We start from the raw sequence: 56013 nt of genomic DNA, 5'->3' as shown, positions 1-56013 counted from the left end.
ACATTGTTGGCCTCGCAGTAGGCGGCGGCCTGCTCGCGGATCCGAGCTTCGACGGTGTGCAGCGCGTTGTCGTTGTTCATGCGGACCATCGTCGAACCCTGCCCCTGGGGCAAGGTCAAGCCCGGAACGAAGACGGGAACGGGCACGCGTTCAATCGCATCAATGCGAGGGGGCGGCAGCCGATCGTTCACTGGGCCGACTCACGTCACGACCCGCTCACACGCGACCGATCGACACACAGACGCCGTTGAGCCGCAAGGATTTTCGACGTTCCACGGCAAGGGCTCGGCCGGTGCTCGATTCGAACCGCACAACTCCGTTCACCGCATTTTCACCCGCAGGTGGCCGCCCACCGGCAGGATGACACGGTGCGGCGATTGTGCGCGGTGAGTGCGGTGGTGGGGCTTCTTGCGGCCTGCGGCCTGGCGGCCGGAGCGAATCCGGTGTCGGCCGGTGGTCCGGCCGCGTTCGATCTGCAAGCTCATCGGGGTGGGCTGGGGCTGGTCGCGGAGAATACGCTGCCTGCCTTCGCGAACGCGTTGGAACTCGGGGTGAGCACCCTGGAATTGGACGTGCAGATCACCGCCGACGGATACGCGGTGGTCACCCACGATCGAGATCCGAGTCCGGCGAAGTGCGTCGACACGGCGCCCGCCGTTCCCGGCGACCCGAAGTTTCCCTATGTGCCCGCGACCACCTACATCCGGGATCTGACTCTGGCCCAGGTACAGACGATCGATTGCGGCTCCGTGCCATCGGCGGATCACCCCGGGCAGCGGAGGGCGCCGGGAGCGCGAATGCCGCTACTGGCCGAAGTGTTCGACCTGGTGCGGGCCTACCGCGCCGATCAGGTGACGCTGAATATCGAGACCAAGGTCGAGGCCGCCGCCCCGGAGCAGACCGCCCCGCGCGAACAGTTCGTGGACGGCGTGGTCGCGGAGATCCGCCGGGCCGGAATCGAACGCCAGGTCACCGTGCAGAGTTTCGACTTCGGCACGCTGACGCGTATCCGGGAGGTGGCGCCCGAACTCCCGATCATCGCCTTGACCGACGGCCAGCCGAAATTGCAAGCCGGAGCACCCGGTGGATCGCCGTGGCTGGGCGGCATGGACATCGATGACTTCCCCGGATCGTTGCAAGAGAAGTACGTCGGCGCCGCCGCGTCCATCGGCGCCGCCGCGGTCTCGCCGGTGCACGGCAGCCCACAGAACGGCGCCGTCACCGACCCCGGTTACCAGCCTTTCACCACCGTCGACCTCGTACGCGCCGCACACCGCGACGGCATGCGCGTGGTGCCATGGACGGTCGACGACCGCCCGACCATGGCCGCGCTGCTCGACATCGGCGTGGACGGCCTCATCACCAACCGGCCGGACGTGCTGCGCACCCTGCTGGCCGAGCGCGGCTACCAGCTGCCGGCGGAGTATCACCGCCCCTGAGACGCCGACGCGTGGCTAGAGCTTCTTCAGCAGTTCGTCGGCCACACCTGCCGAGGAAGCCGGGTTCTGGCCGGTGATCAGCGTACGGTCCACCACTACGTTCGGGGTCCACGGATCGGCCTCGCGGAAGTCCGCGCCGATCGCGACGAGCCGATCCTGGAGCAGCCATTCGGCCTTGTCCGCGAAGCCTGCTTGGGCCTCCTCGGCGTTGGTGAAGCCGGTCAAGGTGTAGCCGGCGAACGTATTGGCTCCGTCGCCCTCGGTGGCGGCGAGCAGAGCAGCAGGCGCGTGGCACACCACCGCCAACGGCTTGCCCGATGCCAGGACGGTGCTCAGCAGCCGACCGGAATCGGCGTCGACCGCCAGATCTTCCATCGGGCCGTGCCCGCCGGGATAGAACACCGCGGCGTAGTCGGCGGGGTCCACCTTCGCCAGGGCGACGGGGTTGTTCAGCTCGGCGCTCGTGGAGATCACCTGCGCGCGATGGTCGGCGGTCTCCTGGCCGCCGTTGGCCTCGGGCGCGAGGCTGCCCTTGTCCACACTCGGAACGACACCACCGGGGGTGGCCACCACGATCTCGTGACCCGCCCCTTTCAATTTCTCGAAGGGCACCACGAATTCCTCTGCCCAGAAGCCGGTCGGGTGCTCGGTCCCATCAGCCAAGGTCCAGTGGTCGGCGCCGGTCATCACGAAAAGGATCTTCGACATGTCAGTTGTCTCCGTCGTCCGGAACCTGGTCGGTCAGGTTCGATCATCGCGTCCTGCCGCGCTGGTCCGAGCGCTGTCGCCCGTGGGCGACCTGCCATCTCGCGCCGGAAACGTCAGCGACGACACTGTCGACGCTAGCTCTCCCGTTCCATGGCCAGCCAATAGAATCGCCTATTTCGGACATCGGAATTCCGATGGGTGGTTCCGGCTTCGATCGTGCGCCGACAATCGTTGCCTCGGCCACTACGGCGGGCCTGCCCAGGTCCATCGCCGAGTTTTGAGGTGCTTGCCACAGGACGCCGTACCCCTGCCTGACCTGGGCTGCGGCCGAGCCATACTGGACGGGTGACTGAAATGGGACAACGCGAGCAGCAGACTGCACGCGAGATGCTCGGCGGTTGCCCCGACATCGGCAGCTTTCGCTTCTGGTTCGCCGATCAGCGGTGGGAATGGTCGGACGACGCCGCCGCGATCCATGGTTACGCGCCGGGAGAAGCCGAGCCGTCCACCGAACTCTTGCAGCGCCACCAGCACCCCGACGACCGCGAGCGAGTCGCCGCGGTGCTGGCCGAGGCCGTCGAGACCGCTACGCCGTTCTGCACCCGCCACCGGATCATCGACACCGACGGCGAGACCCACGACGTGATCGTCATCGGTGACCGACTGTTCGACGAGCAGGGCACCGTGGTGGGCTCCTCGGGTTACTTCATCGACGTCACCGAGACGCTCGAGGGCAACCTCCAGGAAGCCCTCGACGACCTGCTGCCCGACGTGATCGACGCCCGCGCGGTGATCGAGCAGGCCAAGGGCGTCGTGATGTTCGTCTACGGCGTCAGCGCCGACCACGCCTTCCGGGTGCTGCGCTGGCGCTCACAGGAGACCAACGTCAAGATCCGCACCCTGGCCGAGCAGCTCGTCGCCGACGTCGTCGCGATGGGCGGTGCGCTCGTGCAGCAACGCACCCGCTTCGACCATGTCCTGCTGACCGCCCACCACCGGATCGCACCGCCGGAATCCGTCGCGGACTAGAGAACGGGTGCGACCGGACCGTTCGCCGCCTGCACCGAACGGATCATTCCTTTGGTGCGCATGAGGAACTCGCCGAGGTAGCTGTCGTGCGGGACGCCTGGGCGCAGCCACGTGGTCGGATTGTCGCCCAGGTAGAGGTTGGTGATCGTCGGCTCGTCCAACAGTGCGTCGATGAGGTCGCGGCGCTGGGTCATCGCGGTGAGAACCAGGGAATCGCGCAGCGGGGCAACGCCGTCGTCGGGTGACCACGGTCCTACCCACACGCAGGGGAATGCGAGCTCCACGCCGAGCTGCGGCGCGGTGGGGCTGCCGACGAGATGCACGGCGGGACGCAGCACCGCCGCGCCGGGCGACACCTCGTCCACGATGGTGTCCCCGCCGAGCAGTGGGCGCGCCTCCCCCGCCACCCGACGCAGATAGCGGTCCATCGCCGCCGCGGATTCGGTGGGCTGGACGGTGAGAATCGCGTCCGGGTGCTCGGGCGGCAGACTGGGGATGGCGCCCAGCTCCGCTGCGAGTGCCAGCGCCAGCGGTTCCGGATCGCCCTCGACCAGCACCGCGGTGGTGCAGGTGCACGCCGTGCCGCCCAGATGACTCACCGACTCGGCGATCAGCGTGATCTTCTCCCGCCAGTCCACGTCCGAAGTCACCAGGATCTTCGAGCGCCCCGGTCCCTGGGTGAGTACCCGCGCACTGCCGCCGTATTTGTCGACCACCTCCTGTCCGCCGTAGACGATCGCGAAGTCCGATTCCGCGACCAGCACGTCGGCGGCCTCGTAATCGGTCGGCAGCAAGGTCACCAGTTCCGGCGGCAAACCGGCCATGCGCAGAGCGCTGACCAGACGAAAAGCGGTGTAGGGCTCCCGCGTCGACGGCCGTACCGCCACCTTGTAGCCGAGGGCCAGCGCCTCGGGCCACAAGCCGTGCACGGCGGGGGTGTTCCCGGCCGCGTGCACGGCGAACAGGTCGCCCTTGCGCGTCCAGACGGCACAGCCTCCGAGCGTGCGCCGATCCTGCCAATCCGCCACCGCGCCCTTCGGCATCGCCAACTCGAGGGTGGCGCGCTGCTCACGCAGCACCTCGGCCACCCATTGCACCGATTGGCGTACGACGCCCAGCGGCACACCCGATGCGACGCAGACCAGCTGCGCGTATTCGTCGGGTCCGAGCCCACCGATCTCGGCTTCGGTGAACAGGCCGGCCGCCCGTTCGAGCACCGCGAAACGCTCGGCGGCGGGCAGCACGGGCGCCTTGCGCATCGCCGTCAGCGCCCGCCGCACGTAGAGCGGCGGCACCTGAGAGATCTCCCCGATCACAGCTCCGGACAACGTCGTCAGCGGCTTGCGGTCGCGGGCGCGATAGCTGCCCTGCGGACCCAGTGCGTCGATGTGCACGAACTCGCCCATCAGTACACCCCCTCGATCACTTCGGCGCCGCCGAAGGAGGTCATCGGTGCGACGTCGGCGACCGAGCAGCCGAAGCCGTCCTTCGGCGCCTCGACCTTCATAGCCAGGTCCCGTTCCGGATTGTTGGGCAGCAGAGCGTATTTCGTCAGATGATGCATCACGACCTGCCCACGCTCGCCGTAGCCGACGTCTTCGCCGCTCTCCGGGTCCACCACCTCGAACGCCAAGTAGGGGCTCGGCGGATCGAAGACCGGCAGCCCGTCGGGGCGCTCCTCGTCGCGCTCACGGGACATGCCGAGGATGGTGGTGCTGCCGTAGAGCCCTTTGAGCGGGATGCCGGGAAATATCTCCTGCCGGAAGATGTCGCGGGTGTCGGCGTTCATGTGCGCACCGCTCCAGCAGATGAACTTGATCTTCCGGCGGATCTGCTCCACCAGGTCGTCGCGGCGCGCTATGCGTTCCAGCAGCGGCGGCGTTGCGATCAGGATGCCGACCGACTGGGTGGTGAGGATGTGCGCGACCTGGTCGACGACGTGCTCGGCGTACCGCTCGGTGTTCTCGGTGTCGCCGCGCGCGATCATCTGCTTGATCCAGCGCGGGTCGAGGTCGATGGTGAACCGCACGCCGTGCTGCCTGCGTGCCCGGCGTTCGGCGAACTCGCCGAACATGTGCGGCCCGCTCGGTGCCACGGCCAGGGTGTTCACCGTGCCGAGTCCGGCGTAGTGGTGCTCGTCCCAGCCGAGCGCGAACTCCATCCAGCGGTCGAACATGACGAAACGTTTCGGCGCACCGGTGGTGCCGCCGCTCTCGAAGACCCCCGCGATGACGCGGTCGGCGCCCTCCAGCCCGCGGGGAATCAGGTCCTCGACCGCGACAGTGCGGAACTCGTCGATGACGTTGGGAAAGCGGCGCAGATCCGCGAACGTCCGGATGTCGGCGACCGGGTCGAAATCCAGCGTCCGCGCGCGGCGCAGCCAGTACGGACTACCCGTCTCCTCGCTGAAATGCCAGGCCAGCACGGCGCGCAGGTACTCCTCCGCGTCGATCATCGCGTAGTCGTGTGCGGCGAGGTCCAGGATTACGGGGCGCATGCGCGGCCTCCAGTGATGTGCCCCGAATCGGGGTATTCAGCTCGAACGCCGCAATCTTCTCCCGCCCCGGCCGACGACAAACGCGGTGCCGCGCAGTTCGATCCGTCGATAGGACACACTTATGGAGCGAATTCGCCACAAGTTCTGTGCCATATGACCGACATCCAAGCCGGCCCTTCTTCTGCTCGACCGGCTGGGCGTGACCACCGACGACCTGCTCAAAAGTCACGATCGAGGCCCGGTACCCGCGTTCGCGCAGTGCGTAGCGCCCGGCGCCGCGCGGCCGCCGCGGACGCCGGGATCTGCGCGCGCGCCGTGTCGGCGGAGGCGTGCACCTGGAAGCGGACTCGATGCGGGTGGACCCGGCTCGCCACCCTTCCTGCACGTACGCCGCCGCGCACGGGCGGAAATGCACGTGCGCGTGGACACCTCGGTCATCCGGTCGACGGGCCTACCGCGTGGCTGCCGGGACACCCTTGTCCCCGCGGCCATGCAGCACTGCCACGAAGAACTGGTCCACGTGGGCGACACCGCCGAGAACCCGGCGATGGGATTGCGGGGCCGAATCCTGGCCCAGGTGGCGTGGGCCGAGGAGCATCCCGACCTCTACAAAGTGCTCCACGAGAGCAAGGTCCATCGCCGCCTCGGTATGCCGTTCAAGGAGGTGCTGGTGGCCCGCACGAGGTCAGCCGTGCAGCGCTGCATGGCCGCCGGCCTCGCCCCGGCCGACGATCCGGCGACGGTCACCCCCGACCTTCGCCACCGGCTCCCTCCGCCACGGAGTACGCGGGCGTCCTCGGATCGAACAGCAGTAGGGAATGCGGCGGCGATTATAGATAGTCGACGCGGCGCCTTCTAGAGCGCGGCAAAACCGCGTAGACTTCGAGCAGGTCGGGACTGTATCTGGAGCCCTATCATGTTCGAGAGAAAGAATTCACACACGAAGTTCGCCCGGTTGGCGGCCGCCGCCGGTATGGCCGCTGTTGCTGCGATTCCGGTCGTCGTAACTGCGGCGCAAGCGCCTAGTGCGCAAGCAACGACGCCCACGTCTGCAACTCAACTCGCCGACAGCCCTGGTTGGGGTTGGGGTCGTGGCGACGGTTGGGGTCGTGGCGACGGTTGGGGTCGCGGCGACGGTTGGGGTCGCGGCGACGGTTGGGGTCGCGGTGGCGGCTGGGGAGGAAATCCCGGCTGGTGGAATTGGTGGCCCGGCTGGGGTGGCTGGGGCAGCTTCTAGCGCCGGTGATCCGAGCCCGGACACGCACAGCGTGCCCGGGCTCGGTCGCATCGAGTACCGATCATGTGAGACCGGGTTCGACAACCGGGCTGGAGCTGGTGACGAGATGAAGATCGTGTGTGTCGGTGGCGGGCCGGCCGGATTGTACTTCGCCATCTCGATGAAGCGACGCGACCCGGCCCATGACATCACGGTGATCGACCGCGATTCCCTCGGGTCCACGTATGGCTGGGGCGTCGTGTACTGGGACGACCTGCTCGACATTCTGTATCGGAACGACCCCGACAGCGCCCAGGCGGTCCGTGCCGGGTCGGTCTTATGGCGAGAACAGGCAATCCACGTGCGCGACAATCAGACTGCACATTTCGGGGGCTACGGGTTCAGCACGGGCCGCGCGGCATTGCTCGACGTACTTTCCCGGCGGGCGAGCGACCTGGGCGTCGATGTCCAGCACGGGCGGGAGGTCCACGATCTGTCCGACTTCGACGACACCGATCTCATCGTCGCCTCCGACGGCGCGAACAGCCGGGTACGGCAGCTGGGTGATCATCGTTTCGGCACGTCCGTCACACTCGGCGAGAACCGATATATCTGGCTCGGTACGGACAAGGTCTTCACCCGATTCACCTTCGCCTTCGAATACACCTCGGCCGGTTGGATTTGGTTCCATGCCTACCCGTCGGTTGCCGAAAGAATCAGTACTTGCATCGTCGAGTGCCAACCGCAGACTTGGCAGGGACTGGGATTCGACTCCCTGGACAACCTGGAGAACTTGCGCGTTCTGGAGAACATATTCACGCGCCCTCTCGACGGTCACTCGTTGATCAGCAAGACACGAGGCAAGTTCGCAAGATGGAGCCGCTTTCCCGAGGTAACCAACAAGACCTGGTATCACGACAACGTCGTGCTCCTGGGCGATGCAGCGCACACGACGCACTTCACCATCGGTTCGGGCACCCGGTTGGCAATCGTCGACGCCGTCGTCCTCGCGCAGAACCTGTACGAGCATGCCGAGGTCGCCGACGCACTGGAGAACTACGATGCGCAGCGGCGCGCTGCGCTGCGCCCGATACAGGCCGCCGCCCGTACCAGCATGGTCTGGTTCGAACACGCCGACCGGTATCTCGACCGCAGCGCCGTGCAGTTCGCCTATGCGATGGCGGCTCGGCACGGGCCGCAAATGCCGTGGCGATACCAGCGACACCTACTCACGCAGGTACCAACTGTGCGCAAGATCCGGCGTGCCATCGACTCCGCACACCGGTGGTGGCGGGCTGCCCGACGGGGGGAACTCGCGATGACAGTGCCCTCGCTACGACGCCGACCCCAACCCACCTCGACCGATCAGTCGATGCTCTGATCCCCGCACAAGCCGGGCACCGACACAGGCGGCAACGATTCAACCACTCGACCGGTCTGCCGCCGTGGAACGACATAGAAACACAGCGGTGCCGACGACAAGGTTCCAGTTGTGGTGGCGCCGCATTTTGCCGTAACTCCCTAGCGCCGGATTTCTCGCGAATCGCGGCCGCGAGCCTGTCCGATCAGTGTTTCCTCTCCGGCGCGACCTGGCCACGACGTTTACACACGCTGGAAGCGCCACGACATGAGACTGCTGGATATGAATGCACCAGGTACCTGGAGTTCGACCCACCTCGGACCGCTCCCGAGCTCCGCGCCGAGGTACATGTCACTGCCGGGTAGGCCCACAGTTGTTCCCCGATCAGGGTCACCAGGTATCTCCCACGTCATCGCAGTATGACCATCACACACGGCATGGGCACCTCTCTCAACCGCAGGGAGTGCGAGCTGAGTGCCCGTGTGTTTGTTGGTGATCTGGAAAGTACCGTTCGCCGTCCTCGTCAGCGTCCAGTACTGCTGGTCGCCCCCACCGAACTTCACGCTCACGCTCCCGTCGTCTTCGACGTTCATGGCGGTGTCGGTGTCGCTCATGTTGCAGATCCGGTATGTGCCTTCGGTCAAATCAGCCATGGTTCGCGTCCTCACTGTGAGCGCGCCGCCACCGAGCCTCGAACCGCCGGTAACGCTGCGCTGATCTCGTAGTCGTCGTCCAAGGCGAATCTCCAAGATCAAGTAAATCAGGATGCTCTCCACATCGGACCGGATTCCGCACACCCGGTAATCAGCATCGGCCTCCACCCATGAAGACCTACCCCGAAGAACGCCATCCGGCGGCGCTGCTGACTCGGCGGGCTGCACACTGTTCGATCCACATCGAACGTCCTGTAATCGGCTACTCAGAGACTGGTGGTAGGGCTCGGTCCAGGCCAGGATCGGATCCAGGTGCCCGGTGGGCTCGGAGTCGCTGGGCGAACCGAAATTGTGTGTGGTGACCCGACTGCCGACGCGCCGCGATGAACGGGTCCGGAAAAAAATCCGGAGATCGATGTGCCGTGGATGTCGAGAACGCTCGGGCGGCTCCGTCTCAGGGCTACGAGCAGCCGAACGGGCCTCTACGACACCGACGAAGGAGCGACCATCATGCAACCGAACGAGATCACCGCGATCCTGAACCGCCCTCTCAGCCAGGAACTCCTGGCCCGCGACCTGCTGCGCATGGCCTACGTCGCCAAGGACGGCACACCCCGCAACATCCCGATCGCCTTCACCTGGAACGGCTCACAGATCGTCGTCTGCACCACGAAGAACGCCCCGAAGCTGCCCTCCCTGCGGCACAACCCCGCGGTCGCGCTGACCATCGACACCGAGGTGCACCCGCCGAAGATCCTGCTCATCCGCGGCCGGGCGGAGCTGGACGTGGTGGACCGGATCCCGGAGGAGTACTTGCAGATGAACGGCAGCTACGAGATGACCCCCGAGCAGCGCCTCGAGTGGGAGGCCGAGGTCCGCTCGCTCTACGACGGCATGGTCCGGATCGTCATCACCCCGACGTGGGTCAAACTGATCGACTTCGAGACCACCCTCCCCACCGCGGTCGAGGAGCTGGTCCAGCAGCGGGCCGAGCGTCAGCACGCCTGAACCGGTCAACCCGGCCGGAATGGGCCGTACGAGTATCAAGGAGAATCTCAATGACGGTCCACCGGATGGATCACGTCGGCATTGTGGTCGAGGATCTCGCGGCTGCTATCGCGTTCTTCGTCGAACTGGGTCTGGAACTGGAGGGCGAAGCAACAGTCGGGGGCCAATGGGCCGACGACCTCCTCGGACTGTACGGCGTCCGAGCGGACATCGCCGTCGTACGGACTCCGGACGGCCCCGGCCGGGTCGAGCTCTCGACGTTCCACTCGCCGGCGACCACCAGCACTGCGCCGAAGGCGCCGGTGAACACCCCGGGCATCCCTCGCCTGACGTTCGTCGTCGACGACGTCGACGACGTCCTCGACCGCCTGCGTGCCCATGGCGCCGAACCCGTGGGCACGGTGGCTCGATACGAAGACATCTACCGGTACTGCTACGTCCGCGGCCCCGACGGCCTCATCATCGGGCTGGTCGAGGAACTCCACTGAAACGACTACGGTTCCCGCGGCAAGGCGTGTTGTGCAGGGCACTCCGCTGGAACAGCTTGTGGATCCGCGGTTCAGTTCAATCGACTGTCCAGGGCCGCAGTTTCTCCGGGTTCCGGATCGCCCAGATGCGTGTGATCCGGCCGTCTGCGATGTCGAAGGCGTAGACCGAGACGATGGTGTCGTCGAGCTGGGCTACCAGGCCCGGCTGGCCGTTCACCGTGCGCTCCACCAGGGTTACCGCGGGACCATGGGTGGCGAGTTCCATCCAGGCGTGGGCCACCTGCTCGCCGCCGTTGATCGGGTCGAGGAAGGCCAGTGCCAGGCCGCCACCGTCGGCCGTCGCGATCGCCTGCGGGTCGAGCAAGCCGATCAGGGCCTCGATGTCCCTTGTTTCCCAGGCGCGTTTGAAATCGCGGACGACCTCGGCGCGCTCGGTGCTCGACGGAGCCTGCGAGGTATCGATGCGGCGGCGGGCACTGGAGGCGAGTTGGCGGCAGGCTGCCGGGGTGCGCCCGACTATGTCGGCGACCTCGGCGAAGGAGTAGCGGAAGACGTCGTGCAGGACGAACGACACCCGCTCGGCCGGCGTCATGGAATCCAGCACAACGAGGAAGGCCATGCTGATCGACTCGTCGAGAGTGACCCGGTCGGCGGGATCGACGAAGTCGGGACCCCCGAGCCATTCGGACCGGCCGGGTACCGGCTCCGGAATCCATTCGCCCACATAATGTTCCCGCCTCACACGCGCCGAGCCCAGCAGGTCCAGGCAGATCCGGCTGGCGACTGTCGTCAACCACGCGCCGGGTGACGCCACCTCCCGCCGCTGCCGCTCCGACAGCGCGTACCAGCGCACGTAGGTCTCCTGCACCACATCCTCGGCCTCGGCCAAGGAGCCGAGTAGCCGGTAGGCGAGATTGATCAGCTGACGGCGTTCACTGATCACTGCGGGCAGGTGCGGGTCGGTCACGGTCGGCTCCTTCGATCTGTGCGTTCCTCACCGAACTAGACGATTCAGCCACCCGATATGTGAGGCGGCCTGACATTCCGGGCGGCTACGTCGTCGGAAGGTCGTGACACTTTCAGCAAACCAGGAGTTGCGGCAATGATCAGAATCGGCATCATCCTCGGCAGTACCCGGCCCAACCGCAACGGCCCGCAGGTCGCCCAATGGGTCCTGGAGTCGGCATCGCGGCGCGGCGACGCCGAATTCGAACTGATCGACCTACGCGACCACCCGCTACCGCATCTGGACGAGCCCGTCGCGCCGATGTTCGGCCCGTCGGTACACGCGCCCACCCGAGCCTGGGCCGAGCGGATCGCCCCGTTCGACGGCTTCGTGATGGTGACCCCGGAGTACAACGGCGGCGCCCCCGGGGTGCTGAAGAATGCCATCGACCACCTGTGCGCGGAATGGACCGACAAGGCGGTCGGATTCGTCTCCTACGGTGTCAGCGGCGGCGCCCGCGCGGTGGCGCAGCTACGGGTGGTCTGCGGCACGCTGGGCATGGCCGACGTGAGCCGTCCGGTGGAGATCTCGCTGCTCACCGATTTCGAGAACCACACCACCTTCACACCGCGCGACCACCACGCCGCCGCCCTGAACAGAACGCTGGACCAACTCATCGCCTGGAGTGCCGCACTCGCACCGCTGCGGGCCGACGCCGACACCACCCTCGTCAACTCCTGAGGAGCCGGTCATGACCGAAGCCAACGACTTCCCATCACGCGCCGACCGCTTCGAGGCGGACGAAGCCGAGATCCGCCGACAAATCGACAAAGCAGTCGACGGACTGCGATCCAAGGATCTCGAAGCCCTGAAACAGCTCTACACAACCGACGTGGTGTCCTTCGATATCGAGCCACCGCTCCAGCACGTCGGGATAGCAGCGAAACTCGAGAACTGGGCGAAAGTGTTCCAAATCTTCGAGCATGTGACCTATGAGGTTCGCGACCTGACGTTCACCGTAGGCGACGATGTCGCATTCGGCCACGCCTTCGCACGCCTGCAGGGCACGCTGAAGACCGGGGCGTCCACAAGCGGCATATGGGTCCGGGTCACATACGGCATGCGGAAAATCGACCAGACCTGGCTGATCGCGCACGACCAAGTGTCGGTGCCGCTCGACATCGCGAGCGGCAAAGGCATGGTCGACCTCGAACCCTGACGGGTCGCGCCGAAGTCTGTCGAGGGCTTCGCGGTTCCGTGGAGTCGGCTACGCTGACCCGTCATGGCCGTCTACCTCGTCACCGGCGCCGCAGGATTCATCGGCGCGAACTACGTGCACTTCCTGCTGGGGCGGGAGCCGGAGGCACGGGTGGTAGCGGTGGACTACATCGGCTTCGCCGGCAACCTGGCCAACCTGGACCCGGTGATCGACCGGATCGACTTCGAGAAGGCTGATATCGCCGATCTCGAGGTGATGGAGGGGCTTTACCGAAGGTATCGGCCGGATTTCGTTGTCAACTTCGCCGCGGAGTCCCACAATGACCGCGCGATTCTCGGCCCGTCGGCGTTCATGCGGTCCAACGCCCTCGGTGCGCAGGTGATGGCCGAAGCCAGCCGTCTGGTCCCGGTGCGTGCACATGTGCATGTGTCGACGATCGAGGTGTACGGGGAGCTGCCGCCCGGCGATGAGTGGTTCACCGAGCGCAGCCCGTTGAACGCGAAGACACCGTATTCGGCGGCCAAGGCGGCGGGTGATCAGATGGTGCGCGCCTACATGGCGACCTATCCCGAGATGAACATTCGCTTGACGCATTGCGCCAACAATTTCGGGCCGTATCAGCTGCCGGAGAAGCTGATCCCCCTGGCTGTGACGAACGTGCTGCGGGGCCGCAAGATCCCTGTCTACGGTGACGGGCTGCAAAGCCGTGACTGGCTGCATGTACTGGATCATTGTGATGCGGTACACCGTGTGTTGCACGCGGAGCTCGGGCCGATCCCGAATGCGGCGGCAACCGATCCTGGGCTGCTGCCGATCTTCGACATCTCGGCGCGGCAGGAGGTGACCAACCTGGAGATCGCCCGCCGGGTGGTGACCGAATTGGGGCTGGACCCGGCGGAGTGGATCGAGCACATCCAGGACCGCCCGAATCATGACCGCCGCTATGTGATCAACCCGGAGAAGCTCGAGAACGAGCTGGGTTGGCGGCCGGTGCGGCAGTTCGAACCGGAGATCGCCGCGACCGTCCGCTGGTACCGCGACAACCGCGAGTGGTGGGAACGCATCCTCGTCGACAAGGGTGAACTCGGGTTCGACTGGAGTAAGGTGAGTGTGGGTTCGGCTCGATAGCCGCAGACCACATCCTCGACGAGGCCACCCACACTGACTGCCACCGCTTCCGGCGGCCCAACAGTCTTACGCGTTGACCGAAACTCGAGGCGCAGAGGGCGTCCAGCGCTCCCGAATGCACGATGATGGCGATCATGTAGCGTTTCGAAACTCATGCAACTGGATCGAATGACCTCAGGGCACACGAGAGAGCGCCGGTTCCGCCCAAATCTACAATCGGGCTGCGGATTTGGGACCCGCCGAGCATTCGACGCGCAGCTCAGATCCTCGTACTGATTCCGAGTCCCGGCGCCCAGCCACGTTCACCGACTGGCGGCCAGCACTGCCGCGAGGCCTTCTTGCAGGTCCGTGACGAAATACTCGGGAACCTCCAGCGACGGGAAATGTCCCCCGGTTTCGGGCGACCTCCATCGGACGATCTGTCGGTACCGCTCCTGTGCCCAGGGGCGCGGACACTTCTCGATGTCGCGGGGATACATCGTGATTGCTGACGGGACGTCGACCCGAAGTTCTGGGTCGAGCGAGTTGTGGCTTTCGTAGTAGATGCGGGCCGACGATGCGCCGGTCCGCGTCAGCCAGTACAGGGTGACGTCGTCGAGAATGCTGTCTCTGGAGATCGTCTCGAACGGGCTGTCTTCGGTATCTGTCCACTCAGCGAACTTGTCGAGGATCCAGGCGAGAAGCCCGACCGGTGAGTCGACGAGCGAGTAGCCGATGGTCTGTGGTCGGGTCGCCTGCTGCTTCGCGTACGCCGCGCGGTGGCGCCAGAAATCGTGGGTTTCCTCGGTCCACCTGCGCTCGACGGCCGTCAGACCGTCCGTTGTCAGCCCGGGCGGCGCCTCCGCGAACGTTGTGTGGATGCCGAGAACGTGCGCCGGGAACCTGCCCCCGAGAACCGTGGTGATATTTCCTCCCCAGTCGCCGCCGTGGGCTGCGAACTTGCTGTAGCCGAGCCTTCCCATCAGTTCCACCCATGCGGCCGCGATCTTTTCGGTTCCCCACCCGGTGGTGGCCGGCTTGTCGCTGTAACCGAAGCCTGGTAGCGACGGAACCACGACGTGAAACGCGGGCGCGTCTGCATCTTTCGGATCTGTCAACTCGTCTACTACCTCGATGAACCGAGCGATGCTGTCCGGCCAGCCGTGCGTCAAGATCAGAGGAGTGGCGTCTGCGCGCGCGGATCGGCGGTGCAGGAAGTGGATTCCCAGATCGTCAATGGTCGTGCGGAACTGGCCGATACGGTTGAGGCGCTCTTCGAACGACCGCCAGTCGTACCCGGTGCGCCAGTAGTTCACGACATCGACGAGGTCGGCGAGAGGAACGCCCTGTTCCCATCGGCGAGGGCCGGGCGCGGCGCGATAGACCGTCTCGGCCTCCGGTAGCCGCGCCGCGGCTAATCGCGCGCGCAGATCGTCGAGGTCGGCGTCAGTTGCGTGGGCTTCAAATGCTTGCACGTCGCTGGTTGGACGGGGCATGAGACCTCCTGGCCATCGCGGAACCGGCTACGACCTATTACGAACCGGCTTAGACGGTTCTAACATGTTTCAAAGCCAGCGTGCAACCAGCTAAGCTGGTTCCATGCCTGCTGGGTTTCCCGACTTTCGCCTCGGTACCGTGCTGGCGACCAGCTTCACGGCGACTCTGACGGAGCGTCGTGGCGACGCTGTGGAGCGCATTCCCACGCCGCAGCGACTCATCGACTGGCTGGCAGTGAACGGCCTGGCCGTGGACTCCTGCACCACCGCCCAGCTCGAACGCGCTCGGGAACTGAGGGAATCAATCCACGCCGCCGCGACAGCGACCGCGATCCGAGACGCTCTCCCCGCGTCTGCTGTCCAAGTCATCAATGACTGCAGCATTCAGGGTCGGGCCGCGGCTATCCTGACGCCCGAGGGCAATCGTCAATGGCGACTCAGCTCGGCTTCCTGCGTCGAAGATGCCCTAGGCGTAATCGCCGCCGACGCGATCAGCATCATCGCAGGCGAACGAGACGGAAAATTGGCCTTGTGCGCATCGCCAACCTGCCGAGCCGCCTTCTTCGACACCAGCCAAAGTCGCACCCGCAGATGGTGTGACATGAACACATGCGGGAATCGTCAGAAGAAGGCGCGCTTCAATGCGAACCGGCGCAAGAACACCAGCGGCTGACAACACTCGACAATAGTCTCCGGTCATGCCGCTGGGTGAGCGTTCACCACACTGCGCTGATCGAGCTGCGCTCGGGTAAACGAGCCACGCCGCCCAAACGCCATCGTCGAATCCAGCCGCCAATTCCGGTACGGCTAGGTGCCCGGCGGCGGCACGGCGGGCGCCACAGGTCGGCGCGCCGTTGGCGAGCGGTGGGCCGGTCCGTTCGCACTTTCGACCGCGTAGAGGCGGTGGGTTCCGTCGAAGCCTTTCAGTTCGACTTCCTGTGCGGCGGTGATGACGATGTCGGGCTGGTCGTGCACGGCGGACTTCACGTCTTCGCTGATGAGGATTTCCCCGCCGTGTGCCTGTCCGGCTACCCGGGCGGCCATCGCCACGTTTCGCCCGAACAGGTCGTCGCCGCGGCGAACCGACTTGCCGGAATGGATGCCGATACGCACTCGAATTTCCTCGCGGCCAACGGATTTCGGGACGACACCCCCGAGTGAGCGCTGCACATCCAAGCTGCACCGCACGGCAGGCTCGGCCTCGGCGAAGGCGATCATGAAGCCGTCTCCCTGGCCCTTCACCACGTGCCCACCGTGCGCTGCGACGAGTCTGCGGATCAGCCGGTCGTGGCGGTCGAGCAGCTTGACCCACGCCCGATCACCGAGCTGCTCGTTGAGCGCGGTGGATCCTTCGATATCGGAGAACACGATCACGACATGACCGTCAGGGGTCAACCGCGCCAGATCCGGTCGTTCCACCTGAGCCCACCCCGCCAGGTCTTCGATCGAGGTCAGTACCGCTCCCCGGAAACCCTTCTCACGCAGCAGATTCGCAGTCTCCCACACTGTCTTCACCGCTTCCCGGCCACTGGTCATCAGCAGTTGACGCGTCTCGACCCTTCGCTGGAGTTCCTCGCGATCGCGGCGGCTACGCACCAGCAGCAACCACAGCACGAGCAGGCCGACCCCCTCCGAGGCGGCAACTACCGCAAGTACGATCTCGATCATCACCGGAATCCGCCGAAAGGGTTGCCCACGAGCGCGTCGCGCATCTGTTCCGCCGCCTTCCGAGTTGTGAGGTGCATCGGTCACGCGCTTTTGGTCAGTATCTCAGCTTCTGCTGCGCAGACTGACTCGTGCCGATCAACTGCTGCCACGCCCGTTGTCGGAGAATATGATGCACATCGGAGTCGCTTCGGAAGCGCTGCACTGGCGCGGCGAGCCAAAGTAAGGCTAGCGCCAGGATCGAGTCGCTTTCGGCGGCATGCCCGCGCCCCTTGGCGTCACGCGAACTCGATTGCTGCGGTTTCGGCACCTGCTTCGCCAGACCCGGCCGTCGATTGCTCATGACCCTGAGCACCTACCAGGGCAATTCGCCGGTTTCGTCCTGGAGCGTTCCGGTCGGGCCGTCCGCGCCGAGGGTCGCGAGATGCACAACACTTCGGGCGCTCTCCTCTGGCGATCGTCCGATTCCGAAGGCTGCGGTCATGTCGGTGGCGGTGGTGCCGGGCTCGACCGCGTTGAACTTGATGCCCGGCTGGGACTTGGCGTACTGGACGGTCAGCATGGTGGCCGCCGCCTTGGACGCGGAGTAGAGCGCCAGCGGCAGGTGGAACTCCGGCCGGTCGGGGTTGTTCACCGCCCAGAACGATCCGGCGCTGCTCGACACGGTCACCACGGTGGGGTTCGAGGATTTGCGCAGCAGGGGAAGCGCGGCCTCGGTGACGCGCACGATCCCCACCGCGTTGGTGTCGAAAACGCGCAGCGCCGTCGGGCCGTCGACCGGGCCGTCCCCGAGGACGCCCGCGTTGTTCACCAGAACGTCGAGCCGGCCCTCGGCCGAATCGATCGTTGCGAGCGCGCTGCGCACCGAGGCGTCGTCGGTCACGTCGAGCTGCACGAATCGAGCGCCGAGCTCCGCGGCGGCCTTCTCGCCGCGCTCGCTGTCTCGCGCGCCGATGTAGACGGTGTGCCCCAGCTCCACGAGCTGCTTGGCGGTCTCGAAACCGATGCCCTTGTTGGCTCCGGTGATCAGTGTGACGGTCATTAATGTTTCCTCTCGAAAGATGCGGCCCGAGCGAGCCGTTGGGCCCGGTGTTCAGCCGGCCAGTTGCCGGAGTAGTCGGCCGGCGTCGTGCAGGGCCGTCATGTGCACGAAGCGCCCGTCGCGGACCTGATAGATGGCGTACTCGCTGATCTCGAAGGAGGCGCCGGTGGGCGCCACCCCGAGCCACTCCTGCACCGGAGTGCCGGTGTTGACCGACCGTGCTGCCAGGCGGTCGCTGTCGAACAGCAGTTCCCGCAGCTCCCAGTGCAGATCCGGAACCGCCTCCACGTCGGCCTTCCGCACCGCGAGCAGGTCGTCCCGGGTGGCAGGCTCACCGTTCAGCGTGGTCCGGTCGGCGATGAACTCGTCCATCCGGTCGAACCTGCGCGCGTTGAGCTGCTCGATGTAGCGCAAGTAGAAGCCGCGCAGATCGCTGTCGGACATCGGATGGCCCCTCGTCGAGTTCCGCATCGATCGATGCGGAACTACCCTAACATATTCCGCATCGATCACTACGGAATAGTTGGTGTGAGAACTCACCGCCCGTGAGGACGCGATGCGATCACCGGGCGGCTGTCAGCAGGGCGGCCAGGCGCGAAGGGTGGCATCGGCGATTTCCTGGAGTTCCTCGCGTTCGACGCCGCTGGCAGCTTGGACGGCGATGCCGTACGCCACGGTGGTGACATAGCGGGCGAGCAGCGCCGGGTCGGCCTCCGCGGGCAGGTCGCCGTCGTCTACGGCGCGCTGGAATCGCTCCCGGACGCGCGAGTGGCCATCGCTGCGCCATGCGACGAGGAGGTCGCGGACTCCGCGCCCGGCGTCGCTGGTGGCCAAGGCGCCCTGGACGCCGAGGCACCCATGGGGATGCGCCGGGCGCGTGGTGGTCCGGATGACGCCCGCCAGGATCGCGGTGGCGACGCCGAGAGCGGTCGGCTCCTCCAAGGCGCGGGCCAGGTATGCGCTCGGCCCTTCGGTGTAGCGCTCCAGCGCCTTGCGGAACAGCTCCTCTTTGTTGCCGAAGGCCGAATACATGCTGGTGGTGGAGATGCCCATCGCGTCGGTCAGGGTGGCCAGGCTGGCTCCCTCGTAGCCCTGCTCCCAGAAGACCAGCAGGGCGCGCTCGAGCGCTTCGTCGGCGTCGAATCCTCGCGGTCGGCCGGTCCGGCGGCGCTGTTCGGTCTCCACCCCCGTAGCCTACCTCTTCCGCATCGATCGATGCAGAACTGCGAACTCGCCGATCCGGCAGGGCAGGCTGCGGCACGTCCGCTCATGCCGTGAGCGAGCGGTAGGCCGTCAGCGCTGTCGCTCCAACTGGGCGAGCCGGGCGAGGGCGGGCAGCGCGGCGGCGAGCGCCCGCCGGTGTGCGGGACTCAACTCGGAGACCATCGGAACCAGGTGCCGGACCCGGTCGTCGCGGCGAGTTTGCCGCACTTGCCTACCAGCCTCGGTGAGGTGCACGATCACGGCCCGTCCATCGCCAGGGTCACGGCGGCGCAGCACCAGCCCGTCGCGCTCCAAGCGCGCGATGAGTTGGGTGATGCCCGGCTGGGTCAGCTGCTCGGTCTCGGTCAGATCGGTCAGCCGCATCGGACCCCGGTGAGCCAGGGTGTCCAGCACCGACAGCGTGGTGAACGGCAGCTTCTCGCGTACCGGGATGCGGATGTAGACGCGGTTGAAGTCCTCGATCACCGCGGCGAAGGCGTCCACGTCGAAATCGTCGATGTCGTCCACATGAGTAACTATATCCCGGACTTATAAAAATTGCTTAAATAATCTGCTTATGTAAATTCGGCACGGCTCAGGAGGCCAGATGAACGACAGAACCCACGATGCCCGACCGTTTCCGTTGACGCCCACGAAGATTCACGTCCCCGACGGCGTGCTCACCGACCTGCGGCAGCGCCTGGATCTGACTCGCCTGCCCGACGATGTCGGCGATGAAGACTGGCACTACGGCGTGCCTCGCAGCTATCTCCAGGAGCTCGTGGACTACTGGCGCAGCGGATACGACTGGCGCGCAGCCGAAGCCGAGATCAACACCTACCAGCATTTCAAGGTCGAACTAGATCGTGTACCAGTGCATTTCATGCGCAGGCCCGGCGTCGGCCCGGATCCGACGCCGCTGATTCTGACACATGGCTGGCCCTGGACGTTCTGGCACTGGTCCAAGGTCGCCGACTTGCTGGCGGATCCGGGGGCGCACGGTGGTGATCCGGCCGAGGCGTTCGACGTGATCATGCCCTCGTTTCCCGGCTTCGGGTTCTCCAGCCCGCTGGCGAACCGCCCGGATGTGAACTTCTGGAAGGTCGCAGACCTCTGGCACACGCTCATGACCGATGTTCTGGGCTACGAGAAATACGGCGCCGCAGGCTGCGACGTGGGCGCGCTGGTCACCGCGCAGCTCGGCCACAAATACGCCGACGAGTTGTATGCCATCCACATCGGATCCGGACTGAAACTCACCCTGTTCAACGGCGATCGTGCCTGGGACTTCAGCGGCGGACTGCCGATTCCCGACGACCTGTCCGCCGAGGCACGCGCACGAATCATGGAGCTGGACAAGCGTTTCGCCGTCCACCTGGCCGCACATCTCCTCGCCCCCAGCACCCTCGCCCACGCGCTGTCCGATTCCCCGGCGGGCATGCTGGCATGGATCCTCGAACGCTGGTTCAAATGGAGCGACAACGGCGGCGACATCGAAACCGTGTTCAGCAGAGACGATCTCCTCACGCACGCCACGATCTACTGGGCCACCAACACCATCGGCACCTCGATACGCCTCTACGCCAACAACAATCGCTACCCCTGGACGCCTTCCCACGACCGCCTCCCGGTCGTGCAGGCCCCCACCGGTATCACCTTCGTGGGCTACGAGAACCCACCCGGCATCAGCACCGCCCAACGCGTCGAACACTTCCGCGCCGGCGACCGCGCCCAGTGGTACAACCACGTCAACCTCACCGTCCACGACCACGGCGGCCACTTCATTCCCTGGGAAATCCCCGACCGATGGACCGGCGACCTACGCCGCACCTTCCGGGGACGACGCTGATACGTAACAAACTCAGCTGGGTGTCACAGTTCCAGTCCGGCCGCAGTCAGGGTGAGGTGCCGGACCAATGTCGCGGCCGCGGTGTCGGCGTCACGAGCCAGTGCCGCCTCTTCCAGTCGGCGGTGTTCGTCGGCGCCGTCGCGGTCGGGGTTGCGGAGGGCCGACCAGCGCCGGGCGAGCTCGCTCGCGGTCCACAGCCGGTCGAAGGTCTCCATTAGGACCGGGTTGCCGCAGCCCTCGATCAGGGTGCGGTGAAAGAGCCGGTGCGATTCGGACCATGCCTCGCTGTAGTGCTCGCCCTCCCCCGGCACGTGCGCCGGAGTGCGGGCCAGGCGGTGGTGGGCGGCTCGCACGCGGGCCTCCCAGTCGAGGTCGCCGCGCTCGATGGACAGGCGCAGCAGGACCGGTTCGATGGTTCGGCGGGCCTCCGCGATCTCCTGCCAGCGGCGGTCGGAGAAGGCGGGAACGGCGAAGCCGCGGTTGGGTAACCGGTCGGCGAGGCCCTCGCCGACCACCCGCACGAGCGCCTCGCGGACGACGGCCAGACTCACGTCCATCTTCTTCGCCAGATCCTGCGGCTTGAGGGCTTGGCCGGGAGCGTATTCCCCGCGCATGATCGCGCCCCGCAGGTGCACGTAGACCTGCTCGGAGAGCATCTTCTTCCCTGGTGCGTCCGGAGCGCGCGGTGTCTCATACACCCCCACATCATAGATGATCTGGCAAATAATCGATTATTTTTGTACTGTGAGTGCATCCGAATGGCAAGGCCCGGAAAGAAGACGCGATGAACGCCAACGACCCCTTTGCCCGCCTCCCCGAGGCGGCCTCCTTCACCGTCACCAGCACCACCGTTGCCGACGGCGGCGCCTGGTCGCCCGCACAGTTCTCCTCCGGCGTTCCCGGCGGGAAGGACGTCTCCCCGCAGCTGTCCTGGAGCGGCGCACCGGAAGGCACGGCGAGCTACGCAGTCACCGTCTACGATCCCGACGCCCCGACCGGGTCGGGATTCTGGCACTGGGCGGTCGCCGACATCCCGGCCACCGTGACCGAGTTGCCCGAGGGCGCCGGCGACGACACCGGGTCGGGCCTGCCCGTTGGCTCCTTCCAACTGCCCAACGACGCCCGCGCGGCCAGGTTCCTCGGCGCGGCCCCTCCGCCCGGGCACGGCCCGCACCGCTACTTCGTCGTGGTGCACGCCCTCGATGTCGAGTCCATAGGCGTGCCCGCCGACTCCACCCCGGCCCTGCTCGGCTTCACCATGGCCTCGCACACCCTCGGCAGGGCCGTCCTCACCGCCACCGCGGAAACGCCGCCTGCCGAAGGGCGACCAGCACACCCCGAACGGGTCGAGGTGTCCCGGCTCATCCCCGCACCCCCCGATGCCGTCTTCGCGGTCCTGACCGACCCGAAGGGGCATGTGGACATCGACGCATCGGGAATGCTCATCGACGCCGATGGCGAGCCGGTCCAGCGTCCCGGCGACCGATTCCTGGTCCACATGGATCGCGAGGCCCTCGGGGACGTTCCCCTGGGCAGATACGAGGTCGAGGTCGTCATCACCGAGCTCGTCCCGGACGAGGAGATCGCCTGGACCGTCGAAGCGCATGGCCGCCGATTCGGCCACATCTACGGCTACCGATTGGCTCCGAGCGAGGGCGCCACCCTCGTCACGTCGTATTGCGACTGGTCACAGATCGATGAGAAATGGAAGCGGCGGCTCACCTTCCCGGTGGTCCCCCAGTCCGCCCTCAAAGCCACCCTCGGGATCCTCGAGCGCACCGTCCGCCGCCGAGCCACCCTCTGACCGCCGAGCTCGTCGATCACTGCACCGGCTCCGACTCGCTGCCGACCTGCCCGGCAACCGATACTGCCGAACACCCCCGGTGGCTGCGCCCACTCAGTCCGCTGGGCGTGCGGCACCACTGGGCTGCACCACAGTAGCCGGAGGTTGAGAGCTGCTGTCGCTCAATACATCCGATGATGCCGAGATCCAAGGGGCGCGTCGAGCCGCCTGCACGGTCAGATCATGACCATCACTCCGGCCATCGGCTCACCGGACGCGGTGGCGTTCCGCCGGGCTCGCGGCGGCGCCCGCGCCGTCGCGGCGGACCGGTCGATCGTGGATGTCGGTAGCGCCTGTTAGCTTGCGCGCCATGACAGGAGAGGCGCAGCACGGGGTCGCGTTGACGCGGCGGGTCATCGAGTCGGTGCGGCGGGACCCGGGCCGGTCGATGTTCGAGCCCGCCGAGTGGGTCGGCCACACCCCGTGGGTGGAGGGAGAGCCCCGGCCGATGCCACAGGACGCGTTGGCGGGGGCGGTGTTTCCGTCGGGACGCCCGCTGTCGCCGAGTCTGCGGGAGTGGCTGGCGTTCGACGCGGGCCTGTTCGAGCGCCACGGGTGGTTCGCCCCGGACGGCGGCTTCGCGCCCCGCCCGCTGGACCGGCTGGCGGACGACGAGCTGGGGCAGCCGTGGGGCGAGACGTACGAGCCGCTGGCCGAGCGGTTCCCGGAGTGCTTCCTGCTGCCGGGCGGGTCGGACTCCCGGCGCGTGCTGGCGGTGGGGCAGCCGGACTCGGAGGGCGAGTATCCGGTGCTCGCCCTCGACGTGGACGACATGCCGTACGCGGGGCTGATGTACCCGGGCTTCGACGTCTACGCGGCTGAGGCTGCGGGGTTGGTCCACTGCGAGTTCGAGACCTATACCGACCTGGCCCGGGACCCGGTGTACGGGCGGCGCATGCGGGAGCACGCCGCGCGCGGTTTCGCGGGACAGTTGTGCGCCGAGTATCCCTTCTGACCCGCCACTTTCAGTCGCTATCGTGTGCTCACTGTTGCCGATCGGAATAGTTGAGGAGAACCGATATGGGACGACTTCTCCCTCGTGCGTTGACCGCGGCGGTGTGTGCGGGATGGGGCGGTATCTGCGTGGCAGGCCTCGCGCCGACGGCGGCGGCCGCGCCCTCGATCTACGAACCGAGCATCACCCCGTGCAGTCACCTGTTCACGACCCCGCTCGAACCCGGTCGCCCAGGTGCGAGCACCTATTGGAGCCCGTTCGGCACCGCAGGCATCGTTTGCTACGACGTCGGTTCGCTGCCGGTGAGCTACTACCAGCGCGACCCGACGGGACAGTGGCACGCGATGAACCAACTGATTCCGGGCAACTACTTCATCAACATCTTCGGCTACGGCCACTTGCCCGCATAGCGGCGACGTCGGTTTCGAGTCGCCAACGGTGCCTGGGCTCGGGAAGGGTGCGGCAGCACCGCTACGAAGGAGCGCGTCACCGACACCACCTATCCGGCCGCGACGGGCGGCACCCGCCACCACTGCCCGGCATCACGGGTCGCCGACCTGCCCGCCCGGCATGGTTCAGCCGACAGATGTGGCTTCTTCCGCACGCAGGGCAGTGATCGTGGCGCGCAAGGACTCCGCGGTCGGTGTCGGCTCGATACCGAAGGCCGCGGTCGCGGCGGAGGAGTCGAGCACGAACGGTCGATCGAACTGGTAGCGCAGCTCACGCATCTCGCGGGCGTTGGGATCGAAAAGACCTGCGGCCCAAAGCATTACGGCAGGCATCCGACTCACGCGCGCGGCGGGCGCGTCCGCGACCGTCGCCGCGAGCCCGGCCAGCTCGCGCACGGAGACCGGCGGCGCGGTCGGCGTGTGCCATGCCCGGCCCCACGCGTTTTCGTCGTCGGCGACCGCGACCAGGGTGCGGGCGGTGTCGGTGACGTCGGTCCAGCTGTGCACGGCGTCCGGATCGGCGGGGAACAGCGCGCGGCGGCCCGAGAGCACGGCAGGCAGCGCCACCATGGTGAACGCCGATTTCGCTCCCGCGCCGAGGTAGTCCGATCCGCGCACTTCGGCGACGCGGACGCGGCCCGCCTGGTGCGCGGCCAGCGCCTCGCCCCACAATTCCGCACGCACCCGACCCTTCACACTGTTGGGGCGCAGCGGGTGCCGCTCGCTGATCGGTCCGTCGACCTGCCCGTAGCCGTAGAGGTTTCCGACACTGAGCAGCGCGGCGCCGGTCGACTCGGCCGCTTGCAGCGCGGCGGCGGCCAGCGGCGGAAAGTCGGTCGCCCAGCGGTGATAGGGCGGCTGAGCGCACTGGAAAACGACGTCCGCGCCCGTGCAATGCCGAGTCAATGCCGCGGCGTCGGTGGCGTCGGCGGCGACGCGCTCGATCAGCGGGTGATCCGGGCCGATACCGCGCCGGGTGATCACGCGCACCTGGGCGCCACGCGCGGCGAGCAATTCAGCGGTCGCCGATCCCACGGGGCCTGCTCCGATGACGACGTACAGGGACATAACAATCCATCCTGTCGGGTGTTCAACTTCGAGAACAGTGTTCTTGGTCGATCCCACTGTAGAACGGAACGATGATCCCAGTCAAGAACGGTGTTCACAAAAGTTGCTTCCGTTCTCCGGAGCATCACCCGTTCCCTACACTGGCGATATGTCCGCTCATTCCCTCCGGGCCCGCGTCCGCTCCGAGATGATCGAGGAGATCAAGGCCACCGCCCGCAAACGACTGGCGGTGGACGGTGCGAACCTGTCCCTGCGTGGGGTCGCGCGCGATATGGGCATCGTCGCGTCCGCGCTCTACCGGTATTTCCCGAGCCGGGACGACCTGCTCACCGCCTTGATCCTGGAGGCGTACGGGTCGCTCGCCGTCGCAGCCGAAGCCGCCGACGCGAAGCCGCCCGCCACCGATCTGCGCGGCCGGTGGATGGCGGTGTGCTCGTCCGTGCGGGACTGGGCCCTGGCCCATCCTGCCGAATACGGCCTGCTCTACGGCAGTCCCGTGCCCGGATACTCCGCACCCGAGGACACCGTGGCCCCTGCCGCCGCCGTGGTCTTCCGGCTCGTCGCCATCGCGCAGGCGGGTGCGGAAAAGCTGACTCCGCCGCCGCTTTCGACCCAGCTGCCCGCACCCGTCCACGCCGACCTGCGCCGCCTCATCGAACAGCAGCAGTCCTCCGACCTGTCCGAGGACGTGCTGTCGCGCGTCTTCGTGGGCTGGACCCAGCTGTTCGGCCTGATCAACTTCGAAATCTTCGGCCGCCTGAACGGAACCATCGATGCCGGCGCCGACTACTTCCACCACCACATGAACGTGATGGCCGACCTCGTCGGGCTGCCCTAGCACGCTCGCGACACTTCGTGCCGTACCGGAGGCCGCGCCCACCGTCGGTGTGATCACTCGACCAGCTCATATGGCGACGGCGTGTCCACACCGGACGCCCGCGACCGCGCGCCGGCCGACGCTACGGTGACAGCACCGAGATTCTCCGCGTTCCATTCGACCGACGAACATCACTCATTCGTGGAGGAACATTGCCGAGCTCGTTCACTCGCAGGGGCTTTCTGACCAGTGCGGCCACCTCGGCGACGGCCGCGGCCGCCGTTTCGGCCGGCGCCACCCCGGGCAAGGCGCGGGCGGACACCGATCCGGACAAGCCGAACATCCTGGTGATCATCGTGGACGAGATGCGGACGCCGGTGTGGTTCCCCGATCAGCAGACGTTGGACACCGTCTTGCCGAACATCGCGCGGATCCGCCACGGCAGTGTGTCGTTCGAGAATCACTACACCGCGGCCAACGACTGCACACCGGCGCGCGGCTGCTTACTGACCGGCCTCTACTCCCAGCAGACCGGCGTGATGGTCGTGTCGGAGTCGACGTTGACACCGCTGTTCCCGACCTGGGGATCAATGTTGCGAGACCACGGCTACGACACCACATACTGGGGCAAATGGCATCTCGGCAGCTATCCCGATCGCACCCCCGGCGCGCTCGAGGCCTACGGCTTCCACGGCGGCACCTATCCGTCGCCCAACGGCGCACCCGGCCAAGGGCTGCAAGCGGATCCGAAGATCGTCGACCAATTCGCCGACTGGTTCCACAACGATTCCGGCACCGCTCCCTGGTGCACGACGGTGTCACTGGTCAACCCACACGACATCCAATGGTGGCCACGCTGGACCCGCCGCGACCAATTCAACGCCGACATCCCGCGATGGATGAACGAGCTGCCACCCAACTTCGAATCCCTCGAACAGCTGTCGAAAAAGCCACGTTTGCAAATGGCGCTGGTCGAGGTCTCCGCGGTGGCGTTCGGAGCGGCGCCCTACGGCACACCCGAGGCGATGCACGCCTGGATCGATATGCGCAATCTGTACCTGTGGGCTCAGCAACAAGTCGATATCCAGATCGGCCGTGTGCTGGACACTTTGAATTCCCGTCCCGACGTGGCCGCCAACACCGTCATCGTCTTCACCTCCGACCACGGCGATTACGCGGGTTCACACGGCCTGCACGGAAAAGGCGGCGCCGCCTACGACGAGGCGCTGCGAGTTCCGCTCTACGTGCACGATCCACGCGGCTATCTCAGTCCCGTCGAGGGCACGAGCACCCGAGACCAGCTCACCTCCAGCGTCGATTTCACCCCGCTGCTGCTCACCATCGGCACCGGCGGCAATGGCTGGCGCAGCGACGGGCGCTACGAACACCTCACCGGGCGACTCGATATCGCGTCGCTCTGCCGCAATGCGAGCGCCGCGGGCAGACCCTGGGTCGCGCACACCACCGACGAGTCTTCGATCGAGGAAGCCGCGATCCTGTTCAACCAGAACGCCCCCGGTCACGTCGCGATGGTGCGCACCCCCGACGCGAAGTTCGCCTCCTATTCCCAGTGGGTGCACGGCCGAATCCAGATCGATTCGGCTCGCGAACAGGAATTCGAACTCTACGACTACAGCACCGACGGTGGCCGGCTCGAACTCGACAACCAGGCCGCGACCGGAAACCCGTTGCGCGGCGAGATGGAATCGCTGCTCGACAACGTCATCCGCACCGAGATCCAGCAGCCGCTGCCGCCCTATCTGCGGGCCGCCCAGGAGGAGGGCATCGGCGACTACATCTCGGCGCAGACGAACATCCTGATCCAAGCCGAACGGATCGGCCATGCCCTGCTGGACGCCGTGCCGAGACCGTCCTAGCGCCTAGAGCAGACCGCGCAGTTTCAGGTCCGTGGCGTATTTCTCGATGAGGTGTTGCGAGATCTGCGGAATGTCGTGGTCGACGCCGATTTTCACGGCTCCGACGGCAGCGCGGAACTTGTCCGCGGACAGCACCGAGCCGCGGACAGGCGGCGCCGGTCGCCGATAGGCGTGCAGTAGCGGCAGCACAGAAGCCTGGCGCTGCCGCTCCGGTAGCGTCCGCAGCGCGGTCTCGAACCGGGTGAACCATTCGTCGTAGTCGGCGATCCGCTCGATCCGGTGACCCGCGGCGATCAACCACTCGACGAACTCGTCGAGCGAGCGGCCGTCGTCGTGCGGGTTGAGCACATCGAAACTGCGGAAACCCGTTTCGGCCGCCGCGCCGAGGACGGTGATCGCCGCCGCGGTGAAATCGACAGGCAGGCCGTCGTAGTGGGCGCGGGAACGTTTGCCGTCGGCGTCGGTGCGGTAGAAGGAGAACGGCGCGATCCCCGTGGCCATCAGGCTCAGCAGGAGACGGGTGAACATGTCCGGCACGTTGAGCTGACCGGCGTAGCGGCTGTCGGCGAGGATCATGTCGGAGCGGAACACCGCGACGGGCAGGCCGCACAGGTCGTTGGCTTCGCGCAGCAGCACCTCCCCCGCCCACTTGCTGTTGCCGTAGCCGTTGGCGTAACTGTCGTCCACTGCGCGCACCGGGCTGATCGCGCGAATGTCGCCGTCCTCGGTGAAGACGGCGGGATCGATCTGCGAGGCCACGGCGACGGTCGACAAATAGGTGAACGGCTTGAGCCGCGTGGTGAGCGCCAGACGGATCAGCTCGGCGGTGCCCACCACGTTCGGACCGAAGAGCTGCCGATACGGCAGTACGTGGTTGACCAGTGCGGCCGGATGCACGATCAGGTCGACGCGTTCGGCCAGCCGCCGCCACGTCTGATCGTCCAAGCCGAGGTTCGGCTCCCCGATATCGCCGGGGATCACCTCGAGATGCGCGGCGGCCAGCTCCCGGTACTCCTGGATCAGCGTGGGGTCCCCGGAGTCGAAGGCGCTGTCGAGACGCTTGCGCGCCGCATCCGCGTCGGAGCCCCGGACCAGGCAGACGAGTGTGCCGCCGCTGTCGTGCATCCGCCGCAGCCACTCCAAGCACAGGAAGCGGCCGAGGTAACCGTTCGCGCCGGTGAGCAGCACGGTGCGCGCGGTAACGGAGGCGCGCGGCAGGCTCGACGCCTCGGCGAGTGTGCGTGCGTCGAGGAACTTATCGAGGGTCAGATCGGCAGCGCGGACCTGTGGGCCGTCACCGTGCACGGTGGTGTACGTGGCGCCGCCACGGCCGCCCGAGTCACGCTCGGTCGCAATGTAATCCGCTATCTCGCGCAGATCGTTCGCCGGACTGATCACCACCGACACCGGCACCTCGATCTCGAATATCTCGTGCAGCAGGTTCGACAGCGACAGCGCCGCGAGCGAATCGCCACCGAGATCGGTGAAATGCGCGTCGGAACGCAGATCGGAGTCCGCACAGCCCAGTACGGCTTTCACCGCACGGCTCACCGTCTCCGGCACGGGCAGATCGGCCGCGGTGCGGCGCAGGTCGAGCAGTTCGTTCGCCTGCCCGGCGGCCAAGTCGGCGTACAACTGCTGCAGGCGCGGCTCGTACCGCTCTTTCAGGCGTGGCCGCAGCAGCTTTCCGATGCCCGACAGCAATCCGTTGGCGGCGGTGAACGGCTCGGACTCGATCAGGAAGTCGCGGGGAATCTCGTAGGACTGCAGTTCGGCGTCCCTGGCGAGTTGGCGCAGCGACTCGCTCAGCGCCGTCTTCATCTTCTCCGGATCGCTCCAGCCCAGCACCTCGTCGGTGGGCACGATGACGGCGAGCAGGTAGGCGCGTTCGCTGCTGCCGTACACGAAGATCTGCTGGATCAGCGGACTGGTCGCATAGACCGCCTCCAGGCGCGAGACCGCGACGAACTCGCCCTGGGAGAGTTTCAGCACGTTGTTGCGCCGATCGACGTAGACCAGGCGATCCGGCGCGAGCTCGGCGACGATGTCGCCGGTCTTGTAGAAGCCGTCGGCGTCGAATATCTCGGCGGTGATCTCCGGCCGCTTGTAATACCCGGAGATCAGCGTGGCGCTCTTCAACAGCAACTCGCCGCGCGGATGCGGCTTGTCTGTTCGGAAGTAGCCCAGTTCAGGGACGTCTGCGAGCTTGTAATCGAGCACCGGCGGCCGCTGCACCCGTTCATCGATGACGACGACACCGCCCGCCTCCGTGGACCCGTATCCGTCGTGCAGTTCCAGGTCGAGCACCGACTCGACGAACGATTTCATCTCCGCCGACACCGGAGCGCTACCGCAGATGGCCATGATCATGCGTCCGCCGAGAAAATGCTCGCGCAGTTCGGTTTTCACCTCCGCTTCCAGCGCGGCCCGGTCGACGCCCGGCCCTTCGCGCCGATCCACCTCGGCCCGGAAGCGCTGGAAGATCATGTCGCACACCCGCGGAACGAAGAACAGCTCGGTCGGCCGCGCCAGCGCGATGTCGTCGAACAAGGTCGACATATCGCTCTCGGCCGCGAAGTACGCGGTGCCGCCGCGCGCCAGCACGCCGGTCAGCGACCCGCGACCGGCCACATGGCTCATCGGCATGTAGTTGAGGTTGATCGCGGCGACCTCGGGACGGTTCAGCCACCCCTTGGCGACCAACCCCTCGGTGTACATCGCCCCTTTGGGGGTGCCGGTGCTTCCCGAGGTGTAGATCAGCAACGCCAGCGGGTCCTCGCCCGGCTCGGCGACGAACAGCGGTGCGGGCGGCAGCGACCTGCCTCGCGCGAGCACCTCGTCGAGGGATTCGAGCAGCACCGGACTACCCGCGTCGGCGAGGCGGGCGCGGGCCGCTTCGAACGCCGCACGCTGGTCGTCGTCTCCGGGGTGGTAATCGAAGACGATCAGTCGGTGGGGCCCGGATTCCGACAGGGCGCACGTCACCGCCGCGTCGAGCAGTTCCGGTGTCGCGGCGAGCACCCGCGGCGCGGTCTCCGCGACGATCGCGGTCAGCTGCGCGACCGGTGCACTGGATTGCAAAGGAACCGCGACCAGGCCCAGATGGGTGCAGGCCAGGTCGAGCGCGGTGTAGTCGCTGCTGGTGAAGCCGAGGATGGCCACGAAATCGCCCGCCCGCAGCGGGTTTCGCCCGTCGCCGTGCCATACAGCGGCTACCGTTCGCACGCGTTCCCACAGCTCGCCGTAGGTGATGATGTCGAACCGCGGCAGCAGGGTCAGGGTCGTCCGTCCGGATTCGCCGGTGCGCAGTTCCGTCGCGCGCTGCCCCAGGGCCGGTCGGTCGGAATAGCCGACCATGACCGTCTCGATGATCTGCGCGAGTCCCGTGCCGGGCTCGCGGATCTTCTCGGCGACGTCCGCACGCGGTGTCGCGTCGCGGATGTCGTCGTATTCCGCGTACAGCCGCGTGACGCGGCGCATGAGCCGCTCCCGGCGCGTTTCGGTCTCCACGACGACCTCCTTGGTCCGGAAACTCACCTTCCTAGCAACACGTTAGCTCGCCTAATTACTTCGGTCAGGTGATAGCCGCCGCAAGTGTCTGTGACACTGGACACAGTGCCGGAAATGTCCCAAATATGCACCGTCTTCCGTTGTCGTCCCAGCTCGTCCTGACGCTGCCGGACCGGTGTCAGCGGGCTCCTGTTGCCGGTGCATGCCGCACCGCAAGCTCGGAGCATGACGCAGACCATATCGCCGGGTGCCGCGGCGGCAACGACTTCTGCCGACGCTCCGGCCGCGCCACCGCCGCGCTGGGAGCACGGCGGTCACTCGCCCTGCCCGCGGTCATCCTCGCCGGCCGGTTCATGGCGGAACTCGACTCCTCCATCGTCGAGGTGGCCATTCGCGCGGGATGCGCGGCGCGGTATCGGCCGTTCGACGACCTTCGAATCAGTGCGACGCAAACCATGTGCCCTCCTGCCGTCGCCGCGCATGCTCGGAAGGGGTCCGCCACGCGGTGGCCCGGAGCCGGATCGTGCCCGGCTCGGGCCACCGCTGACGGCGGCGCCATGGCTCGCGGGACGAAAGTAGGTGTCGGATGGGCGTTTTCGCGCTCGGTGTAGAACTCGACGGGGAGGGGTTCCACCCCGAGGCGTGGCGGCGGGCAGCACACGCACCGGATCGCCTGCTCACCGCCGACACCGTGCGCGACCGGGTCACCGCCGCCGAGAACGCCGGGTTCACCCTGGCTACGTTCGCCGACTCGATCCTGCCAGGGCACGAGATACCGGGACGCATCGATGCGGTGACCCGGGCATCCTTCGTGGCGGCCACCACCAGCACGATCGGCCTGGTCCCGGCGGTCGCCACCACATACGCCGAGCCGTTCCACACGGCATCGCAGGTGGCGTCGCTGGACTACGCCTCGCGCGGGCGGGCCGGATGGCTCGCCGAGCGTGTCGACGACTCGCGCGCAGCCGCGGCGTGGGGTCGTCAGCCGGTAGCGGGAGATGCCGATCTGGCGCGCGAGCAACGCGATTCGATCGAGGTGGCCCGTCGGCTGTGGGACTCCTGGGAGGACGACGCGGTGATACGCGACTACCCCAGCGGCCGTTTCCTGGACCGGAACAAGCTGCACTACATCGACTTTCAGGGTGAGACCTTCTCGGTGAAGGGACCGGCTATCGTGCCGCGCCCGCCGCAGGGCCGGCCCGTGGTGTTCGGTACCGAAGGCGAGGTCGACGTCCGGTTCGTCGCGGCCGATTCCGTCGAGGCGGGAGCCGCGGCGCACTCGGCCGGGGATTCGCTGGTCTTCGCCGAAGTCGAAGTCACCCTTGATGTTTCCGGCGTGCCCGCCGCCGAGCGCTTCGAAGCCATTCCCGGTTCCCCCGGCCGACTGGCGTTCTCCGGCCCGGCCGAGAAGTTGACCGATCTTCTGACCGAGCTCAGCACCCACCTCGATGGGGTGCGGCTGCATCTCGCCGTAATCGATGAGGACCTGGTCGTGCTCGCGCGCGAGGTGCTGCCCGCCTTGTTGCGCACCGGGGTCGCGCACCGTCCGATTCCCGGTTCGACGCTGCGCGCCAACCTCGGCCTGACCCGCCCCGTCAACCGCTACGCGACCACACGCTGATCGTCAGGAGATCGTTTCCGTGACCGACTTCCCGCGCCCCGACGCCCAGGTCCACTTCGGCGTCTTCTTCCAGGGCGTGAACCACACCACGATCTGGTCCGACCCGTCCAGCGGCTCGCAGATCGATTTCGAGACCTTCCGCCGCGTCGCGCAGACCGCCGAGCGCGGCCTGTTCGACGCGTTCTTCCTCGGCGAGGGTCTGCGGCTGCGCGAACAGGACGGCGTCATCCTGGAACTGGACATCGCGGGCCGCCCCGACGCGATCACCCAGCTCACCGCGCTGGCGGGCATCACCCGGCACATCGGCCTGGTCGCCACCCAGAACACCACCTACAACGAGCCCGCCGATCTGGCGCGCAAACTCAGCGGCCTCGACCTGCTGTCCGGCGGGCGCGCGGGCTGGAACGCCGTCACCACCGACAACGCGTGGACCGGCGCGAATTTCCGGCGCGGCGGATTCCTCGACCACGCGCTGCGCTACGAGCGCGCCGGAGAGTTCGTCGCGACCGTGCGGGCGATCTGGGATGCCTGGGACGACGGCGCGATCGCGACCTCGCAGCAGAGCCCGTCGTGGGCACGTCCGGAGGCGATCCATCCGGTCGTGCGCACGGGCGCCCATTTCGACGTGACGATCACCCCCACGCTGCCGCGCAGCGCCCAAGGGCATCCGGTGATCTTTCAGGCGGGCGATTCACCGGCAGGCCGCGATTTCGCCGCGGCCAACGCCGACGTCATTTTCTCCCGGCACGGAACACATTTCGACGACGCGCTGGCCTTCGCCACCGATATCCGCGCCCGCCTGCGCGCGGCGGGCCGCCCAGAGGACGACATCCGGATCCTGCCCGGCACGCAGATCATCCTCGCGGAGAAGGAATCCGAGGTCGAGGAGAAAGTGCGCTGGGTGAAGACCGGCCAGTACACCGGCCAGACCGCGCTGTCGCTGGCCGGTCAGATCTGGGGCCGGGACCTGTCCGGACTCGACCCCGACGGCCCGTTGCCCGCCGACGACCCCCAGCCACGCCCGATCTCGGAGACCAGGGGCGCACCACGTTCCGGACAGGACCCGGTGACCATCGCCCGCGAATGGCGAGCCAGGGCCGAAGCGGAGAACCTCTCGCTGCGGGAAGTGGTGATCGCCTCCACCGAACGCTCCGGCTTCGCAGGCACCCCCACCCAGGTGGCCGACGAACTGGCCCGCTGGGTCCGCCACGGCGCCACCGACGGCTTCAACATCTCCCCCTATCTGGTCCCCACCGGCCTGGACGAGATCGTCGATTGGCTGGTCCCCGAACTCCAGGAGCGCGGTGTGTACCGCACCGAGTACACCGGAACCACGCTGCGCGAACATCTCGGGTTGCGCGAGCCGCTCACCCGGCGCACCTGACCGGAGGGCGGCAGTAGCCACCTTCTCAATGGCCCGACAACCCAGCGCTCGCGATCTCGGTGCTCTCTGGCCGACCGATCTCCGGCCGCAAAGGCGACAACAGGCCCCGGGAGTCGTCGGGAGCCTGCTGATCCGCGGCTGATTCGGTCAGCGGTGCACGAGACTACCCACGCGTGACACCGGCTGCTGTGTCCTTTGCTCCGGCGATCTCGTCCATCAGCATCCGCAGTGTGAGCGAGTGCTTCTCAGGCGGAAGCGCATCCATCGCGGTACGTGCCGTTCGGATTCCCTCGGCTCGATCACCGACTCTCACCAGCATCAGACCACGGTGCATCTCCAGATGCGTCGCAAAGCGCGGCAGTTCGGCCGGAAGTTCTCTTCGCGCTTGCTCTTGCGATGCCACCGCCGATTTCTCATCCCCACGCCGTGCGGCCAGCAAGGAGAGAAATACGTTCATGCGCCACCACGGGACGGCGTAGTCAGAGGTTTGCTCATACGATCCGGACTTGTCGAACACCCGGCGTCCCTCCTCCACGAGAGCGCGCCCTGTCCCGTGGTCGCCGCGCAGCACTGCCGCATGCGCCTTGCCCATGATCGCGTTGAGACGCCCCAAGCTCGGTTTGTCCGACAGCGCCAGTGCTTGGTCGGCGAAGAGGTCCGCGACCCGCAGCGCTGCACCTTCGTAACCGAGGGCAATGGCTGCCCGCCCGCGCACCCATACTCGAGTCTGCTCGTCCTCGGAACGGTCCGCAGCCTCAGCGGCCATGCGATACCAGGTAACCGCCTTGGTGCCGTCCGACCCTGGGAACGTTTTCGCGTACAGGGTCATCAGCCGGGCCGCCGCTCCCCACATCTGCGGGCTGTCCAACTGCTGTTGCAGGACCGCCAGGTCGACGGCCAGGCGCCGTTGGATATCCGCTGCACCGAGCGACATGTAATCCGTGCCGTAGGCGCTGAGCTTCGCCTGCCATGCCTCGATACTCGGCCCGGCATGATCCAGCCGCGCCGAGAACCCAGCCGCCAGCAGATCCGATGCCACTACCGGCGCGATACTGGTCGCGGCCACCTGAGCCAGGAACTTTCGTCTGTTCATGCCATCGTCCTCGAAAACTGCCAGAGGCACATCCAGCACCGCCGATAGATGGCGTAGCCAAAACCGGCTGGGCACCGTGTCTCCGTTCTCCCAACGCCTCGAGATGTACTCCCGAGAGATACTCGCCCCCGAGTGGGCGGCCAACTCGTCCGCCAACCTGCCCTGCGACCATCCGCGCGCCTTCCGAAGCTCACGGATCAACTCGCCCACACCCATTGGCCGATCATCTCCCGTTTCAGCAGCACGCGGAAGGATTAACAGCAGCTAAAACCCCAAGTGCCACTATTAATGCCACTACTGCCAGCCCTCAGTGCAGCCATCCAGTGATCCAGCGCATAATGCCACTCCCTCGTGCCACTGCACAGGCCGATCGTTGTGCGTAACGCTTGATTCAGCCCCGACGCCGGGTGTCGCCGAATGCTCATCCCGTCCCTATCGGCTGGCCGATGATGCGCAGTCGGCGGTTCGACCTCGGCGTCGGGTGCATGCCAATCGTTCGAGCGAGGGGAGACGCTTGTGGACTCACTGAAAAAATCTGGGGACACACCGATGTCGGTGTGCGATTTCTATCGGCGGGTGTGCGACTTGCCCGCCGAGGTCAACCCACCGCACCTCGGGCGGATCACCCTGCGGGCGGGCCGGGTGTGCGGGTTGATGATGCCCGCGTTCATCGGCTCGGAAGTCAAAGCATGGATGCACCGCGCGGGCCAGCAGACCGGGCCGGTACTGACGCATCCGCGCTCGCAGCGATGGACTTTCCTCACCGCCCCGGATCTGCCGGAGGACATTCGACTGTTCGCGGAGATGTCGCGGCTGAGTGTGTCGATCCTCCGTGCCGGAGAGATTGCGTTGCCCGGCCCCGGACAGCGCCCCGGCTTGTTCCGGGCGTGGGTACATCCACCCCGCGACCCCTACCGGCCGCAGGGACGGCTTGTGGTCGAAGCGATCCGGAGGTGCGCAGCCCAGCACACCCGGCAGCGATGGGCGGTGAAGGCTCCGCCACCAGTGCCGCCGCAGGCCGGTCGGTGACCGGTGACCAAGACGCCGAGCGATCCGCCGCCGAACTCGACGTCCTCACCGAGGTGATCGGCACCCTGGTGGCCAGCACTGCGGATGCCGTGCGGGACGGGATGAGCGAAACCATGCGCGTCCGCGTGATGGCGATGGTCGTCTTCGAGCTGATCACCAGCGCCCGTACCGCCGCCGGACCCCACACCGGCCGCCTCTACGCCGCACCGGTCCTTGATCCGATCATCGACAACATCCCCGCCGCCGACGAGATCACCTTCTTGGACCTGTTGATACCCGCGATCATCGGCCAGCACATCACAGGCACCTGAACCAGCCTCCGCCCGCCGCTTGCCCGGTGACCGCGCAGGCGCGAGACTGACCTGTTCGGACAATAAGGAGAGGAAGTGGACATGGGGAATGACGAGCAGATGATGATGGACCTCGGTGTGGAAATCGAGGTAGACGAAAAACTGGTGCGGCAGCGGCAGGAGTGGGCCGCGTGGATCGCTCGGGAACGTATGGAATCGCAGATACAGAAATTCCTTACGGAGACGCTTCCGGATGTCCACCCGGAATCCTCATCGTGCCCATGGTGGGAGCGTCCATTTCTGTCCCGCATCGAGGAAGCCGCCGACACTGCATTTCTGGACAAGCCCACTATCCTCTCGCCCGAGAATGCCGATATCGTCGACAAGTACGCTCGATTCCTTGGTGAATATTTCGTCCGACAGGCAGGGGCACAATGGTTCGATGCTCCCGGCACCAGCGCACCGGTATACCAGGCGATCGGTCCGAGTCTGCGTTTCGACTACACCGATAGCGTTTTCAGCGCACTTTATCTCGTGCAGTGGGCGATCGAGGAAGGCTGCTCGGACGTGACGATGGAAGCCCACAGCATGGGCCTGGACTGGGCTGAATGGAAAACTCATCCTCGTCTGTGATGTCTTGTAGCCCAAGTTCTTTCATCTGAGTTCTGCTTCACTGGGGGGTCGCTTACCGATGTCCGACGACGATGCCAGACGCCGGATGGAAGAGCGCGAGAGATTCCGCCGACAAGAGGCGCATAGAAAACAGCGCGGCCGGGAAAACCCTCAGAAGGGGGAACGGTTTCACCGGGGTATGGCGCAGATGCGCGGCGAGACCCGAGAAAACGGGTGGGTGCGCGAGCACAGAGAATACACCACGGAAGGGAACCGGCGTATCGACCAGGCGCGCGTGTACAGTGAGCATGGCGAACGTGCCTTCACCGAATATAAGTCCGGCCGCGTCGATGACACGAAAGAGACGCGTAGGCAAATCGCCATAGACCGGCATCTACTCGAGACGGAAAGATATTATTCCGGCGCTTGGGTAACGGTCCAGGGTAAGCATATCCCGCAGGAGATCCGCGCTTTGCTTCAGCAGATGGAGCAGGACTTCAAGGGCCGATTTCAGCACATTGAGGTATCGCAAGAAATGGCTGTGCAGGCCATAGACCTGGGTAAAAGCCTGGAGCTGGTTCGGCAGCTCGAACTACCCGGTGTCGGCGAACAGGCTCTACAGCAGAAGGCGCAGCAGCGCGAACAGCAGGCGAAGGCTGCAGAGCTGGAGAAGAAAGTACGCGAGCGGGCCGAGAAGTTCCGGAAGATGCTGCGGTTCCGGGAAGCTGCCGCGCGTGGCCGGTCGGATGCGCCGCAGCATGCCGAGCAGGACAGACAGGCCAGAGAGCAGGTGAAGCGAACCCTGGAAGCACGCCGAACACAGGAAACCGAGCGTGCGCGGGTTGAGCGTGCAGCCGCCGAACGGGTTGCGCAGGAATTCCCGGCACCCGACCAGTACCCGCAGCAGGAAGCTACCGACGCCAGTGAACAGGCGGCTCCAGAAGCGGCCGACGCTGCCAGTGTGAAGCGTTCAGCCGCCGAGGCGCGTGCAGCGGTTGAGAAGAACGTGAGGCTGCGTTCAAAGCTCTTGACGAGGCACGAAACGCGGCGTTCAAGGAGTTGGACGAGAAGGGGCGCTTGTCGGAGGTGGAACGACTCGTGTGGTTGGGGCAGGCGCATCACCCGCAAGCAGCGGTGAGGCAGCCGCCTGGTCATTCGCCTCGCGTTGTGCGTGGCGGGACTAGACACGAGCAGGATCGCGCGCGGGGAGTATCTCGCGACCGATAGCCATCCAACTTTGATCGGCTCGCAGTTCGGTCGGCTAGGAACTACTGCCCAACCTTCTACCTTCCGCCTGTCGGCGTTTCATAAGTCGGCCGCGAGGTCAGAGGCCGTCACGTGGTGACCGGAGTGGGGCATGACGCGACCGGAGCCGCCACCCCGATCGGACGACGGCTCCGGCCTTTCGCGTCTACCTCAGAGCACGGCTTCGATCGCCGCGACCAGTTCCGGGGCATCGGGCGTGGTCCGCGGGCGGAAGCGGCCCGCCACCTTGCCGTCTCGGTCGATCAGGAACTTCTCGAAGTTCCACTGGATGTCACCGGCGGCGCCCTCGGCGTCGGGGGTCTCCACCAGGGTCTGGTAGAGGGCGTGGCGCTGGTCGCCGTTGACGTCGGTCTTCTCCAGCAAGGGGAAATCGACGCCGTAGGTGGTGGAACAGAACTGCTGGATCTCCTCCGCGGTGCCCGGCTCCTGGCCCATGAACTGGTTGCACGGCACGCCGACCACGCTGAGACCGCGCGGCCCGAAGGACTTGTGCAGTTCGACCAGACCGGAGTATTGCGGCGTCAGCCCGCATTTCGAGGCCACGTTGACCAGCAGGACGGCGCGGTCGCCGACCAGGTCGGCCAATGTCGTCGGTTCGCCGGACAGCGTGCGTAGCGGAACTTCTCGAAGGCTCATACGTATGGACCTGCCCATTCTTGATTCCGTGGATCCACCCCGACGGCCACGCTACCGGATCGGCGGGGTCGGTGGCCGTGGCAGGCACGGCGAGGGAACCGGGCTCAGCGCAACCTGGTTCGGCGCATCAGCCGCAGCGACGTCAGGGTCATCTTCAGCTGCTTGTCGTAGGGCTGACCCGCCCGCGCGGCGAGTACCTGCTTCTTGAGCACGCCGACGTTCACCGTGTCGGTGTACTTCAGCAGGCCTTGGTCGCCGTGCCGAGTACCGACTCCGGACTGCTTCACCCCGCCCGACGGTGTGCCTTTGGCGGCGTAGGTCGCGACGAAACCGTCGTTGATGTTGATATTGCCCGCCTGCAACTGGGCGGCGATCCGCTCGGCGTGCGCGAAGTCCCGGGTCCACACACTGGCGTTCAAGCCGTAGTCGGTGGCGTTGGCCAGGCGCACCGCCTCCTGCTCGTCGTCGAACGGATACACGGTGACGACCGGGCCGAAGGTCTCCAGCGTCGCGTGGGTCATCTCGGGGGTCACGCCGGTCAGCACGGTGGCCTCGTAGAACGCGGGACCGATGTCGGGGCGCGCCTGCCCGCCGACGTGCACGGTGGCCCCTTTGGCCCGCGCGTCCTCGACGTGGGCGGCGACCCGTTCCAGATGCTGCGGCGAGACGAGGGAACCGAACTCGGGCGTGTAGTCGTAGGCGGCGCCGATCTTTGCGTTCAATTCGGCCGCGGCGGCGACCAGCCGGCGCAGGAACTCGTCGTGGACGGAGCGGTGCACGTAGATGCGTTCGATGTGCATGCACGCTTGCCCCGAGTTGGCGAACACCGCGAACACCGCGCCGGGGATCACCTCGTCCAGGTTCGCGTCGGCGAGCACGATCATCGGATTCTTGCCGCCCAGTTCCAGGCTGCACCCGATGAGATTGCGGCCGGCCTGCTCGCCGACGATCCGGCCGGTGGCGGTCGAGCCGGTGAACATGACGAAGTCGACGTTGTCGATCAGGGTCGGTCCGATGTCGGGTCCTTCCCCGCACACCACCTGGACCAGACCGCGGGGCAGCCCGGCGCGGTGCAGCAACTCGAGGCCGAAAAGCACGCACAGCGCGGTCTTGTTGTCCGGCTTCAGCACGACGCCGTTGCCCGCCATCAGCGCGGGCATGGCGTCGGACAGGGCGATGGCGAAGGGAAAGTTCCAGGGTGCGATCACCGCGACGAGCCCCTTGGGACGGTGCTGCTCGGTGGAGGTGGTCAGCAGTGGCATCGGGCCGCCCCGCCGCTTCGGCCGCAGCACGCGGCGGGCGGTCTTGAGGTAGTGGCTGATCACCATGGGCACGTCGCAGGATTCCTCGACGGCCATGCGGCGGGTCTTGCCACACCCGATCTGGATGAGGTCGGCGATGGTCTCCACTTCGCCGAGCATCAGCTCGTGCAGCCGCTCGAACACGCGCAGCCGCTGCCGCAGCGGCAGCGCGGCCCACTCCGTCTGCGCGGCCCGGGCGGCGGCGCACGCGGTCCGGACATCCTGCGGGGTCGACTGCGGCAGCTCACCGACCGGCGCGCCGGTGTAGACCTCGATCATCTCGAACGGCGCCGCGCTACCGTCGGCGGCGACCAGACCGGTCAGCCGCGCGATCAGCTCCCCGGTGACCCTGGCGGGCAGGGTCTCCTTCGCCTTGTCGGTGTGTGCTGTGCTCATCGGATCTTCTCCATGACGTCGGGCATCGCCGCAGGTGCCGGGCCGGACAGTGCGACTGAATTAGAACACGTTCCGGTTTTGGATTCATCGTATTCGCCCCGGCACGCCCTGCCTACCCGCCGCGCGCGAGGAATTCCGCTCACTCGTCCGCGACGATCGACAACGCCTGGGTCGGGCAATAGCGCACGGCGCGCTGCACGTCCGCCTGCGCTTGCGGGTCCCCGGCGGCATCGCGGATCTCCACTTTGCCGCGCTTGGGCACATGGAAAGCCTCGGGCGCCTCGTCCTGGCACACCGCATGCCCCTGACACAGATCCAGATCGGCCAGCACTCGCATCGTCGCCACTTCCATCTAGTCGTTCGGCGCCGCGTCGTCCGCGAGCGGACGCACCGGCGCCTCGGGTTGCACCTCGACCAGCACCAAGTGCGCGCCGCGCGGCGTGGACACCACCGCGACCACCGCGGCGGCCAGGTCGCTCGCGCGCAGCATGAACGGGTGCCTGGCGAACCCCCAGGCCTTCCAGTCCTCCAGCACCGGGCCGACGATCTCAGGTGTGGAGTCCATGCCCATGCCGGTCAGGGTCGGACCGGGCCGGACCAGCGACAGGCGAATGCCGCTGCCCTCGAGCTCCATTCGCATCTGCGCGGCCATCGCCTCCAGCCCCGCCTTGGCGGCGCTGTAGGCGCCGGTGCGCGGACGCGGTTCGGGCGCGCAGTCCGAGCTGATCAGCACGACATCGCCGCGTTGCCTGCGCAACATGCCGGGCAGCACGCGGTGCACGAGACGCTGCGCGCCGACGAGATGGACCTGCACTTGGTGCACGAACCGTTCCGGATCCATCGCGTGCGCCTGACCGAACTCGATGTCGCCCGCGCTGGACACCAGGATCTCGGCGGGGCCGAGCGCTTCTTCGGCGGCGCCCACGAACTCATCGACCGAGTCCGGGTCGGTGACGTCGAGACGGTGGGCGAAAGCCGCACCGCCGTTCGCGCGGATCTTGTCCGCCAGCTCGGCGCACTGATCGACGCGGCGCGCGCCGAGCGCGACGGGGTGGCCCAGTTCGGCCAGGGCCACGGCGGTGGCCGCGCCGATCCCGGAGGAAGCGCCGGAGACGAGCGCGGGCCTGCGCTCGGGATGAGGGGCGAATCTTGGCATTATCGAGTCTCCACGGTGATGGGAAGGTGCGCGAGACCACGCACATCGGACGAATGAACATGTGCGATACCGGATTCCGGAACGTCGTAGGACCGCACTCGCAAGCCGAACTCGTGCAGGACGACGGTCGCTTCCGAGCGCGCGAGGTGCGCGCCCGGGCAGAAGTGCACATCGGCCGAGCCGAGAGCGACATCCGCATGCTGTGACAACGCCCCGAGATTCAGAGCCGGGTCGCGACGCGGCGGCGCTTCCTCCCGCAGCCGCCGATACATCGGATACGGATCCTCACGAAACCCGCAGTCGCACGGATCGAACGCCGGCGGCTCCACCGCAGCCGTCATCGCCCACCCTCCGAAACCGATAACACGTTCCGCCACGCGGCAAGGCGCTGCGGCGCGGGCGAAGACAGATAGCTGGACATGTGTCTGGACAGTACCACCGCGCTTCGGTTCCGGACAATGCTTCCGGAGCACCAACCATTTCACGAGCGCGAACCGGCCTCCGGAGAGCGTCGTGACGGACCGCCCCATCCCCGGGCGCAACCTCGGCAAGGATGGCAGAGTTAGAACCTGTTATTGCAACCGATCGCGATCCGAGACTATATTCCGTACACGTGTCCAGACAGTATCGGAGATATCCATGAGCAGCCTTCTACCCGCCGACGGGTCCCGCCTGCTGATCGGCGGCAAGCTGGTCGAGGGCGCCGACGGTGTCTTCGCGACGGTGAACCCCGCGACCGAGGAGGTCCTCGGCCTCGCCGCCGACGCGAACGCGGCCGATCTCGACGCGGCCGTCGACGCGGCGCGCACCGCGTTCGACGAGACGAACTGGTCGCGCGATCACGCCTTCCGCGCCCGCTGCCTCGAGCAGTTGCGCGCCGCGCTGCGATCGCACGTCGAGGAACTGCGCGAGATCACCATCGCCGAGGTCGGCGCCCCGCGGATGCTCACCGGCGGCCCGCAGCTGGAAGGCCCCGTCGCCGACCTCGGCTACTCGGCCGGGCTGGCCGAAACCTACGACTGGGAAACCGATCTGGGCGTGGCCGAGCCGATGGGCATCAAGACGCGGCGCGTTCTGCGGCGGGAGCCGATCGGCGTGGTGGGTGCGATCACGCCCTGGAACTTCCCGCATCAGATCAACTTCGCCAAGCTCGGCCCGGCGCTCGCGGCGGGGAACACCGTCGTGCTCAAGCCTGCTCCCGACACCCCGTGGTGCGCGGCGGCGGTCGGCGCCATCATCGCCGAGGAGACCGATATCCCGGCCGGTGTCGTCAACATCGTGACCTCCGCGGACCACACGCTCGGCGCCCGGCTCACCGCGGACCCGCGCGTCGACATGATCAGTTTCACCGGGTCCACCGCCACCGGCCGCGCCGTCATGACGGGCGCGGCCGCGACGCTGAAGAAGGCCTTTCTCGAACTGGGCGGAAAGTCGGCGTTCATCGTGCTCGACGACGCCGACATCGCGGCCGCCTGCTCGGTGGCGGCGTTCTCGGTGTGCGTGCATGCCGGACAGGGGTGCGCTCTGTCCACCCGTCTGCTGGTCCCCCGCGCCGCCTATGACCAAGCGGTGCAGGCCGCCGCGGCCACGCTGGGCGGGATCAGGCCGGGCGATCCCGCCGACCCGCGCACCGTCTGCGGACCGCTGATCTCCGAACGACAGCGCGCCAGGGTCGAACGCTATCTCGACATCGCGCGCGCCGAAGGCGGGCGGATCGTGGTCGGCGGCGGCAGGCCTGCCCAGCACGAGCGCGGGTTCTTCGTCGAACCGACCCTGATCGCGGACGTACCCAACAGCGCGACGGTCGCCCGCGAGGAGATCTTCGGCCCGGTGCTGGTGATCATCCCGCACGACGGTGACGAGGACGCCGTCCGCATCGCCAACGACTCCCCCTACGGCCTCTCCGGTTCGGTGTGGGGAACCGACCCCGAGCGCATCCGGCGCGTCACCGAAGGCGTGCGCACCGGGACGCTGAGCGTCAACGGCGGTGTCTGGTATTCCGCCGACGTCCCGTTCGGCGGCTACAAGCAATCCGGCCTCGGCCGCGAAATGGGCGTCGCCGGATTCGAGGAGTACCTGGAGACCAAGGTCATCGCCTCCCCGGCCTGATCCCGCCGCACGACAACGACAACGCCGCACAACGACAACACAGAGGAGCTGAAACCTCATGGCCCGTTTCACGGGAAGATCCGCCATCGTCACCGGCGCCGCCCAGGGCATCGGCGCGGCCTACGCGCAGGCGCTGGCCGCCGAGGGCGCGAACGTCGTCGTCGCCGACAAGAACGCCGAGGGCGGCGCGGCGGTCGTGGAGAAGATCGTCGCCGACGGCGGCACCGCGGTGTTCGGTCAGGTCGACGTGTCCGATCCCGAATCCGCCACCGCGCTGGCCGATTTCACCGTCGCCGAGTTCGGCGGCATCGACCACCTGGTGAACAATGCCGCCATCTACGGCGAGATGAAGCTGAACCTGCTGCTGACCGTGCCGTGGGACTACTACAAGAAGTTCATGAGCGTGAACATGGACGGCGCGCTCACGATGACCCGCGCCGTCTGGCCGCACATGTCCAAGCGCCGCAACGGATCGATCGTCAACCAGTCCTCCACGGCCGCGTGGCTGTACTCCAGCTTCTACGGCTTGGCGAAGGTCGGCATCAACGGGCTCACCCAGCAACTGGCCTTCGAACTCGGCGGGTCGAACATCCGCGTCAACGCCATCGCGCCGGGTCCGATCGACACCGACGCCACCAAAGCGGTCACCCCCGAGGTGATCGTCGACGACATCGTCAAACGCCTGCCGCTCAAGCGGATGGGCACCCCGCAAGATTTGGTCGGCGCTTGCCTGTACCTGCTGTCGGACGAGGCGAGCTGGGTCACCGGGCAGATCTTCAACGTCGACGGCGGACAGATCGTGCGGTCATGAGCGCGCGCATCGGATTCCTCGGCCTCGGCAACATGGGCGCGCCGATGGCCAAACGCCTGCTGGAATGGCCGGGTGGGCTGACTGTGTGCGACATGCGGGCCGAAGCGGTCGAGCCGTTCCTGGCGGCCGGGGCCGACGCGGTCGCCTCCGCGGCCGAGCTGGCCAGGCAGGCCGCGGTCATCTCGATCACCGTGGTCAACGACGCCCAGGTCCGCGAGGTGATCACGGGCCCGGAGGGTGTACTGCGGACCGCCGCGCCGGGCACCGTGATCGCCGTGCACTCCACGATCAGTGATCGCACGGCCGAAGAACTCGGGGCCGTGTGCGGCGACCGCGGCGTCGAACTGGTGGACGCGCCGATCAGCGGCGGCGCGGCCGGCGCGACGCGCGGCGCGCTCGCGGTGATGGTCGGCGGCAGCGAGGCGGCCTTCGAGCAGGTGCGCGAACCGTTCGGCTGCTTCGCCGATCTGATCGTGCACGCCGGGCCGATCGGCGCGGGCACACGCATGAAACTGGCGCGCAACCTGCTGCATTTCGTCTCCTTCACCGCGGCCACCGAGGCGCAGCGCCTGGCCGAGGCGGCCGGTCTGGATCTCACCGCGCTCGGCAAGGTGGTGCGGCATTCCGACGCGGTCACCGGCGGCCCCGGCGCCATCATGCTGCGCGACACCACCGCCCCGATCCAGGACGGCGATTTCTGGCTGCCGATCCTGCGGCACGTGCGCGACCTCGGCGAGAAGGATCTGAGTCTCGCCCTGGAACTGGGTGAACGGCTCGGCACCGCGCTGCCGCTGGCCGAATCGGCCCTCGACCGGCTCGGCCCCGGACTCGGCGTCGGGACGGGCACCTCCGTATCGGAAAGGCAATCCTCATGAGCGACAACGGTTCCGGTGACACCGTGCGGCAGCGCGGTCTGGCCAAGATGGCCGAGGTGTACGGCACGGAGTTCCAGGACTATCCCGGCCCTCACTTCGCGCTCACCTCCGACCATCTCTTCGCCGAGATCTGGTCGCGGCCCGGCCTCACCATCCGAGACCGCAGGCTGCTGCTGCTCGGGGCATTGGCGGCGCAGGGCGCCATCGACACCGCGGGCATCCAGATCGGGGCCGCGCTGCGCAACGGCGAACTCACCGAAGAACAGCTGCACGAGATCGCGGTGTTCCTGTGCTACTACGTGGGTTGGCCGAACGGCACCAAACTCGACCTGCTGGTGGGCACGATTGTGGCGCAGCAGAAGAAGGCCGCCCGCGCGCAGTCCGCGTCCGCCGAACAGTGAAGGATCCGTTGACCATGTCTGACGCCACCACCATCCGCCCCTTGCGCGCGAGCCGAGTCGAGACCTGGGACCACCGGGCCGACGTGGTCGTCGCCGGATACGGCATCGCCGGGGTCTGCGCCGCCATCGAGGCCGCCCGCGCGGGCGCGGACGTGCTGGTCCTCGAGCGCACCGGCGGCTGGGGTGGCGCCGCCGCCTTGGCGGGCGGGTTCATCTACCTCGGTGGCGGCACCCCGTTGCAGCAGGCCCTCGGCTTCGAGGACACACCGGAGAACATGGAGACCTTCCTGCTGGCGGCGCTCGGTCCCGGCGTGGACAAGGCGAAGATCGCCGACTACTGCCGCGGCAGCGTCGAGCACTTCACCTGGCTGGCGTCCTGCGGTGTGCCGTTCCGCGAGGCGTTCTGGGGCGAGCCCGGCTGGGAACCGCCGCACGACGAGGGACTGATGTACTCCGGCGGCGAGAACGCCGCGCCGTTCAACGCGATCGCCAAACCCGCTCCGCGCGGCCATGTTCCGCAGATGGCCGACAAGCGCACCGGGGAGAAGGGCGGCGGCTACATGCTGATGAAGCCACTGGCCGACACCGCCGAAGCGCTGGGCGTCCGCGCCGAGTACGACATCCGGATCGCGCGGCTGATCGTGGACGACGACGACCGCGTCGTCGGCGTGCTGGCCCGCCGCTACGGCAAGCAGATCGCCATCCGCGCCGAGCGCGGCGTCGTGCTGGCCACCGGCAGCTTCGCCTATCACAAGGAGATGATCGAAGGGTACGCGCCGCGACTGATCGGCAGGCCCGCCGCGGCGATCGAGGAGCACGACGGCATCGGCATCCGGCTGGCGCAGGCGCTCGGCGCGGAGCTGGCGCACATGGACGCGACCGAGGTGGCGTTCTTCGGGGACCCGCAGCTGCTGGCGCGCGGCATTCTGGTCAACGGGCGCGGCCAGCGCTACATCCCGGAGGACACCTACCCCGGCCGGATCGGGCAGGCGACGCTGATCCAGCAGGACAACCAGGCCTACCTGGTGATCGATGAGGCGGCGTACGAGGAGGCGCTGACGACCGAGACCTCTACCCCGTTCTTCCGCCAGCCCCCGACCTGGGTGGCGGAGACGATCGCCGAATTGGAAGCCGAGATGGGCCTGCCCGGCCAGGCGTTGCAGGCCACCGTGGAGTGCTACAACCTGCACGCGGCCGACGGCGCGGACCCGTTGCTGGGCAAGAAGCCGGAATGGGTGCGCCCGTTGCGCGGACCGGTGGCGGCGTTCGACATGCGCGGCTTCACCGCGGGTTTCACCCTCGGCGGGTTGCGCACCGACCTCGATTCCCGGGTGCTGCACGTCTCCGGCGAGCCGATCCCCGGGCTGTTCGCGGCCGGACGGTGCACCTCCGGTCTGTGCGCGGGCGGTTACGTCAGCGGCGCGTCGCTGGGCGACGGCAGCTTCTACGGGCGCCGGGCCGGCATCGCGGCGGCCAAGAACTGAACCGCCCCGACCCGCCTAGTAGGATCCAGACACATGTCCGAACCCGATTCCGTCATTCTCGAGGCGACCCGCCGCAGGCTCTCCGGCAAACAGGCCGACACGGTCGACAAGCTGACCCGCTCGGCGGTGGAAGTGCTTGCGCGGGAAGGTTTCGCGGGCATGACCATCCGGATGGTCGCCGCGGCGGCCGGGGTCGGGACGGCCACGGCGTACACGTACTTCTCCTCCAAGGAGCACTTGGTCGCCGAGATCTTCTGGCGGCGGCTGGTCGCGTCGCCGTCGCCGGTCAGCGAGGACCCGGACCCGACCGTCCGGGTCGTCGCCGAATTGCGGAACATCGCGATGCTGGTGGCCGACGAGCAGGAGCTCTCCGGCGCGGTCACCAGCGCCCTGCTCGGCCGCGACCCCGACGTGGAGCATCTGCGCGGCCGGATCGGGGCCGAGATCCGCAAGCGCATCATCCGCGCCCTCGGTCCGGAGCCGGACCCGGACGTGGTGGAATCGCTGGAGTTGCTGTACGCGGGCGCGCTGGTGCGCGCGGGCATGGGCTACGGGTCCTACTCCGAGATCGCCGATCGCATCGAGACCTCCGCGCTGCTGATCCTGCGGTAGCTCGGACGACGCCGGACGACTTCGTGCCGGTTACCCGAAACCGGGCCACGCGGCGCGCGCTTGCTCGTATCTTTGCCGTAGTCGGTGCAGATCGGAGTGGGAAAAGTGCAATCAGGTGAGCTTTCCGCGGACTACGTCGTCGTCGGCTCGGGATCGGCGGGCGCGGTGGTGGCCGAACGGCTCAGCGCCGATCCGGGCACCACGGTGGCGCTGCTGGAAGCGGGCCCGCCGGACAAGAACAAGTTCGCGCACATTCCCGCCGGGTTCGCGAAGCTCTTCCGCTCCGAGGTGGACTGGGACTACCTCACCCAGCCGCAGCCGGAACTGAAGAACCGCGAGATCTACTGGCCGCGCGGCAAGATGTTCGGCGGCTCGTCCTCGATGAACGCCATGATGTGGGTGCGCGGATTCCGGGCGGACTACGACGAGTGGGCGCTGCTGGCGGGTGAGGAGTGGGGCTTCGCCGCGGCCGTCGAGCAGTTCCGCCGCATCGAGCGCGTGGAGAACGCCCAGTACCCCGACGAAGGCACCGAGGGTCCGCTGCACGTTTCCCGGCAGCGCAGCCCACGCGGCCTCACCGCCGCCTATCTGGCCGCGGTCGAGGAGGCGGGCTACCAGGTCGAGCCGCCGAACCGGCCGCAGCCGGAGGGGTTCAGCGAGACCATGGTGACCCAGCGTGCGGGTCGCCGCTGGAGCACCGCCGACGCCTACCTGCGGCCCGCCCTGCGCCGGCCGAACCTCACGGTGCGCAGCGAGGCGCTGGCCACCCGGGTGCTGTTCGACGGCACGCGCGCCGTCGGCGTGGAATACCGCCGGGGCGGTGGCACGCACACGGTGACCGCGCGGCGCGAGGTCGTGCTGTGCGGCGGTGCGATCAACAGCCCGCAACTGCTGATGCTCTCTGGCATCGGCGACCGGGACGAACTGGCCCGCCACGGCATCGAGGTGCGCCACCACGCGCCGGAGGTGGGGGCGAATCTGCAGGACCATCTGGTCGCGGGCCTCGGCTACGGCGTCGCGGGTGACTCGCTGTTCGGCGCCGAGAAGCCGCGTCAGCTGCTGGCCTACCTGCTCCGGCATCGCGGCATGCTCACCTCGAACGTCGGTGAGGCATACGGGTTCGTGCGCAGCAGGCCGGACCTGGAGTTCCCCGATCTGGAGCTGGTCTTCGCGCCCGCGCCGTTCTACTACGAGGGACTCCTCGACCCGACCGAACACGGGGTCATCCTGGCCACGGTGCTACTGCGCCCGCAGAGCCGGGGACGGATCGCGCTTTCCGGCCCCGACCCGTCCGCCAAGCCGGTCATCGATCCGCGCTACCTGTCCGACAGCGCGGGCGCCGACCGCGCCGCCATCATGGCCGGACTGCGGGTGTGCGCCGCCATCGCCGCCAAGCCCTCGATGAAGGCGGTGCTCGGCCCGCTGATCTACCCGCCGCAGGCGCCCGCGGAGCCGGAAGCCGTGCTGGAACTGACGCTCAACTCCTACGCGCACACGCTCTACCATCCGGTCGGCACCTGCCGCATGGGCACCGACGCCACCAGTGTCGTCACGCCCCGGCTGGAAGTGCGTGGCGTGCAAGGACTCCGGGTGGCCGATGCCTCGGTGATGCCGCTCATCATCCGCGGCCACACGCACGCGCCCGCGGTGTTCATCGGCGAGCAGGCGGCCAAGTTCATCCTTGCGGGATAGGAGTCGGCCCTCCGATGCGGCCGGCGCGCGCTTGACACCGCGACCGGCGTCAAGCCCGCACGAGTGCCTGTCTTCGTCCGGGCTCACCGACACCTGCTTCGGAGCCGCCCGGCTCGGCGCTGTTCGGAGAGCGCGCAGATTCCTGCCTGCGCGGTAGGATTCGCCCTCGCACCGTTACGATGCGAGGGCGAATCCCAGCGAGGCGGCTGCCAGCGCGAGGAATGGCAACGGGTAACCGATATGCGCGTACTGCCGCGCCCGCAGCAGGGTCAGCTCCGCCCCGACGAAGTAGACGACCAGCCCGGCCGCCGCGGCCACTGCGATCGGCGCAACCGCCAGCCCCACCAGCAGCCCGGCCCCGCCGACCGCCTTGACGACCGCCAGTGGCGTCAGCCACGACTCCGGAATCCCGCAGTCCCGCATGTTCGTCCGCACCCACTCGGCGCGAACCACATCGATGCCTGCCGCGAGCAAGGCGGCCGCGGCCGCGAGCACCGTGGCGACAACGTAGGCGACGTCCATACGAATACCCTTCTGTCAGATGCGCCCGGCCCGCACCTCGGTCACCTGGGCGCTGTCGAATCCGTCATCTCGATGACGGACCACGAAGCGGAAAGGTGACCGATGCACACCGACGACGAGTTGGCGCGGGAATTCGAGTCCCTGCGCGGCCACCTGCACGCGGTCGCCTACCGCATGCTCGGCTCACCGACCGAGGCCGACGACGCGGTGCAGGAGACCTGGCTGCGGCTGGCTCGTCACGACATCCAGGACGTACAGAACCTGCCGGGTTGGCTGACCACCGTCGTGTCCCGGATCTGCCTGGACATGCTGCGTACGAGGGCGGCGCGGCGCGAGGAACCGCTCGACGACCCCACCCGGCTCGACGACGGCGCCGAGGAGAACGAACCGGAACGCGAGGCGGTCCTCATCGAATCGGTCGGCCGGGCGCTGCTGGTGGTGCTGGACCGGCTCGGCCCCGACGAACGAGTCGCGTTCGTCCTGCACGACTTGTTCGCGGTGCCGTTCGACCGGATCGGGCCGATCGTCGGCCGCACGACGCCGACCACCAAGAAACTGGCCAGCCGGGCCCGGCAACGCGTCCGCGGCGATCACGCCGCCCGCACTGCGGAACTCGCCGCACAGCGCCATGTCGTCGACGCGTTCCTGGGCGCGGCCCGCACCGGCGACCTCGACCGGCTCCTGGCCGTGCTCGCCCCCGATGTGGTCCGGACCGCCGATGCGGCCGCGCTTCCGCCGGGACTGGCCACGACGGTGCGCGGCGCGTCGACAGTGGCCGCGGAAACCGTACTGCTGCGCAAGCGTTCGCAGGTGGCGACGCTCGCGCTGGTGGATGGTCGGCCAGGCATCGTGGTCGCGCCGCACGGCAGGCTGCTGCTCGCGCTTACGGTCACGGTGCGCGGCGACCGAGTGGCCGGATACCAAGTCATCGCCGATCCGGCCAGACTGTCCGAACTCTCGATCGCCTTGCTGCCCAGTTGATTTCGATCCGGCCCAACTCAGGACATCGGCACCGGCTGCTGCGCACCGCCCGGCTCGGCGCGCTCGGCCGATCTGCGCCGCCGGAATTCGCGCGGCGTCTCGCCGAAGCGCGCCTTGAACGCCGCGGAGAACCACGCCGGGGTGAATCCGGCGCGGATCGCCAGCTCCCGGATGGGGTCCTCCGCCCGCGCGGGATCCTCGAGCAGATCGCGGGCGGCGCGCAGCGCTTCGTCCCGCCGCACGTCGCGGTAGGTGGTGCCGGAGTGTTGCAGCACCACGCGCAACTGCCGGGGCGACCAGCCCAGCGCGTGCGCCACCGCGGGCAGCCGCACATCGCCCCGGCCGACGTTGGCTCGCACGTACTGCCGGATCTGAGCGACGACCTGGGCGTGGTGGGCTCGCTGCGGCTGGGTGTCGCCGAGGGAGATCATGCTCAGCAACTCCGCGATCCGGTCGCAGACCGCGTTGAACTCGTGATCGGAGAGGTTCGCCTGTTCGGCGTGGGTGCTGCGGATCATGGCCCGGGCGATCCGGCCGAGGCCGGAGTTCAGGTCGATCGTCATGCCGCGCTCGGCCGGCGGTCCCGCGCGATGGTCGAGTTCCGCGCGAGGCAGTTGGATCGCGTAGGCCGACAACAGCGGGATGTGTATCTGGCACAGGTCGTCGAGAGCGGTCACCGCGGCTTGATCGGGCTGCGCCCACGTCTCCTCGTCGCGGTAGCGCACCGAGTACACGCCCCGCTCGGGGACGACCACCCAGTAGAAGTCGTCGCACGAGACGTGGCGAATGTTCGTCCGCGTGCGGTACGAGGTGCTGGTTCCGCGCTGCTCCCAGCGCAACAACCGATAGACGGCCGATTCCTGGACCGTCAGTCCCGAATACCACCGGTCGGGATCGCCGTACCGGTAGTCCATCGGAACGAAGCTGTTGGCGATCGTGGTCCACGACGCGGAATCGCTCGCGGTCACGCCATAGCACTGCATGCTGACAACCTATCGCCGCCCGATTTCACCGATATCGTATTGTCCACCAACACGATATGGCTCGCCCCGCGATCCATGCGCGGCTGGGAAGCCTCTGTTTCAGCGCGCGGGCACCCTGGCGAAACCGAGCGGCGGCGTGGGCGCGGGCCCGGTTCGCACCACGGGACGGAAATCGGGCAGCGCCGGCAGCACGTCGGCGTTGCGGGCGGCGTAACAGCGCACGACGGGCAGCGCGCGCGCCACTTCGGCGCGTTCCACCGGCTCGTGATCGATGAAGCCGATGGCGTCGAGGCCGAGACCGAGCGTGCGCCCGATCCGCATGATCGCCGAAGACTTGGGGCCCCAGCCGATCTCGACGGCCGAGAACATCTCGTAGACGCCGTACCGGTACAGCTTGTCCAGCGTCCACTCCCGCTCACCGCGACTGGCGACGGCATGCCAGATCCCGCGCTCGCTGAGCACGCGCAGGGTGCGCAGCGCGGCGGGCCGCAACGCGCCCGCGGTCGCGTCGCACACGGCGCCGTCCCACAAAGTGTTGTCCAGTTCCCAGACAAGACATCTCAGAGCCGGTCTCATCGCCCTGCCCCTATCGTTGCGTCATCACTGCCTTTCCGCCGTGACGTGCACGGCAGATGGGCACTGCACACCATCCAGGACACGACACGCGCCGGACAAGACCCTCATTACATGGCCACGCCCGGCGCGGGTGATCCTACCGGCATGTCGGCCGCGTCTCGCGGCAACGACAGAACCGGCTCCGGCGCCGCCCGGCACGCGGCACCGAGGTCGAGTGTGACGCCCGTCATCAAAAACAGGTCACATGTCCAACTGCTGTGAGCGCTCACAACTCCTACCGACCGGTCTCGCACGCTCTCACAGAACCCGTGGATCGGGTCCGCGAAAGAGATCGACCGATTAGTGTGAATGCGCTGCACAGCAATCGTGGGCGGAAGGGAGTCGCCAATGTCCGTCGACAGTTCGGCCCGGCAGAGCCTGACCCTGTCAGGCAAGCCGATGTCGTCCCCGCTGAAGGACGTTCGCGGGCTATCGCGTCAGATGGTCGGGCATTTCGTCGAGAACGTCATCCCGTGCGGCACCCTACCGGGTGACGCCATCGCAGGCGACGTCACCACCATCACCCGGGTCTGCCTGGAGCTGGCGGTGAGCATGCTCGACGGTAAGGACCTGCCGGAGAAACTCCAGCGGCTCGGTGACGCCGCCGCGGGGTGGGCGAGGGAAGGGGTGCCGATCGACACCATCCACCACTCGATCCACGAGGGCTTCAAGATGGGCCTGGACCTGGTGGTGTCCGGCGCGACGATGAAGGACTACGACGACCTCGTCGACGGCGCCAAGATGGTCGTCGAGATGCTCGACATGATCAATTCGGCGGTCTCCATGGCCTACGTCCGCGAGCTGCGCGCGGTGGTCAGCGAGCACCACACCGCCGTGCACACGCTGACCTCGGCGCTGCTGGGTGGCCACAGCACCTCCACCATGGCGCGGGAGTGCGGCATCGCCATCGCGCCCTCGTATGCCGTTCTGGCCGTGGCGATTCCGCCGCACCGGGAGGAACGCAATCCGATGGTGGACGGCAAAGTCGTCGCCCGCCGGAAACTGCGCCGAGTCCAGGCCGAGCTGGCCACCCGGTGCGGCGAGGCCGCGCTGTCGCTGCTGAGCGTGGACGGCGGCACGGTGCTCATCCCCTCCGGCCATCTGGACAACGACCAGCTGGACACGCTGGTCACCCAGCTCTCGCACGCCGCGCAGGTGGGCGTCACCGCGACCATGGTCGAGGCCACCCCCGAGAAGATCCCCACCGCCGCCGACCAGGCCCACGAACTGCTCGACATGGTGCAGCGCCTGGAGGCGGTGGCCGGGCTCTACCGCTTCGACGAGCTGGCGCTGGAATACCAGCTGACCAGGCCGGGACCCGGCCGCGAATACCTGGGCTCGCTGCTGGACCCGCTGGACGCGCACCCCGAACTGCTGGAGACGCTGCAGCGGCACATCGCCAACAACCTCAACCGGCAGCGCACCGCACGCGTGCTGCACGTGCACACCAACACGGTGGACTACCGGCTCAAACGGATCGGACAGCTCACCGGGTTCGACCCGTCCCAGCCGTCGGGCCTGTGGTACCTGCGCTCGGCGCTGGTGGCCCGCACGTATCGCACCACCTGAGACTCGGATGCCGAGCCCCGCGGAGCAGTCCGCGGGGCTATCGGTCGCCGGCTCCGGTCAGCACCGACGCGTCGACGAAGGCCGCAAACCCTGCGAAACGTATCAGCGCCCGCGGATCCGGCCGATCCTGACGAGTACGCCCCGTGTACCACCACGGCGGGAGCGGCGTTCGGGCATCTCCCCGTACATGTGCCGTTAATGCCGTGTTTACGATGTCTCGGTGCTAGTGAACGACGTTCAAGGGAGCTTGACCCCACCGGGCGAGCAAGTGGGTATCGAAGAGCTCCGCGAGCGTCGGTTGCGGCCGGTGGTCGTGTGGTGCGGTATCGGGGTCATCGTGCTCGCGCTGATCGGCGGCGAGCTCATGGCCGCGCACATCGGGGCGCTCGGACCGCTGACCAGCCTGTTGCGGGACTACGCCGGCACGCCGAAGTCGGCGACCACGCCATGGGCGGGCTTTCTGCTGGCCCTGGTCGGGATCACGATGCGCGCACGCGTCGGCGCCGTCACCGCGGCGATCGCCATCGACCTGCTGTTCGTGGTGATCCGGGCGGCGGAAGGACGGCCGTTCACCGTCGGCAACGGCCCGACCATCGTGCTCACCGCGCTGGCGGTGATCGCGTTCGTGCGGTGGGACGGACAGCGACGGCGCACGGCGTTGCGCACCATCGCCTTCGGCGCACTGCTGATCTCGGCGACCAAGGTCAGTGAGATCTGGTTGGACGTCACCGCATGGGCTTGCCCGCTGGTCCTCGACCCGTACGTGCAAGTCGCCGATCGGGCCCTCGGCAGCCCGTCGTGGCTGGTCGGGCGCGCGCTCGACGCGGCGGGACCGATCGCGTCGGGCGTGGTGCGCTGGGTGTACTTCGAACTTCCGCTGGCGGCGGTGCTGGTGGCGGCCTGGCAGTTGCGCGGCGTGACCGCCGGTGCGTGGCCGCGGCACTACCTGGTGCGGACGTTCCTGACGCTCGGCGTCGTCGGGCCGATCTGGTATGTGGTCTTCCCGGTAGTGGGGCCGGTGCTCGCGTACGGCCCGCAAGGGCTGGGCTTCGAGATCGCCGACGTGTGGCCGAATGTCGTTCCGGCGGTGCCGTCCTCGATCGAGGCGCTGCGCTTCGACGGCATCACCCC

The 56013-nt window shown here is 67.4% G+C and carries 56 protein-coding genes and 2 pseudogenes (2 of these 58 running past the window's edge); 32 read left to right on the top strand and 26 right to left on the bottom strand.

Annotation, left to right across the window (positions count from 1 at the left end):
* Positions 1-80: the beginning of a serine hydrolase domain-containing protein gene (locus tag IU450_RS24965; protein ID WP_228835037.1), read on the bottom strand. The gene continues 1348 nt to the left of window position 1, outside the view; 80 of the gene's 1428 nt are visible here — the first part of the coding sequence; its start codon is at positions 78-80; the stop codon falls past the left edge of the window.
* A 315-nt stretch (positions 81-395) separates the two neighbouring features.
* On the opposite strand from IU450_RS24965, the gene IU450_RS24960 reads away from it, so the two are divergent.
* The gene (locus IU450_RS24960; protein ID WP_324197808.1) at positions 396-1439 is read left to right on the top strand and encodes a glycerophosphodiester phosphodiesterase family protein; all 1044 of its coding nucleotides are present in this window, start codon (positions 396-398) and stop codon (positions 1437-1439) included.
* 15 nt (positions 1440-1454) lie between these two features.
* On the opposite strand, the gene IU450_RS24955 is transcribed toward IU450_RS24960, so the two are convergent.
* A complete protein-coding gene (locus IU450_RS24955; RefSeq protein ID WP_195152161.1) occupies positions 1455-2147 on the bottom strand; it encodes a type 1 glutamine amidotransferase domain-containing protein in 693 nt (230 codons plus the stop codon).
* Between the two features lie 354 nt (positions 2148-2501).
* Between IU450_RS24955 and IU450_RS24950 the strand changes: the two genes are divergently transcribed.
* The gene (locus IU450_RS24950) at positions 2502-3176 is read left to right on the top strand and encodes a PAS and ANTAR domain-containing protein (protein WP_195152195.1); all 675 of its coding nucleotides are present in this window, start codon (positions 2502-2504) and stop codon (positions 3174-3176) included.
* Here the strand turns inward: IU450_RS24950 and IU450_RS24945 are convergent.
* Together IU450_RS24945 and IU450_RS24940 are read right to left on the bottom strand one after the other, a co-directional pair.
* Positions 3173-4582: an aldehyde dehydrogenase family protein gene (locus tag IU450_RS24945; protein WP_195152160.1), complete on the bottom strand. Its 1410-nt coding sequence runs from the start codon at positions 4580-4582 to the stop codon at positions 3173-3175. The two genes, IU450_RS24950 and IU450_RS24945, sit on opposite strands and share 4 nt — an antisense overlap.
* Complete coding sequence (locus tag IU450_RS24940) at positions 4582-5673, bottom strand: AMP-binding protein (RefSeq protein ID WP_195152159.1); 1092 nt, start codon at positions 5671-5673, stop codon at positions 4582-4584. The genes IU450_RS24945 and IU450_RS24940 overlap by 1 nt, the downstream gene beginning before the upstream one ends.
* 415 nt (positions 5674-6088) lie before the next feature.
* Here IU450_RS24940 and IU450_RS24935 point away from each other — a divergent pair, with 415 nt between their 5' ends.
* Complete coding sequence (locus IU450_RS24935; protein ID WP_228835036.1) at positions 6089-6532, top strand: hypothetical protein; 444 nt, start codon at positions 6089-6091, stop codon at positions 6530-6532.
* 250 nt (positions 6533-6782) lie between these two features.
* Positions 6783-8270: an FAD-dependent monooxygenase gene (locus IU450_RS24930; protein ID WP_324197807.1), complete on the top strand. Its 1488-nt coding sequence runs from the start codon at positions 6783-6785 to the stop codon at positions 8268-8270.
* Positions 8271-8491: 221 nt separating this feature from the next.
* Here IU450_RS24930 and IU450_RS24925 read toward each other — a convergent pair whose 3' ends face one another.
* Entirely contained in the window at positions 8492-8902 is a 411-nt protein-coding gene (locus tag IU450_RS24925; protein WP_195152158.1) for an RICIN domain-containing protein, read from the bottom strand.
* 510 nt (positions 8903-9412) lie between these two features.
* Between IU450_RS24925 and IU450_RS24920 the strand changes: the two genes are divergently transcribed.
* Complete coding sequence (locus IU450_RS24920; protein WP_195152157.1) at positions 9413-9910, top strand: pyridoxamine 5'-phosphate oxidase family protein; 498 nt, start codon at positions 9413-9415, stop codon at positions 9908-9910.
* A 50-nt stretch (positions 9911-9960) separates the two neighbouring features.
* Positions 9961-10398 carry a VOC family protein gene (locus IU450_RS24915; RefSeq protein ID WP_195152156.1) on the top strand — a complete coding sequence of 146 codons (438 nt, stop codon included), beginning with the start codon at positions 9961-9963 and terminating at the stop codon, positions 10396-10398.
* Positions 10399-10474: 76 nt separating this feature from the next.
* Here the strand turns inward: IU450_RS24915 and sigJ are convergent, their stop codons facing one another.
* Positions 10475-11365 (bottom strand): RNA polymerase sigma factor SigJ, encoded by an 891-nt coding sequence (sigJ, locus tag IU450_RS24910; RefSeq protein ID WP_195152155.1) that lies wholly within the window; start codon positions 11363-11365, stop codon positions 10475-10477.
* A gap of 135 nt (positions 11366-11500) precedes the next feature.
* Here sigJ and IU450_RS24905 point away from each other — a divergent pair, with 135 nt between their 5' ends.
* From IU450_RS24905 to IU450_RS24895, 3 genes are all read left to right on the top strand, one after another.
* Positions 11501-12085, top strand: coding sequence for an NADPH-dependent FMN reductase (locus tag IU450_RS24905; protein ID WP_195152154.1), 585 nt, complete (start codon positions 11501-11503; stop codon positions 12083-12085).
* A 10-nt stretch (positions 12086-12095) separates the two neighbouring features.
* Complete coding sequence (locus tag IU450_RS24900; protein WP_195152153.1) at positions 12096-12563, top strand: YybH family protein; 468 nt, start codon at positions 12096-12098, stop codon at positions 12561-12563.
* Positions 12564-12626: 63 nt separating this feature from the next.
* On the top strand, positions 12627-13691 hold the full coding sequence (locus IU450_RS24895; protein WP_195152152.1) for a dTDP-glucose 4,6-dehydratase: 1065 nt from the start codon (positions 12627-12629) through the stop codon (positions 13689-13691).
* Between the two features lie 302 nt (positions 13692-13993).
* On the opposite strand, the gene IU450_RS24890 is transcribed toward IU450_RS24895, so the two are convergent.
* Positions 13994-15166 (bottom strand): epoxide hydrolase family protein, encoded by a 1173-nt coding sequence (locus tag IU450_RS24890; RefSeq protein ID WP_195152151.1) that lies wholly within the window; start codon positions 15164-15166, stop codon positions 13994-13996.
* A 103-nt stretch (positions 15167-15269) separates the two neighbouring features.
* Here IU450_RS24890 and IU450_RS24885 point away from each other — a divergent pair, with 103 nt between their 5' ends.
* A complete protein-coding gene (locus IU450_RS24885) occupies positions 15270-15839 on the top strand; it encodes a CGNR zinc finger domain-containing protein (RefSeq protein ID WP_195152150.1) in 570 nt (189 codons plus the stop codon).
* Positions 15840-15973: 134 nt separating this feature from the next.
* Here IU450_RS24885 and IU450_RS24880 read toward each other — a convergent pair whose 3' ends face one another.
* The 6 genes from IU450_RS24880 to IU450_RS24855 all read right to left on the bottom strand — a co-directional run bounded on the left by IU450_RS24880 (position 15974) and on the right by IU450_RS24855 (position 19604).
* Positions 15974-16834 (bottom strand): adenylate/guanylate cyclase domain-containing protein, encoded by an 861-nt coding sequence (locus IU450_RS24880; RefSeq protein ID WP_195152149.1) that lies wholly within the window; start codon positions 16832-16834, stop codon positions 15974-15976.
* Positions 16835-16928: 94 nt separating this feature from the next.
* Positions 16929-17174 carry a hypothetical protein gene (locus tag IU450_RS24875; RefSeq protein ID WP_195152148.1) on the bottom strand — a complete coding sequence of 82 codons (246 nt, stop codon included), beginning with the start codon at positions 17172-17174 and terminating at the stop codon, positions 16929-16931.
* Positions 17175-17186: 12 nt separating this feature from the next.
* Positions 17187-17873: an SDR family NAD(P)-dependent oxidoreductase gene (locus IU450_RS24870; RefSeq protein WP_195152147.1), complete on the bottom strand. Its 687-nt coding sequence runs from the start codon at positions 17871-17873 to the stop codon at positions 17187-17189.
* A gap of 51 nt (positions 17874-17924) precedes the next feature.
* Entirely contained in the window at positions 17925-18317 is a 393-nt protein-coding gene (locus IU450_RS24865) for an ester cyclase (protein WP_195152146.1), read from the bottom strand.
* A gap of 132 nt (positions 18318-18449) precedes the next feature.
* Positions 18450-19058, bottom strand: a complete 609-nt coding sequence (locus IU450_RS24860) for a TetR/AcrR family transcriptional regulator (RefSeq protein WP_195152145.1) — start codon at positions 19056-19058, stop codon at positions 18450-18452.
* A gap of 108 nt (positions 19059-19166) precedes the next feature.
* Positions 19167-19604, bottom strand: coding sequence for a MarR family winged helix-turn-helix transcriptional regulator (locus IU450_RS24855; protein WP_195152144.1), 438 nt, complete (start codon positions 19602-19604; stop codon positions 19167-19169).
* A 79-nt stretch (positions 19605-19683) separates the two neighbouring features.
* On the opposite strand from IU450_RS24855, the gene IU450_RS24850 reads away from it, so the two are divergent.
* A complete protein-coding gene (locus IU450_RS24850; protein WP_195152143.1) occupies positions 19684-20925 on the top strand; it encodes an epoxide hydrolase family protein in 1242 nt (413 codons plus the stop codon).
* A gap of 23 nt (positions 20926-20948) precedes the next feature.
* On the opposite strand, the gene IU450_RS24845 is transcribed toward IU450_RS24850, so the two are convergent.
* Complete coding sequence (locus tag IU450_RS24845) at positions 20949-21623, bottom strand: GntR family transcriptional regulator (protein WP_324197806.1); 675 nt, start codon at positions 21621-21623, stop codon at positions 20949-20951.
* Between the two features lie 86 nt (positions 21624-21709).
* Between IU450_RS24845 and IU450_RS39995 the strand changes: the two are divergent.
* The 3 genes and pseudogenes from IU450_RS39995 to IU450_RS24830 form a co-directional block, all read left to right on the top strand.
* Positions 21710-22237: pseudogene (locus tag IU450_RS39995) on the top strand (YbhB/YbcL family Raf kinase inhibitor-like protein); the annotation flags it as partial.
* 841 nt (positions 22238-23078) lie between these two features.
* Positions 23079-23723 (top strand): hypothetical protein, encoded by a 645-nt coding sequence (locus IU450_RS24835; RefSeq protein ID WP_195152141.1) that lies wholly within the window; start codon positions 23079-23081, stop codon positions 23721-23723.
* Positions 23724-23788: 65 nt separating this feature from the next.
* Complete coding sequence (locus IU450_RS24830; RefSeq protein WP_195152140.1) at positions 23789-24133, top strand: hypothetical protein; 345 nt, start codon at positions 23789-23791, stop codon at positions 24131-24133.
* A gap of 165 nt (positions 24134-24298) precedes the next feature.
* Here the strand turns inward: IU450_RS24830 and IU450_RS24825 are convergent, their stop codons facing one another.
* Positions 24299-25240 (bottom strand): NAD-dependent epimerase/dehydratase family protein, encoded by a 942-nt coding sequence (locus IU450_RS24825; RefSeq protein ID WP_195152139.1) that lies wholly within the window; start codon positions 25238-25240, stop codon positions 24299-24301.
* 148 nt (positions 25241-25388) lie between these two features.
* On the opposite strand from IU450_RS24825, the gene IU450_RS24820 reads away from it, so the two are divergent.
* A complete protein-coding gene (locus tag IU450_RS24820) occupies positions 25389-26078 on the top strand; it encodes a TetR/AcrR family transcriptional regulator (RefSeq protein ID WP_195152138.1) in 690 nt (229 codons plus the stop codon).
* Positions 26079-26269: 191 nt separating this feature from the next.
* Positions 26270-27934, top strand: a complete 1665-nt coding sequence (locus IU450_RS24815) for a sulfatase-like hydrolase/transferase (RefSeq protein ID WP_195152137.1) — start codon at positions 26270-26272, stop codon at positions 27932-27934.
* Between the two features lie 3 nt (positions 27935-27937).
* Here IU450_RS24815 and car read toward each other — a convergent pair whose 3' ends face one another.
* On the bottom strand, positions 27938-31414 hold the full coding sequence (gene car / locus IU450_RS24810; protein WP_195152192.1) for a carboxylic acid reductase: 3477 nt from the start codon (positions 31412-31414) through the stop codon (positions 27938-27940).
* Between the two features lie 616 nt (positions 31415-32030).
* Here car and IU450_RS24805 point away from each other — a divergent pair.
* Both IU450_RS24805 and IU450_RS24800 read left to right on the top strand, forming a co-directional pair.
* Entirely contained in the window at positions 32031-33065 is a 1035-nt protein-coding gene (locus tag IU450_RS24805; protein WP_195152136.1) for an LLM class flavin-dependent oxidoreductase, read from the top strand.
* Between the two features lie 19 nt (positions 33066-33084).
* Positions 33085-34449 (top strand): NtaA/DmoA family FMN-dependent monooxygenase, encoded by a 1365-nt coding sequence (locus IU450_RS24800; protein WP_195152135.1) that lies wholly within the window; start codon positions 33085-33087, stop codon positions 34447-34449.
* Between the two features lie 163 nt (positions 34450-34612).
* Here IU450_RS24800 and IU450_RS24795 read toward each other — a convergent pair whose 3' ends face one another.
* On the bottom strand, positions 34613-35542 hold the full coding sequence (locus tag IU450_RS24795; RefSeq protein WP_228835098.1) for a hypothetical protein: 930 nt from the start codon (positions 35540-35542) through the stop codon (positions 34613-34615).
* Positions 35543-35569: 27 nt separating this feature from the next.
* Positions 35570-35758: pseudogene (locus tag IU450_RS39985) on the bottom strand (helix-turn-helix domain-containing protein); the annotation flags it as partial.
* A gap of 333 nt (positions 35759-36091) precedes the next feature.
* Here IU450_RS39985 and IU450_RS24790 point away from each other — a divergent pair.
* The 4 genes from IU450_RS24790 to IU450_RS24775 all read left to right on the top strand — a co-directional run bounded on the left by IU450_RS24790 (position 36092) and on the right by IU450_RS24775 (position 38611).
* Positions 36092-36571 carry a DNA-directed RNA polymerase subunit beta gene (locus tag IU450_RS24790; RefSeq protein ID WP_195152133.1) on the top strand — a complete coding sequence of 160 codons (480 nt, stop codon included), beginning with the start codon at positions 36092-36094 and terminating at the stop codon, positions 36569-36571.
* Entirely contained in the window at positions 36568-36882 is a 315-nt protein-coding gene (locus IU450_RS24785) for a hypothetical protein (protein WP_195152132.1), read from the top strand. Before IU450_RS24790 ends, IU450_RS24785 begins: the two co-directional genes overlap by 4 nt.
* Positions 36883-36963: 81 nt before the next feature.
* Positions 36964-37494 (top strand): hypothetical protein, encoded by a 531-nt coding sequence (locus IU450_RS24780; RefSeq protein WP_195152131.1) that lies wholly within the window; start codon positions 36964-36966, stop codon positions 37492-37494.
* Positions 37495-37552: 58 nt separating this feature from the next.
* Positions 37553-38611 carry a hypothetical protein gene (locus IU450_RS24775; RefSeq protein WP_195152130.1) on the top strand — a complete coding sequence of 353 codons (1059 nt, stop codon included), beginning with the start codon at positions 37553-37555 and terminating at the stop codon, positions 38609-38611.
* Between the two features lie 278 nt (positions 38612-38889).
* On the opposite strand, the gene IU450_RS24770 is transcribed toward IU450_RS24775, so the two are convergent.
* The 5 genes from IU450_RS24770 to IU450_RS41355 form a co-directional block, all read right to left on the bottom strand.
* Positions 38890-39375: a glutathione peroxidase gene (locus tag IU450_RS24770; RefSeq protein WP_195152129.1), complete on the bottom strand. Its 486-nt coding sequence runs from the start codon at positions 39373-39375 to the stop codon at positions 38890-38892.
* A gap of 104 nt (positions 39376-39479) precedes the next feature.
* Positions 39480-41072 (bottom strand): succinic semialdehyde dehydrogenase, encoded by a 1593-nt coding sequence (locus IU450_RS24765; RefSeq protein WP_195152128.1) that lies wholly within the window; start codon positions 41070-41072, stop codon positions 39480-39482.
* Positions 41073-41211: 139 nt separating this feature from the next.
* Positions 41212-41409 (bottom strand): ferredoxin, encoded by a 198-nt coding sequence (locus tag IU450_RS24760; RefSeq protein ID WP_174189799.1) that lies wholly within the window; start codon positions 41407-41409, stop codon positions 41212-41214.
* Positions 41410-41424: 15 nt separating this feature from the next.
* Positions 41425-42228 carry an SDR family oxidoreductase gene (locus IU450_RS24755; protein ID WP_195152127.1) on the bottom strand — a complete coding sequence of 268 codons (804 nt, stop codon included), beginning with the start codon at positions 42226-42228 and terminating at the stop codon, positions 41425-41427.
* On the bottom strand, positions 42228-42758 hold the full coding sequence (locus tag IU450_RS41355; RefSeq protein WP_195152126.1) for a hypothetical protein: 531 nt from the start codon (positions 42756-42758) through the stop codon (positions 42228-42230). The genes IU450_RS24755 and IU450_RS41355 overlap by 1 nt, the downstream gene beginning before the upstream one ends.
* Positions 42759-42867: 109 nt before the next feature.
* On the opposite strand from IU450_RS41355, the gene IU450_RS24745 reads away from it, so the two are divergent.
* From IU450_RS24745 to IU450_RS24715, 7 genes are all read left to right on the top strand, one after another.
* Complete coding sequence (locus tag IU450_RS24745) at positions 42868-44337, top strand: aldehyde dehydrogenase (protein ID WP_195152125.1); 1470 nt, start codon at positions 42868-42870, stop codon at positions 44335-44337.
* Between the two features lie 58 nt (positions 44338-44395).
* Positions 44396-45148, top strand: a complete 753-nt coding sequence (locus IU450_RS24740) for an SDR family oxidoreductase (protein WP_195152124.1) — start codon at positions 44396-44398, stop codon at positions 45146-45148.
* Positions 45145-46023: an NAD(P)-dependent oxidoreductase gene (locus tag IU450_RS24735; RefSeq protein WP_195152123.1), complete on the top strand. Its 879-nt coding sequence runs from the start codon at positions 45145-45147 to the stop codon at positions 46021-46023. The genes IU450_RS24740 and IU450_RS24735 overlap by 4 nt, the downstream gene beginning before the upstream one ends.
* Positions 46020-46424: a carboxymuconolactone decarboxylase family protein gene (locus tag IU450_RS24730; RefSeq protein ID WP_195152122.1), complete on the top strand. Its 405-nt coding sequence runs from the start codon at positions 46020-46022 to the stop codon at positions 46422-46424. The genes IU450_RS24735 and IU450_RS24730 overlap by 4 nt, the downstream gene beginning before the upstream one ends.
* A gap of 14 nt (positions 46425-46438) precedes the next feature.
* Positions 46439-47908: an FAD-dependent oxidoreductase gene (locus tag IU450_RS24725; protein WP_195152121.1), complete on the top strand. Its 1470-nt coding sequence runs from the start codon at positions 46439-46441 to the stop codon at positions 47906-47908.
* 33 nt (positions 47909-47941) lie between these two features.
* A complete protein-coding gene (locus IU450_RS24720; protein ID WP_195152120.1) occupies positions 47942-48520 on the top strand; it encodes a TetR/AcrR family transcriptional regulator in 579 nt (192 codons plus the stop codon).
* Positions 48521-48625: 105 nt separating this feature from the next.
* Complete coding sequence (locus IU450_RS24715) at positions 48626-50212, top strand: GMC family oxidoreductase (protein ID WP_195152119.1); 1587 nt, start codon at positions 48626-48628, stop codon at positions 50210-50212.
* A gap of 174 nt (positions 50213-50386) precedes the next feature.
* Here IU450_RS24715 and IU450_RS24710 read toward each other — a convergent pair whose 3' ends face one another.
* A complete protein-coding gene (locus IU450_RS24710; RefSeq protein ID WP_195152118.1) occupies positions 50387-50734 on the bottom strand; it encodes a DoxX family protein in 348 nt (115 codons plus the stop codon).
* Between the two features lie 102 nt (positions 50735-50836).
* Here IU450_RS24710 and IU450_RS24705 point away from each other — a divergent pair, with 102 nt between their 5' ends.
* A complete protein-coding gene (locus IU450_RS24705) occupies positions 50837-51715 on the top strand; it encodes a sigma-70 family RNA polymerase sigma factor (RefSeq protein ID WP_195152117.1) in 879 nt (292 codons plus the stop codon).
* Positions 51716-51732: 17 nt separating this feature from the next.
* Here IU450_RS24705 and IU450_RS24700 read toward each other — a convergent pair whose 3' ends face one another.
* Both IU450_RS24700 and IU450_RS24695 read right to left on the bottom strand, forming a co-directional pair.
* A complete protein-coding gene (locus tag IU450_RS24700) occupies positions 51733-52698 on the bottom strand; it encodes a helix-turn-helix transcriptional regulator (protein ID WP_195152116.1) in 966 nt (321 codons plus the stop codon).
* A 99-nt stretch (positions 52699-52797) separates the two neighbouring features.
* Complete coding sequence (locus tag IU450_RS24695; protein ID WP_195152115.1) at positions 52798-53274, bottom strand: hypothetical protein; 477 nt, start codon at positions 53272-53274, stop codon at positions 52798-52800.
* Between the two features lie 387 nt (positions 53275-53661).
* On the opposite strand from IU450_RS24695, the gene IU450_RS24690 reads away from it, so the two are divergent.
* Positions 53662-54882: a PucR family transcriptional regulator gene (locus IU450_RS24690; protein WP_195105139.1), complete on the top strand. Its 1221-nt coding sequence runs from the start codon at positions 53662-53664 to the stop codon at positions 54880-54882.
* A gap of 268 nt (positions 54883-55150) precedes the next feature.
* On the top strand, positions 55151-56013 hold the 5' portion of the coding sequence (locus tag IU450_RS24685; protein WP_416382901.1) for a DUF5933 domain-containing protein. 430 nt of this gene lie beyond the right edge of the window; the window shows 863 of its 1293 coding nt (coding positions 1-863); it begins with the start codon at positions 55151-55153; the stop codon falls past the right edge of the window.

The organism is Nocardia abscessus (assembly GCF_015477775.1).
Taxonomy (GTDB): domain Bacteria; phylum Actinomycetota; class Actinomycetes; order Mycobacteriales; family Mycobacteriaceae; genus Nocardia; species Nocardia abscessus_A.
The sequence above is the reverse complement of the archived record's forward strand: the minus strand, read 5'-3'. Positions and strand labels throughout refer to the sequence as shown.

Coding starts and splice junctions, on each gene's coding strand:
- IU450_RS41355 (WP_195152126.1), bottom strand. CDS start 42,758: ATGGGGCGGTCCGTCACGACGCTCTCCGGAGGCCGGTTCGCGCTCGTG.
- IU450_RS24830 (WP_195152140.1), top strand. CDS start 23,789: ATGGGACGACTTCTCCCTCGTGCGTTGACCGCGGCGGTGTGTGCGGGA.
- IU450_RS24900 (WP_195152153.1), top strand. CDS start 12,096: ATGACCGAAGCCAACGACTTCCCATCACGCGCCGACCGCTTCGAGGCG.
- IU450_RS24870 (WP_195152147.1), bottom strand. CDS start 17,873: ATGACCGTCACACTGATCACCGGAGCCAACAAGGGCATCGGTTTCGAG.
- IU450_RS24710 (WP_195152118.1), bottom strand. CDS start 50,734: ATGGACGTCGCCTACGTTGTCGCCACGGTGCTCGCGGCCGCGGCCGCC.
- IU450_RS24955 (WP_195152161.1), bottom strand. CDS start 2,147: ATGTCGAAGATCCTTTTCGTGATGACCGGCGCCGACCACTGGACCTTG.
- IU450_RS24760 (WP_174189799.1), bottom strand. CDS start 41,409: ATGCGAGTGCTGGCCGATCTGGATCTGTGTCAGGGGCATGCGGTGTGC.
- IU450_RS24745 (WP_195152125.1), top strand. CDS start 42,868: ATGAGCAGCCTTCTACCCGCCGACGGGTCCCGCCTGCTGATCGGCGGC.
- IU450_RS24825 (WP_195152139.1), bottom strand. CDS start 25,240: ATGTCCCTGTACGTCGTCATCGGAGCAGGCCCCGTGGGATCGGCGACC.
- IU450_RS24850 (WP_195152143.1), top strand. CDS start 19,684: ATGAACGACAGAACCCACGATGCCCGACCGTTTCCGTTGACGCCCACG.
- IU450_RS24925 (WP_195152158.1), bottom strand. CDS start 8,902: ATGGCTGATTTGACCGAAGGCACATACCGGATCTGCAACATGAGCGAC.
- IU450_RS24940 (WP_195152159.1), bottom strand. CDS start 5,673: ATGCGCCCCGTAATCCTGGACCTCGCCGCACACGACTACGCGATGATC.
- IU450_RS24700 (WP_195152116.1), bottom strand. CDS start 52,698: ATGCAGTGCTATGGCGTGACCGCGAGCGATTCCGCGTCGTGGACCACG.
- IU450_RS24950 (WP_195152195.1), top strand. CDS start 2,502: ATGGGACAACGCGAGCAGCAGACTGCACGCGAGATGCTCGGCGGTTGC.
- IU450_RS24765 (WP_195152128.1), bottom strand. CDS start 41,072: ATGAGCACAGCACACACCGACAAGGCGAAGGAGACCCTGCCCGCCAGG.
- IU450_RS24790 (WP_195152133.1), top strand. CDS start 36,092: ATGTCGGTGTGCGATTTCTATCGGCGGGTGTGCGACTTGCCCGCCGAG.
- IU450_RS24730 (WP_195152122.1), top strand. CDS start 46,020: ATGAGCGACAACGGTTCCGGTGACACCGTGCGGCAGCGCGGTCTGGCC.
- IU450_RS24770 (WP_195152129.1), bottom strand. CDS start 39,375: ATGAGCCTTCGAGAAGTTCCGCTACGCACGCTGTCCGGCGAACCGACG.
- IU450_RS24735 (WP_195152123.1), top strand. CDS start 45,145: ATGAGCGCGCGCATCGGATTCCTCGGCCTCGGCAACATGGGCGCGCCG.
- car (WP_195152192.1), bottom strand. CDS start 31,414: ATGCGCCGCGTCACGCGGCTGTACGCGGAATACGACGACATCCGCGAC.
- IU450_RS24920 (WP_195152157.1), top strand. CDS start 9,413: ATGCAACCGAACGAGATCACCGCGATCCTGAACCGCCCTCTCAGCCAG.
- IU450_RS24795 (WP_228835098.1), bottom strand. CDS start 35,542: ATGAACAGACGAAAGTTCCTGGCTCAGGTGGCCGCGACCAGTATCGCG.
- IU450_RS24875 (WP_195152148.1), bottom strand. CDS start 17,174: ATGAGCAATCGACGGCCGGGTCTGGCGAAGCAGGTGCCGAAACCGCAG.
- IU450_RS24895 (WP_195152152.1), top strand. CDS start 12,627: ATGGCCGTCTACCTCGTCACCGGCGCCGCAGGATTCATCGGCGCGAAC.
- IU450_RS24835 (WP_195152141.1), top strand. CDS start 23,079: ATGACAGGAGAGGCGCAGCACGGGGTCGCGTTGACGCGGCGGGTCATC.
- IU450_RS24805 (WP_195152136.1), top strand. CDS start 32,031: ATGGGCGTTTTCGCGCTCGGTGTAGAACTCGACGGGGAGGGGTTCCAC.
- IU450_RS24945 (WP_195152160.1), bottom strand. CDS start 4,582: ATGGGCGAGTTCGTGCACATCGACGCACTGGGTCCGCAGGGCAGCTAT.
- IU450_RS24695 (WP_195152115.1), bottom strand. CDS start 53,274: ATGAGACCGGCTCTGAGATGTCTTGTCTGGGAACTGGACAACACTTTG.
- IU450_RS24740 (WP_195152124.1), top strand. CDS start 44,396: ATGGCCCGTTTCACGGGAAGATCCGCCATCGTCACCGGCGCCGCCCAG.
- IU450_RS24880 (WP_195152149.1), bottom strand. CDS start 16,834: ATGATCGAGATCGTACTTGCGGTAGTTGCCGCCTCGGAGGGGGTCGGC.
- IU450_RS24915 (WP_195152156.1), top strand. CDS start 9,961: ATGACGGTCCACCGGATGGATCACGTCGGCATTGTGGTCGAGGATCTC.
- IU450_RS24755 (WP_195152127.1), bottom strand. CDS start 42,228: ATGCCAAGATTCGCCCCTCATCCCGAGCGCAGGCCCGCGCTCGTCTCC.
- IU450_RS24705 (WP_195152117.1), top strand. CDS start 50,837: ATGCACACCGACGACGAGTTGGCGCGGGAATTCGAGTCCCTGCGCGGC.
- IU450_RS24780 (WP_195152131.1), top strand. CDS start 36,964: ATGGGGAATGACGAGCAGATGATGATGGACCTCGGTGTGGAAATCGAG.
- IU450_RS24725 (WP_195152121.1), top strand. CDS start 46,439: ATGTCTGACGCCACCACCATCCGCCCCTTGCGCGCGAGCCGAGTCGAG.
- IU450_RS24820 (WP_195152138.1), top strand. CDS start 25,389: ATGTCCGCTCATTCCCTCCGGGCCCGCGTCCGCTCCGAGATGATCGAG.
- IU450_RS24865 (WP_195152146.1), bottom strand. CDS start 18,317: ATGTCCGACAGCGATCTGCGCGGCTTCTACTTGCGCTACATCGAGCAG.
- IU450_RS24690 (WP_195105139.1), top strand. CDS start 53,662: ATGTCCGTCGACAGTTCGGCCCGGCAGAGCCTGACCCTGTCAGGCAAG.
- IU450_RS24775 (WP_195152130.1), top strand. CDS start 37,553: ATGTCCGACGACGATGCCAGACGCCGGATGGAAGAGCGCGAGAGATTC.
- IU450_RS24885 (WP_195152150.1), top strand. CDS start 15,270: ATGCCTGCTGGGTTTCCCGACTTTCGCCTCGGTACCGTGCTGGCGACC.
- IU450_RS24905 (WP_195152154.1), top strand. CDS start 11,501: ATGATCAGAATCGGCATCATCCTCGGCAGTACCCGGCCCAACCGCAAC.
- IU450_RS24890 (WP_195152151.1), bottom strand. CDS start 15,166: ATGCCCCGTCCAACCAGCGACGTGCAAGCATTTGAAGCCCACGCAACT.
- IU450_RS24720 (WP_195152120.1), top strand. CDS start 47,942: ATGTCCGAACCCGATTCCGTCATTCTCGAGGCGACCCGCCGCAGGCTC.